The sequence below is a fragment of the Streptomyces sp. NPDC043896 genome, from assembly GCF_056435605.1.
The window spans coordinates 168,849-226,519 of record NZ_JBWKEE010000003.1 but is presented as its reverse complement, the minus strand read 5'-3'; the positions used below and the strand labels follow the sequence as shown (position 1 = coordinate 226,519).

Below are 57,671 nucleotides of genomic sequence, written 5' to 3'. Positions count from 1 at the left end.
CGCCGTCCGGGTCCTGCTCGTCGCGGAAGAAGTAGACCAGCACCTGTCCGGGGTGCGCCGGATCCGTCCACACGTGGCCCAGCTCGCACGACCACCGCTCCAGCCACCCGGTCTCGCCACGCAGTCCGTCGAGCACCAGCCGGGCGACGGTCTGCGCCGGCCACTCCCAGCCGCCGTCCCGGCGGGCCCGCTCCAGCTCGGCGTCGTACCGGGCGGCGTCGAAGCGGTACTCGGGCAGTCCGGGAACCCCCTCCTCGGCCGGCCGCCAGCTCCACACCACCGTGTCGCCGTCGCGCCGCAGCGTGAGGTACAGCAGATCGTGGCAACCGCACCACTGTTCCGCGAAGGTCACCGAGTGCGGCCTGTGGCCCACCGACAGCGGTCCGCCGGGCAGCAGCCACTCCCTGGGGTGGCCGCACCGGGCGCCGTGCTCCTCGTCCTCGAAGGTCTCTTCGATCACGTCCACCCCGTCGATGAGCGGGCGGATCTCAAGGTCCTCGTGAGGGCCCAGTGAGGGGTCGTTCCTGACATACAGGCGCAGAACATTCAATTCCTCGGTCATCAGGCCAGGCTGACGCCCCGCCGCCCCCGATGCCACCCGGTTTCGCAGGCCCCCGCGTGCCGTATAGTCGACCTCGTACTCGCCGCAGCGAAACACGGTGGACGGGACACGCGTTGGTGGTCCAAGGAAAGACACCCCACTTCCCGTGGGGGAATGCAGGTGCAAGGCCTGCCCAGCGCTCGACCGGAGGCCCCGGTCTCCTCACGGAGACCGGGGCCTTCCGCGTGGGCGGGGGCCGCCGGCCGCTACGGCTCCTGGAGCACGGAGAGGACGTTGCCCGCCGGGTCCGTGAACCAGGCGATCTGCGGGCCGCCCGACTCGCGGACGACGCCCTTGTCGTCGTGGGTGAACGCCGGGTACCGCTCGAAGCCGACGCCCCGGTGCGTCAGTTCCTCGACCGCCGCGTCGATGTCGTCGACCGGGAAGTTCAGCACGGTGAAGCCCGCCGGGGTGTGGTCGGGCTTCGGGTAGACGAGGATCTCCGTGCCGCCCGCGATGTGCAGGGTCAGCATGCCGTTCTGCTCGGTGACCCGCAGGCCGAGGGTCTCGCTGTAGAACTCCCTCGCCCGCTGGAGGTCGTTCACGGCGAATCCGCTGTATGCCTTGGTGTTGGTGAACACGTGCCGTCCTCTCCCGTGCCCCCGGGTCAGGGCGCTACGAGTGTTCCCCAGCACCGTCCCGGACACCGCCGCGAACCGGCCCGGCGGGCCGGAATACCCCCCGATGGGAGCAGGGGCCGGGGTGAAGGAGGGCCTACCCGCGGACGGCCAGGTGCAGCCTGAGCGCGTAGTGCTCCCGGAGCAGGCCGTCCGGGAAGAGGGCGGCGAGGCGGGCGCGCTCGGCGGCGAGGAAGGCCTCCGTGCCCGGCTCGCCCACGAGGAAGAGCGAGTGGGTGGAGAGCTTGCCGAGGTGCGCCTCGACGGAGATCCGGCGCGACCAGCTCAGCCGGCGGGTCGCGAACTCCAGGCCCGGCTGCGAACGGGCCGGCCCGTTGACGTACCAGCCCGGGCCGAAGTGCTTCTCGATGCGCGCCTGCTGGTCGGCGATCCACTCCACCCCGGTGTCCGGGTCGTTGGACCAGACGGCCAGCGCGCCCCCGGGCCGCAGGACGCGCAGGGCCTCGGGACCGGAGCGGGCCGGCTCCGTCCAGTGCCAGGACTGCGCGTAGGTCAGCAGGTCGGTGCTCGCGGTGGCCAGCGGCAGCCGGTCGCCGTCGCCGCGGACCAGCGCGATCCCCGGGTTCCGGCGGCGGAACTCCGCCGCCATGCCCTCCCCGGGTTCCACCGCCACCACCCGCGCCCCGCGGGCGTGCAGCAGGGCGGTGGCGATCCCGGTGCCGGCGCCGACGTCGGCGACGCGGGCGCTGGCCAGCGGGAAGCCCGCCATCTCCTCGACGGCGTCGAAGAGCTCGGCCGGATAGGCGGGGCGGTGGTCGGCGTAGCGGGCCGCCGCCGAATCGAACGAACGGGCACGGGGTCCGGTGGTCATGGCGTCCATATACCGCCCCGCACGGACCGCCGGTCAAGAGGGCGGCCGGGCCGGTGGCCGGTGTGCGGTCAGGGCGGCTCCTGGAGGTACGCGGCGATCCGGGCCAGGTCGTTCGCGATCCCCACCACGTCCTCGGGGTCGGCCGTCGCGGTCATCGCACCCGTGACGCCCGCGTAGAAGGTGTCGAAGCGGCCGCCGCCCTTGTCGAGGTAGCCGGCGATGGTGATGGCGCCCACCGAGAGCCGGTCGTTGAGGAGGTCGCCGCCGACGGCCGCGCCGGTCTTCGCGAACACCTTGCCGCGCGCCGGGCAGTCGCGGCAGTTCTCCGCGAGCAGCCCGTCGACCCCGAGGACGGGCAGCGCCTCCCGGAACCGCCGCGCGTCCGGGGTGCCCTGCCAGTACGCCAGCATCTGCACCAGGGCCTGGGGCGTGACCCGGTCGGCGGGGTTGCCGCCCCGGCCGTCCATCAGCGCGACCTGCTCGCGGTCGACGCCCACCCGGTCCAGGAAGGCGGCCATCACGGGAAAGCCGTCGGCGCACTGGCGGCTGCCGGTGGTGACGGCCAGCAGGCAGACCGCCAGGTTGGCGCCCAGGTTGTGACTGACCTTCAGGATCAGCTTCGCGTACTGCTCGTACGGGGGCGAGGTGTACGCGGCGACGCGCGGCACCCCCGCGTAGTCGCGCGGCAGCCGGGCGGCCGGATTGGGCCCCGTCGCGGGCGCGGTGACCTCCACGCCGGCCCGGCCGAGCGCCTCGATCAGCGCGGTCCGGCCGAAGGAGGCCGGGTCCGTGACCGGGGAGGTGCGCAGCAGGGGCGGGGCGCCGGCGGCGATGGTCCCGGACAGCCGGATGCGGGTGCCGCCCCCGGTCGCGGTCACCGTGATGTCCGTCGGCTCGCCGGCCGCGACGGTCTTCACCGTCGAGGTGACCTCGTACGGCGCCACCTTCGGCCGCCAGTCCAGCCGGGCGTCCGTGCCCGCCCGGTCCCCGGGGGTGGTCAGCAGGTCGATGAGGTTGTCGTTGACGATGAGCGGGGTCGGGACGGGATCGAGCCCGGGGTCGGGGGCGAAGAGCCGGCTGTCGACGATCACGTCGCCCTCGACGCGGGTGATGCCGGCCTCGCGGACCTGCCGGGCGAGCCGGTCGATCCCGGCGAGGGGGTTCTCCGGGGTGAGGGTGGCTCCCGGGAAGTCGTCGGCGTACGTGTGGTCGAGGTCGGTGTAGGCGACCGTCCCGTCGGGCCGGGTCCGTCCGCCCAGGGTGAGGTCGCCCTGGGCGACGAGGTCGAGGTCGCCGGTCAGGGTGGACCCCTCGCGCCGCCCGACCGCGTAGACGGGCGTCACGAAGCGGTGGTCGCGGCCGAGGGTCTGCCAGGCGGCGGAGACGGGGAACAGCTTCGCGGTGGAGCCGGGGATGAAGAACTGGCCGGGGAACAGGGCGTGCAGCACCCGCCCGTTGGCCGGCTCGGTCTGCAGGAGCCCCCACTGGGCGTACCGGTACTCGGGCTCGCGCATGATCTCCGTGATGCGCGGGTCGAGACCGGCTCCGGACGGCGACGGCGTCGGCGTCGGCGTCGGTGAGGGGGCCGCCCGGGCCCCCGTACCGGCGGTGAGCGCCACCAGCAGCAGGGCGGCGCAGCCGGCGGCCGCCCGGCGCCGCAGCCCCGCGGGCAGGATCGGATTTCGCACGGCGCGCTCCGTTCGTCGCGGCTGCCCCCCGCAGGGGCCCCGAGACCTGCCAACAGGTTGCCACGGCCCCCAGCGGCCCGCACGTCACCCGGTTGCGGCAACGGCCCGGCCGGCCCGGCGGTGGCGGCCACCTCGCGGAACGCCCGGGCGGCGCGGGCCGCGGGCGCGTCAGCCGTGCGAGGGGGTGCGCTGGGGCGGGACGGTCTCGGCGGGCGAGAGGGGACCGGGCGGGGTGCCGTCGCCGAAGGGGCGTCCGCCCAGGGCCGCCCGGCCGTGCGGTTCGAGCCAGCCGGAGGCGTCGGGGCCGAGGGGCACGATCCCGGACGGGTTGATGTGGCTGTGGACGACGTAGAAGTGCCGCTTGATGTGGTCGAAGTCGACCGTGTCCCCGAACCCGGGCGTCTGGAACAGGTCCCGGGCGTACGCCCACAGCACCGGCATGTCCGAAAGCCGCTCCCGGTTGCACTTGAAGTGGCCGTGGTAGACGGCGTCGAAGCGGACGAGCGAGGTGAAGAGCCGGATGTCCGCCTCGGTGATGGTGTCGCCGACGAGGTAGCGGGACCGCTCCAGCCGCTCGGAGAGCCGGTCGAGACGGGCGAAGAGGCGCCCGTACGCCTCCTCGTACGCCTCCTGCGACGTGGCGAAGCCGGTGCGGTAGACGCCGTCGTTGACGTCCCGGTAGATCTCTTCGCCGACCGCGTCGATCTCCGGGCGCAGCGCGGCCGGATACAGGTCCGGGGCCCCCTCGCGGTGGTACGCCGTCCACTCCAGCGACATGTCGAGGGTGATCTGCGCGTAGTCGTTGGTGACCACCTCGCCGCTCGGCACGTCCACGATGGCGGGCACGGTGATGCCACGGTCGTAGCCGGGGTCGCGGGCGAGGTACGCCTCCTGGAGCCGCTCTATCCCGAGCACCGGGTCGCGGCCGCCGGGGTCGAGGTCGAAGGTCCAGCTGCGGACGTCGTGCGTCGGTCCGGCCACGGCCATGGGCAGGGCCTTCTCCAGCCCGAGGAGCCGCCGGACGATGATCGCGCGGTGCGCCCAGGGGCAGGCGCGGCTCACCACGAGGCGGTAGCGGCCGGGCTCCACCGGGAAGCCGTCGCGCCCGTCGGCGGTGATCCGGGTGGTGATGTAACGGCTGTCGCGGGAGTACCCCTTGGCGGGGCGTACGTTGCTCATCCCCCGGTCCTACCCGCGAACCGGCCCCGGCGAGCGGCCGCTCCAGCGGTGCTCCGTCAGCCCTCGTCCGGCCCTCGGTGAAACCCGCCGGCGACGCCCGGCCGTCACGCCCGGGCGTCACGCCGGGGCCGCCGGCCGGACCGTCGGTGGTACCACGAGGTTGCTCGTGTCGGCATCCCGGGCGTAGCTGTGGTGAGCCCCGCCCTTGTGGGTGGTGGCGGGTCTGGCTACAGTCCACTGTTACACGTGTAACTCGCTGGGCGCCGCCCGGCGGTGGGCGCGAGCAGCACCGGACCGGAGCCGCGATCCCGTCCGGGCCCCCGCCATCCCCTTCTCCCGCCCCACCCCGTGCGAAAGGGCCGCAATGACGCAATCGCTCCCGGCCGAGGCCGACATGACCTGGCCGCCCCCTCCCTACCGGGCCCCCGTGCCTCCCGTGGTCGCCGAGAACGGCGAACGCCGCTTCGACGGGGTCACGTACGCCACCCGGCCCGGCTACCGGCCCCGGCTGCTGGACGTCCGCGTGCCCGCCGCGGCGGGCCCCCTCCCGGCCGTGGTCTGGATCCACGGCGGCGGCTGGCTGGAGGGCGACCGGCGCTACCCGCCGCCGACGGTCCCCGCCGAACTGCTGCACGGCACGGTCCTGGCGGCCGGACTGGCCCTGGTCTGCGTCGACTACCGGCACAGCCTCGAAGCCCCGTTCCCGGCGCAGCTGCACGACGTCAAGGCCGCCATCCGCTACGTCCGCGAGTTCGCCGGGGACTTCGGCATCGACCCCGGACGGATCGCCGTCTGGGGCGAGTCCGCGGGCGGCCACCTCGCCGCCCTCGCCGGTCTGACCGGCCCGCACACCCCCGGCGCCGACGCCCTCGAAGGCACCGAGGGCGTCGGACGCGGCGACACCTCCGTACGGGCCGTCGTCGACTGGTACGGCGTGTCCGACCTGGTCTCCCTGCGCGAGCACCCCATGCCGCCGATGCCGCCGGGCGTGGAGATCCCCGACCCCTACGAGGCGCTGCTGGGCGGCACCGAGGAGGAGCGCCCGGCGCTGGCCCGGGCGGCGAGCCCCGTGACGTACGCGGTCGGCGCCCCGGCTCCGCCGCCGTTCCTGCTGATCCACGGCACGGCCGACGGCCTCGTCCCGTACTCCCAGAGCGAGGCGCTCGACGCGGCGCTGCGCGAGTCCGGCGGCGCATGCCTGCTGGAGCCGGTGGAGGGTGCCGACCACATCTTCCTCGGCGCCCCGGACATCCCGGCGGTCGTGAGCCGGAGCGTGGCCTTCCTCGCCCGCCACCTGGGTGCCTGAGGCACGCCGCCCATGAGCGAGAGACCCGTTCCCGCGCACCGGGACCCCCGTGTACTGCCCCTCGGCCTGCTGCCGGCCGGGGTGGTCGTACCCCTGGCGCTGCCGGCCTGGCTGCTGCTGCGCAGTCCAGACCCTCAAGCGCCTGGTGGACCGGCCGCGCCCCGAGCATCCGCTGGTCCGGGTGGACCACGGCTCGTTCCCGTCCGGGCACGCGGCCGCGGCGGCGGGCCTGGTGGTGCGCGGGGACGCTGTTCACGCTGGCCATGATGTGGAGCCGGACCTGGCTGCACGCGCACCGGCTCAGCGACACCGTCGTGGGCGCGGCCGCCGGGGCGGGGACCGCGCTGCTGGTGTGGCGCGCCTTCATGCCCGTGCTCGCGCGGGAGCGACGCGGCTCCGCGGTGGGCGAGGGGGCGCCGCGGGCCCTGCCGCCCCAGGCCGTCGGCGGCTGACGCGGACGCCGGCCCGGCAGCCGCGCCGCTCCCGGACCGACGCCGGCCCGGGGCGGCGCGGGCCCGGGGCGGTCCGCGCGGCCCGCTACGACGACTGCCGGTGCACCAGCACCGGTTCGATGCCCGGCACCGGGGCCGGCGTACCGCCCGCGACCAGCGCGTGCAGGGCGTCCGCGACGGAGGCGGCGGTGGGCAGTTCGAGGGCGACGCTGGTCAGCGCGGGCCGCTGGAGCGCCGAGAGCACCAGGTCGTCACAGCCGACGACGGCCACCTCCCCGGGTACGGAGATCCCCTCGGCCATCAGCGCGTGCATCAGCAGGGCGGCGTACTCGTCGTTGTAGGCGAAGACCGCGTCCAGCCCGAGCCCCCTCCACCGGCGGGCCAGCGCCGTGGCGGACTCCCGCGTGTAGGCCAGCTCGACGGGGGTGACGGTGACCGGATGCCGGGCGGCGACCTGCTCGGCGCCGGCCAGCCGGGGCCGGGCGAGCGTGTCCAGGCCGCGCTCCCGCGGCATGACCACGCCGATCCTGGTCCGGCCCCGGGCGACGAGGTGCCCGGTGGCGGTGGCGCCGACGGTGGTGTGGTCGAAGGCGATGGTGTGCACCCCGGCCACGGGATGGGAGGCGAAGGCGAGCATCCCGCGCACCCCGGCCCGCCGCAGCACCTCGGCCGCCTGGGGCGTGAGCCGGTCCCCGTCGAGGGACAGCACCGCGGCCGGCCGCAACTCGGCCCAGGCGCGCGCCGCTTCGAGGGGGTCGGTGAACCGGCCGGCGTGCATGACGGCGGTGTAGCCGTGCCGCTCCAGCTCGCTGAGCAGCTCGTCCACCCATTCGCTGACCAGACGGCCCACCGCCGATACGGAGGCGGGCATCAGGACCAGGTTGCTGCGCCCGGCGCGCAGGGAACGGGCGGCGGCGTTCGGTACGTAGCCGAGCTGCGCGGCGGCGGCCAGCACCCGGGCCCGGGTGCCCTCGCCGACCCGGTGGCCCTGGGTGTCGTTGAGCACGAAGGAGACGGTTGCGCGTGAGACCCCGGCCAGACGGGCGACGTCCGCGCTGGTGGCCGACGCGGGGGCCGGCGCCTCTTTGGCCATGACGTGCTTCATCGCTCTCTGTGGCGGGTGCTGCTCCTGCCGGCGAGGTTACACGCGTCAGACCGCGGGCCCCGGCCCGCCCGGGGCGGCGGCGAGCCCGGACCCGGCCCGGCCCGGACCCGGCCCGGGTCCGGGCCGCCCGCGGAAAACCGATTGATCATGGTTTGGGCCCCCGGCTAGCGTGCCCGGCATGACAACGACCTCCCAAGCCGCCGCGCCCGCCGACTGGCGCGAGGCCAACCGCGCCAACTGGGACGAGCGCGTCCCCATCCACGCGGCGGGCTCCTTCTACGACCTCCCCGGATTCATCGCGGGCAAGGATCCGCTGCGGGACTTCGAACTCGCCGAAGTCGGTGACGTCAGCGGCAAGTCCCTGCTCCACCTCCAGTGCCACATCGGGCTGGACACCCTCTCCTGGGCCCGGCGCGGAGCCGCCGTCACCGGCCTCGACTTCTCGGAGCCGGCCGTCGCCACGGCCGGTGAGCTCGCCGCGCAGATCGGCGCCGACGGCGCCCGCTTCGTCGCCGCCGACGTGTACGACGCCGTGGACGCGCTCGGCGGGCAGACCTTCGACATCGTCTACACCGGCTACGGAGCGCTGTGCTGGCTCCCGGACATCGCCCGCTGGGCCCGGACGGCGGCCGCGCTCGTCGCGCCGGGCGGCTTCCTCTACCTGTCGGAGTTCCATCCCTTCGCCGACGTCCTCTCCGAGGACGGCCGCACCGTCGAACACGACTACTTCCACCGCGAGCCGAACGTCTACGACGAACCCGGCACCTACGCCGACCTGAACGCGGCGACGACCGCGAACCGCACCGTCGAATGGCTGCACGGCATCGGCGACGTCGTCAGCGCCGTGACCGCGGCCGGACTGCGGCTGGAGTTCCTGCACGAGCACGACCACGGCCACTTCCGCCTCCCGGCCGGGCTGAACGCCCCGCAGGTCTACTCGCTGCGTGCCGTGAAGGATCCGGGGCACCCCGGGGATGGTCTATAGTTGATCTCGAGCTCGCCGCCGCGAAACACGGTGTACGGGACATGCGTTGGTGGTCCAAGGAAAGACACCCCACTTCCCGTGGGGGAATGCAGGTGCAAGGCCTGCCCAGCGCTCGATCAAGGCCCCGGCCTCCTCAGGGAGACCGGGGCCTTCGTGCGTCCCGGTGCCACGGCGGCCGGGGCCGCCCTCCGGACCGGCGGGCGGCACTGGAAGAATGCGGCGGCATGAACAAGCGCCCGTCCGAAGACCTGACCGCCGCCTTCGCCCGCCTCGGTGGTGAGGACGACAGGCAGGTCTGGAGCGAGCTGTGGGACGACCTGTGCCACCAGGGCTGCGTCGACGAGGACAGCTTCCTCGCGCTGCCGTTCCTGGCGGCGATCGCCGCCGGCCGGGCGCCCGGCGCACCGGGGGAGGCGGCCGGGATGGCCGGCCTCATCGTCTCGGCGGCGGACGACGAACAGCGGGCCCGGTACGGCGAGGAGATCGCCACCCTGCTTTCCGCATCGCGGCGCCTGCTCGACACGGAGACCGGCGATCCGGTGGCCTTCGTGTACCTCCTCCAGTCCGTCCTCGCCTTCGAGGGCGAGCGGGTGTGGAGCGCCGAACGGCTGGAGGGCCTCTTCATCGGCGAGTACGAGTTCGACTGCCCGGCCTGCGGATCCGGGCTCTTCGTCGCCTTCGGCGAGTACGGCACCTTCGCCTCGGCGGGCGACTACGTGACGGCGGCCGGGGCCCGCACCCCGTTGCTGCCCGCCGCCCCGGCCGACCTCGGCCCGCTGCCCGCCCGCCTGCACCGCGCGGCGGCCGCGGCCGGGCACGAGGGGATCGCGTACGGGCTGACGCACCTCTTCGGCCGGGCGGTGTGCCCGGACTGCGAGGCCGGGTTCGAGGTCTCGGAGCAGGTCGCGGAGCAGGACTGACCCGCCCCCGTGCGGGGCCCACGCCGCCGACCGGCCGTCAGGGGGCGCGCCAGACCAGGGTGTACCGCCAGAACAGCCGCCGCCGCAGCCGGGCCCCGGGAAGGACACGGCGTGCCTCCGCGGAGATGCCGGCGAACCCCATCGAGGCCGGCCGGGTCGGGGCGGTCATCGAGAGCGGCCGCGCAGCCCTGCGGCCCCGGTTCCTGATCCAGGCCATCGCGACGTTCGCGGGCACGGCCACGGCCCCCAGGAGGTGGTCGCCGGGCGACTCCGCACGGGCCACGCCCACGACCACCAGGGTCCCGCCCGGGGCGAGACGTTCGCGGAGGAGGACGAGGGCCTCGGTGAGGGGCAGATGGTGCAGAACGGCGACACACGTGATGACGTCGTAGGAGGCCGGCGGGACGTCCGTCAGGGCGTCTCCGGTGACGAACTCCACGGCGGCGGCAGCGGGGGTGAGTTCCCGCGCGCACCCGATGACGGCGGCGTCCGCGTCGATCCCGAGCACCGAGGTGGCGCGCGCGGCCAGCAGGCGGGCCAGCTCACCGCTGCCGCAGCCGACGTCCAGCGCGCGGCCGAAACGCCGGGGGAGCTGCCGCATGATCCAGCGGTGGTAGTGGGCGTTGTGGTCCCACGGGCGGGCCGCGTGGAACCGGTCGAGCGCCTGGAGGACGCGGTGCGCCGGTGTCGTCATGTGCCCAGTCCATCACCCTCCCTGGCGGTCCTGATCGGCGCGGAGCCGCCGGCCGTCCTGCCGCAGGGCTCCGCGCCCGTGCGGGACCCGGACCGTACGGCCGGCCGGCGATGCTCCGGGGCCCGGCCGCCCCGCGCGCCGACCGTGCATCCCGGTCACCGGTCACCGGTCACCGTGCCGGCGGACGCTCCGTCACCACCAGGCCGCCGGCCGGGGTGCGGTAGGCGCGGGCCCCGGTGCGGAGGTGGCCGTCGGGGGTGAAGGAGCGGGCGTCGGCCTCCGGCGCCCGGTAGTAGCCCCGAGGGGTGTACGGGCCGCGCACGAGGAGTTCGCCGGGCTCCCCGTCGGGCACGTCCCGGCCGTCGGCGTCCACGACGCGGATCTCGTCTCCGGGCGAGAGGGGCCGGCCCCGCGTGGCGGACGGGCTCCCGTCCGCGAAGGAGGGGTCGGGCAGGACGAGCACCCCTTCGGCCATGGCGAAGACCGGCTGCGGGCGCGCCCCCAGCTCGGAGCCGATCCGCTCGGCGGTCGGCCGGGACGGGGCCGCGCCGCCGACCTGGACCAGCCGCAGGCTCCCGGCACCGGCACCGGCACCGGCCGACGCGAGCGCGTCGAGCCAGCCCTCGACGGCCTCCGGCGTCAGCGAGGTGACCGTGACCCGCTCCCGCTCCACGGCCGGCAGGCACTCCTCCGGAGCGGGGCCGTCCGCCAGGACGACGGTTCCGCCGACGGACAGCGTGCCGAAGACGCCGGGCCCGCCGAGGGCGAGGGCGGACCCGGCGGGCAGCGCCGCGAGGTACACGTCGTCCTCGGTGAGCGAGACCAGCTCGGCGGCGGCCCGCACCTGGCAGGCGTAGTCGTTGTGGGTGCGCGGCACGAGCAGCGGCTCCCCGGCGGGCCCGTCGGCCGGCATCAGGAACGCCACCTGGTCCGGGGCCGGCGGGAGCGCCGGCTCGGGCGCCGCGTCGATGGAACCCAGCGGCGCGTACTGGCAGTTCGACGGGTCCGTGGTCATGCCGCCGAACGGGGACTCGGTGCCCGGCGCCTCGTACGTGAACACCCGCCGCAGGAACGGCCAGCGGGCGGCGATGCCGGCCGCCGCCGCCGTGTGGTCGACACCCCGGTACACGCCCGGGGCGACGTACCCCACGGCCTGCGTCAGCCGGACGAGTTCGGGCACCTCCGACACGGGGTGGGAGACCGGGCAGAGCACCGGTACCACCCCGGCCCGCATCAGCGCGAAGACGGTGACGACGAACTCCGGCACGTTCGGCAGCTGGACGACGACCCGCATCCCCGGCCGCAGCCCGCGCAGCCGGAACCCGGCGGCCATCCGGTCCACGCGCCGGTTCAGGTGCGCGTACGAGACGCGGGTCCCGCCGTGCACCAGCGCGGTCCGCGGCCCGTACTGGAGGGCCCAGCCGCGCAGCAGGTTGTCCAGCGTGGTGCCGCTCCAGTACCCGGCCGCCCAGTACCGGTCGACGAACTCCTCGGGCCAGGGGGTGCAGCCGTCGTACAGGGAGGCCATCCGCTTCCTTCCGTGCCAGCTCCTGGACCGGAAGCCGTGCGGGTCGTTTGTCGCCTTGACGTGCTCTGACCTTGGCATTCCAGTCCGTCAACGGCCCGGCGCGCAAGGAGCGTTCCCGACCATGGACGCCGGACCCCGTCAGCGGAAGATCCAAAGGCGGCCCGGCCCGGCGGAACGCCTGACCGGGCCGCCGGGCGCCTGACCGGCGCCACCTCGACGACAGGCCCTAGGAGCGCGCGACCGCCTCAAGCGGGCCGAGCGCCGCCGCGCGGCGGGCGGGGAGGGCGGCCGCCGCGACGCCCACGGCCAGGGACAGGACGACGACCAGGGCGAGGGTGCCCCAGGGGAGGGAGAAGGAGTACTGCGGGATGGCCCCGTTGGCCAGCCCGCTGACCTTCCAGGCCCCGAACAGCCCGCCCGCCAGCCCCAGCAGGGTGCCGTACGCGGCGACCGTGAGGGATTCGAGGCGGATCATGCGGCGGACACCGGAGCGGTCCAGGCCGATGGCGCGCAGGACACCGATCTCGCGGGTGCGTTCGGCGACCGACATGGCCAGCGTGTTGACCATGCCGAGCGCGGAGACGACGACGCCGATGGCGAGCAGCCCGAACACCATGGTGATCAGGTCGCCGGCGACGCCCGCCTGCTCCCGCACCAGCTGCGCCCGGCTCTGCACCGTCAGCAGCGGGCTGTCGTCGACGGCCGCCCGCAGCCGTCCTGCGACGTCTCCGGAGGCGGTCACGAGGATCCGCTGGACGGAGTCGCGCAGGTAGCCGTGCCGCTGGACGTCGCCCCGGTCGGCGAGCACGTCCTGGGCGGTGGGGTTGTCCTGGTAGATCCCCACCACCGTGTAGGTGCGCTCGCGGTCGCCCTGGCCGGGGCCGATGGCGGCCCGGACCCGGTCGCCGGTGCCGATCCGGCTCTCCCGGGCGAAGCCGGCGGAGACCGCGATCCGGTCCGGTCCGAGGTCCTGGGCCGAGCCGCTGGTGAAGCGGAGCTTCATGACGGCCCCGACGGTCTTGGGGTCGACGCCCGAGACCTGCCCGGCCTTCCCGCCCACCGAGATGACGGAGTCCGCGACGGCGGAGGCGGTGCGTACGCCGGGGACGGCGGCGACGCGCCGGACGGCGGCCGCGTCGACGGCGCTGGTGGTGTCGCGGGTGCCGATGACGTAGTCGGCGCTCAGGCCGGCGGCGGCCTGGGAGTCCAGGGCCCGGCTGGAGGAGTGCTCGATGACGGCCAGCCCGGTCACCAGCGCCGTACTGATCATCAGGGCGACGGCGGTGGCCGCCGTACGGCGCGGGTCGCGCAGGGCGTTGTCCCTCGCGAGGCCGCCCACCACCCCGAGCCGGCCGGTGAGGCGGCCGAGGAGCCGGACCACCGGTCCCGCCGCCAGCGGCGCCAGCAGGATCAGCCCGGTGACCAGGATGCCCGCGCCGGACATCGCGGTCCGCAGGTTCTCGTCTGAGGCGTCCTCCGCCCCGCCCAGGGACACCAGCAGACCGGCGCCCAGCAGGACCACGGCCGCGCCGATCGCACCCCGGATCCGGGACGGCGTCGCGGCAGGTGCCTGCCCGGCGCCGCGCATGGCCTCGACGGGCGCGATCCGGGCCGCCCGGCGGGACGGCAGCCACGCGGCGAGGACCGTGACGCCGACGCCCACGGCGAGCGAGGCGAGGACCGGCGCGGGCCCGATCACCAGCGGGCCGCCGGGCAGCGGGTCTTCCCCGGTGCCGAGCAGGCCGGGCAGCGCGGCGGCCACCGCGAGACCCAGACCGAAGCCGGTCACGGAGGCGACCAGGCCCACCGCCGCGGCCTCGGCGAGCACGGAGCGGACCACCTGGCGGCGGGTGGCGCCGACCGCCCGGAGCAGCGCGATCTCCCGGGTCCGCCGGGTGATGAGCATGGTGAAGGTGTTGACGATGAGGAACGAGCCGATGAAGAGCGACACCCCGGCGAAGACCAGCGGCAGCCGGGAGTGGCTGCGCGTCTTGGTGTCGATGAAGACGGACTGCTGCGCGGCCCTCGCCGCCGCCGTGGTGGCCTCCGCCCGGTCCGCCGGCAGCAGCGCGCCCACCCGCCGGGCCAGGTCGGCCTGCCCGGTACCGGGCGTGGCGGCCAGGTCGATCCCGGTGTAGCTGCCCGGGGCGGCGAACAGCCGCTGCGCGGTGGCCTTGTCGAACACCGCGAGGGTGCCGCCGGAGATGACGCGGGTGTCTTCGGCCGCCACGGTGCCGACCAGCCGGAGCTTCAGCACCGGTCCGTCGACGGCCAGGCTGACGGTGTCGCCCAGGGAGTACCCGCCGGCCTCGGCGGTCCCCCGGTCCAGGGCCACCTCGCCGCCGTCGCGCGGGGCGCGGCCGGCCGTCAGCGGGTGGCGGTCGTCCTTTCCGCCGGGCCCGGGGACGTAGCCGGCGGCCAGCCTGCCCATCGGGTTGCCGGCGCGCATCGGCGAGCCGTCCTTCGCGGCCACGGTCACCGACCCGTCCACCGTCGGACGGGCCGAGGCGACCCCGGGCACGGCGGCCAGCCGGGCCACGAGCGCGTCGTCGAGGACGCTCTCACGTTCCGCGGCGGGGACGCCGAGGGGGTACTTGGGGTCCACCGTGACCGCGATGCCGGCGTAGTTCCGCGCCATGGAGGCACGGTAGGCGGCGGTGGTGGAGTCGGCGAAGACGAGCGACCCGGAGATGAACGCGACCCCGAGACAGACCGCGAGGACGGTCATCATCAGGCGCGTCTTGTGGGCGAGGACGTTGCGCAGGGCTGTTCGCAGCATGGCGGGCTTTCGGAAGGCTCGGGCGGAGCGATGGCGGTGGCGGGAGCAGTGGCGGGAGCGGGAGGGGAAGGGGGAGGGGCGGAATGCGGGAAGGGGTGGAGCGGGAGCCGCTCAGCTGGTGCGGTCCCGCGCCTCGAAGGCGAGCATCCGGTCCAGCACGGCTCCGGCGGTCGGTTCGCGCAGCTCGTCCACGAGGCGCCCGTCGGCGAGGAACACCACGCGGTCGGCGTGCGCGGCGGCGGCCGGGTCGTGGGTGACCATCACCACCGTCTGGCCCAGCTCGCGCACCGAGTCGCGCAGGAAGCCGAGGACCTCCGCCCCGGAGCGGGAGTCGAGGTTGCCGGTCGGCTCGTCGGCGAACACGATCTCCGGCCGCGAGACGAGCGCCCGGGCCACGGCCACGCGCTGCTGCTGCCCGCCGGAGAGCTCGGCCGGACGGTGCGCGAGCCGGCCGGCGAGCCCGACGGTGGAGACGACGGTGTCCAGCCACGCGCTGTCGGGCTTCCGCCCCGCGAGCCGCAGGGGCAGGGTGATGTTCTCCAGCGCGGTCAGGGCCGGCAGCAGGTTGAAGCCCTGGAAGACGAAGCCGACCTTCTCCCGCCGCAGCCGGGTGAGCTGACGGTCGTTCAGTCCGGAGAGTTCCACCCCGCCGATCCGCGCCGATCCGGAGGTCACGGGGTCCAGGCCGGCCATGCAGTGCATCAGCGTGGACTTGCCCGAACCCGACGGGCCCATGACCGCCGTGAACCGGCCCCGGGCGAAGTCCACCGACACCGCGTCCAGCGCCGTGACCCGGGTCCCGCCCCGCCCGTACGTCTTGGTCAGGCCCGTCGCGCGCGCGGCCGGTTCGGGGCCGGGCGACGCGGAGGGGGCCGAAGTGCGCGAGGAGGGCGCGGGGGAGGAGGGAAACGCGTGCGACATGGAGGCTCCGCCTGAAGTGCGAGGGCCCGCGCAACCTGCCGCGAGCCGGGGGGACACATCCATCCTCACGGCCCTGACCTGCGCGGACATCGGCCTCAAGGCGTGAGTCGGGCTCTGCCGAAAGGGCCGCCCGGCCCGGCCCGCCTCTGCCGGAGGGCAGAGGCCGCGGCCCCCGCCCCTGCCCTGCGGCAGACCCTCAGGAGGCCAGCCCGGTCCGGTGCGCCAGCAGAGCCGCCTGGACCCGGCTCGTGGAACCGGTCTTGTCCAGGATCGCCCCCACGTGCGTCTTCACCGTGCCGGTCCCGATGCCGAGCCGAGACGCGATCTCCTGGTTCGACAGCCCCTCGCCGAGCGCCGCGAGGACGTCCCGCTCGCGGCCCGTGAGCCGGGCGATCCGCTCGTCCGCCGGTGCCCCGCCCCCGCCGGCCGGCCCGGGCGCGCCCAGCATCCGGGAGATCACCGCCCCGGTCACGCCCGGGGAGAGCACGGCGTCCCCGGCGGCGGCTGCCCGTACCGCGCTGATCAGCTCCTGCGGGCCCTCGTCCTTCAGCAGGAACCCGGCGGCGCCCTCCCGCAGGGCCCGCACGACGTTGTCGTCGTCGCCGAAGGTCGTCAGCATCACCACGCGCGGCGCCGGATCGAGGGCGAGCAGCGGCGCGATCGCCGCCAGCCCGTCGCACACCGGCATGCGGATGTCGACGAGGGCCACGTCGGGGCGGTGGACGGCGGCCAGTTCGACGGCCTGCCGCCCGTCCGCCGCCTCCGCGACGACCTCGATGCCTTCGGCGTGCCTCAGGATCAGGCGTACGCCGTGCCGGATCATCGTCTCGTCGTCGGCGAGCAGGACACGGATCGGCGGGTGCGGCTCGGTCACGGGCTCTCCCAGGGTGCGGCGTCCCGGACCGACGGGACGGTGAAGCGGTCGATGGCGATCAGACGCTGCCGGGCGTCGAAGCAGTAGCGGGCGACGGTCAGGCCGCCCGGCCGGGCCTCGGTCGCGCCGTTGAACGGGTAGGTGCAGCCCGCCGTGCCGGCGGGGCGCGGCGGCTCGTGCCCCGTGGCGGCGGCGCGGACCGCCGCGTTGTCCACGACGCCGAGGCCCGCCACGTCGGCGTGGGTCATGCCGACCCGGGGGAGCGGGCGCGGCCCGGCGTCCGGCCGGGGCGCGCTGTTGGACACGAAGGCGGTCCCCAGGGCCATCAGCACGCACAGCGCCCCCAGGCCGAGGGCCAGGGTCAGCGCGTTCGCGGTCCCGCCCTCGGAGCCGGTGACCCGCGCACCGGGGGCGGCGCCGTGCTCCCGCGCCCCGGCCGGGTACGGGACGACGGCGTCGCCGGGCTCGGCCGGCAGGACCGCCTCCACCAGGAAGCCGCCCGACGGCAGCGGCGCGGCGCCGAAGGCACCGCCGAGGAGTTCCACGCGCTCCCGGAGTCCCGTCAGCCCGCGCCCGGTGCCCACGCCCTCGGCGGCGGGGGCCGGGGCGGGCGGCGCTCCGTTGCGGACGGTGATCCGTACCGTCGAGGCGTCGTGGGCGACGGCCACGTCGACGTGCGCCGAGGGGGCGTACCGGTGGACGTTGGTCAGGGCCTCGCGCACCACCCGGTGCGCCGCCCGGCGGACCGCCGCCGGGCGGGAGCCGAGGTCCGGGCCCGTCCAGTCCAGCTCCACGGCGATCCCGCCGTCACGGGACTCCGCCACCAGTGCCTCGATGTCGGTGCGGGTGCCCGTCGCGTCGGTGAGCACGTCGGGCCCGGCGTCCCGGCCCAGCGGCCCGAGTACGCCGAGGACCTGCCGCAGCTCGCGCATCGCGTCGCGGGTGGTCCGCCGGACCAGGACCGCCTCCTCGCGCAGCTCCGGCGCGGCGCGGCCGAGGGCCAGCTCCAGGCCGCCCGCGTGCAGGGAGATCAGGCTGAGCCGGTGTCCGAGCAGATCGTGCATCTCGGCGGCGATCCGCGAGCGCTCGTGGGTGCGGGCCTCGCTGTCCGCGGCCCGGCGCGCCCGCTCGGCCGCGTCCCCGCGCTCGCGCAGGGCCCGTACCAGCCGCCGCTGCTGCCCCTGCGCCGTCCCGACCAGGCCGGGCACGATCACGGCCGTCGGGGCGAGGACGAGCCCGAGCGCCAGCCCGTACGGGACGCGCCCCGGGCCGGTCACGGGCGCGGCAGCCGTCGCGGCCGCCACCAGGAGGAGCGCCGCGGCGGCCAGCAGCCGGGCCCGCTGCCGCGCGCTGACCGTCCGTCGCGCCAGCGCGTACGCCGCCACCGCGGCGAGGGGCCCGACACCGCTCGCGAGCCCGGTGAGCGCGGCCAGGGCGAGCAGCACCGACCCCGGGAACCGGCCTCGCAACGGGAAGAGCACGGCCCCGGCGGCGATCAGCAGCAGCTGCAGGGACGGGTGGCGCAGGAGCCCGAGACCCGCCACGGCCGCGAACACGCCGACCCCCAGCAGCGCCACGCCGGCGGTGGCGGCCGCCGTACGCGCCCACCCGGGCGGGACGGCCCCGTGCGGGAGACCGGGGCCGGGACGACGGATCAGGGAAGTGCGCACCACGCTGACCAGTATTGATGCCGCAGGCGGCAGCGGCATGAGCCTCGCGGTGGATCCGCCCTCTGCCGAAAGGCAGAGACCGGACGACCGGACCGCGAGGGGGCGCGGTCAGCGCCGCCGGGTCAGCGAGGCGACCACGACCGACACGGCGCCCGTCGCGAGCAGGCTCCCGGCCACCACCATGCCCACGCCGATCACGAACAGCCCGCTCCCGTCGTCCGACCAGTCGGCGAAGGAGGCGACGCCCAGCCCGGCCGTGGTGCCCAGCACCGCGCCCGCCACGTACCGCCGGGAGGCCGCCCAGCACACCGCCGCCAGCAGCGTCAGACCGAGCCCGATCACCTGCCACGCCTCGTACGGCCCCGTCGTCGAACCGTCCGGAAGCACGTCACGCCGCTGGTCCCAGCCCAGCCAGGCGGCCCAGGCGGCCATCGCCACCCCGGCCAGCACCAGGGTCGCCAGGAGTTCGTGCTTCGGTCCGCGCATCGCTCTGCTCATGCACCCAGTGTTCTGCCCGCCCGGCCGCTCCGGCAGGGTACGGGTACTCAGGCGCACCCGAGTAGGAACACCGCCCTCCGCTCCGCCTCCGTCAGGCGACCCGGCGGGCACCGGCCGAGGGGACGGCGTCCAGCACCGCCGGAGCCGCGAACCCGGACGCCGCGAAAGCCGCCGTCACGGCCCCGGCCACCGCAGCGGCCCGCCCGGCCGGGACCAGGGCGATCACCGACCCGCCGAAGCCGCCGCCGGTCATCCGGGCGCCCAGCGCACCCGCGGCGACCGCCGCCTCCACCGCCAGGTCGGTCTCCGGGCAGGACACCCCGTAGTCGTCCCGGAGGGAGGTGTGCCCGGCGGTCAGCAGCGGGCCCAGGGCCTCCGGCTCGCCAGCCGACAGGAGCCCGACGGCCCGGCCGACCCGGGCGTTCTCGGTGACCACGTGCCGTACCAGCGGCACCAGCGCCGCGGGGAGCTCCGCCAGCGCCCCGGGCAGCCCCTCCTCGGCGAGGTCCCGCAGCGCCGGCAGGCCCAGCAGCCCGGCGGCCCGCTCGCACCCCGCCCGCAGGGCGGCGTACGCCCCGTCGGCGAGTTCGTGCCTGACCCCGGTGTCCAGCACCAGCAGCGACAGCCCGTGCCCGGTGAGGTCGAAGGGGACCTGCCGGACGAGCGGCCCCCGCACGTCGAGGTGCAGGGCGCTGCCCTCGGCGCAGCACAGGGAGGCCAGCTGGTCCATGACCCCGCACGGCACCCCGGCGAAGGCGTTCTCCGCGTACTGCGCGACCAGCGCCAGTTCCGTCCGCGCCAGCCCCAGCCCGTACAGCTCGTCGTACGCGACGGCCACCGCGCATTCCAGGGCGGCGGACGAGGACAGCCCGGCACCCGTCGGCACGGTGCTGTCCACGTACAGGTCGGCGCCGCCCACGGGCAGGCCCCGCTCGCGCAGCGCCCAGACCACCCCGGCGGGATAGCGGGCCCAGCCGCCGTCCCCGCCGGGGGCGAGGTCCGCCACCGCGAACCCGGCGGTCCGGCCGTCGCCCTGGGCGCTGTGCACCCGCAGCAGGCCGTCGGAGCGGCGGCGGGCGGCGACCAGGGTGGTCCGCGGCAGCGCCATGGGAAGGGCGAAGCCGTCGTTGTAGTCGGTGTGCTCGCCGATCAGGTTGACCCGGCCCGGCGCGGCCCAGACCCCCTCGGGGGGCCCGCCGTGGATCCGCCCGAAGTCCCGCGCGGCCCGCACCCCGTCCGGTACGCCCGCCCGCGCGCCCGCCCCCGCGCTCACCGGGCCTCCCGCAGCCGCCGCGCGGCCGTCTCGGGAGCCACGTCGTTCATGAAGGCCTCCATGCCGGATTCGGTCCCGGCCAGGTACTTCAGCTTGTCGGCGGCCCGCCGGACCGTGAACAGCTCCAGGTGGAGTGCGAGTTCCTCACCGCCGGCCGTCGGGGCCTGGTGCCAGGCCGAGACGTACGGGGTGGGCTCCGCCAGGCCGAACAGCCCGTCGAAGCGCCGCAGCAGGTCCAGGTACAGCCCGGGGAACTCGGCCCGTTCCGCCTCGGTGAGCCCCCTCAGGTCGGCCACCCGGCGGTGCGGGTGGAGGTGCACCTCGTACGGCCAGCGGGCGGCGTACGGGACGAAGGCCGTCCAGTGCTCCCCGGCGAGGACCACGCGCTCGGTGGCCGCGCGGGCGTCGGCGAGCAGGTCCTCGAAGAGGTTGCGGCCGGTCGCGGCCCGGTGGGCGGCCGCCGCCGCCAGGTGTTTGGCGGTGCGCGGGGTCGGCGTGGGGAAGGCGTAGATCTGGCCGTGCGGGTGGGGGAGGGTGACGCCGATCTCGGCGCCCCGATTCTCGAAGCAGTAGACCTGGCGCACGCCCGGCCGGGCCGACAGCTCGGCGGTGCGGTCGGTCCAGACGTCCAGCACCAGCCGGGCCCGCTCGGGCGTGAGGCCGGCGAAACCGGTGTCGTGCTCCGGGGTGAAGCAGACCACCTCGCAGCGCCCGGCGTCGCCGGACAGGGAGGGGAAACGGTTCTCGAAGACGGCCACCTCGTAGTCGGCGGCCGGGATCTCGGTAGGCCGGCCGTCCCGGGAGGGGCACAGCGGGCAGGCGTCGGCGGGCGGGCGGTGGGTGCGGGCCTGCCGGTGGGCGGCGATGGTGACCCAGTCGCCGGTGGCCGGGTCCCGGCGCAGCTCTGGCGTGCTCTCGACGGGGTCGAGCGGCCGCAGGTCCGGGGCCCCGCGGTCCCGGCCGGGGGCGCTGTCGTAGTAGAAGAGCTCGCGGCCGTCCGCGAGCTCGGTGGCGGTCCTGTGCACGTGCGGGTCCTCGCCTCGGGGGTCGTGGAGCTCGCGGAAGGCGGTCCGGGGGCGGCGCGGACTCGATCATACGGCCGTCCGGGGCACGGATCACGGGCACACGGCACCGGCCCGCGGGGCCGCCCCGCGGGCGACGCCGGGAGTCCGACGACGGCCCGGCTAGCACTAGTCGCCGTCCGAGGAGAAGTGCTGGTAGTCCGGGCGGGACCACCAGTCGCCCCCCCAGTGCCAGCCGACGCGGCGGAACGCCCTCACCAGGACGCCGTCCTCCGTGATCATCCCCGGCCGGGCCGGGTCCCGCCGCAGGTACGGTCGGCCCGCCGGCGGGTGGACCACCCCGCGCCGGTCCACGTACGGGTTCTCGACCGGGTTGACGTCCACGGCGAGGCCCCAGGAGTGCCGTGACGTCCTCCCGGCGTCCCCCGTCACCGGCCGGCAGTTGAACGCCGAGGTGTTGTCGTCGGCCATCGCCGCGAGGTCGTCCCCGCCGTACTCGGCCGCCACGCGCATCCGCCGGATCGGGAAGCGGGCCTTGAACGCCTCGCCGAAGACGTACAGCAGCGGCTCGACCGCGTCCCGGTGGACGACCAGCTCGCCCCGGTGGACCTTGCCGTCGAAGCCCCAGTGGTTCATCCGGACCAGCCGCAGCCGGTCCGCCGGCACCGGGCACCCGGCCCGCCAGCTCGCCCCCAGCTTCCCCGGAGGCACCTGTGTCACCTCGGCCGCCATCACCGGCGCGGCGGCCCGTACCGGCACGTCCGGCCGGTCCCGCCCCGAGGGCGTACACGCGGACGCCGCGCTCGCGCACAGGACGGCGACCGCGGTCAGGGAGGCGGAAACGGGGCGCGCGGGACGCGTGGGGCGCACACCGCCACGCTACGGTCAGAGGTCCCCGAAGACCTCCAGGGGGACGCCGTCCGGGGAACCCTGCAGCGCCTGCTCCGACCAGATGACCTTGCCCTCGGGGGTGTACCGGGTGCCCCAGTGCTCGCTGAGCTGCGCCACCAGGAACAGCCCGCGCCCGCCCTCGTCCGTGGTGGCGGCGTACCGCAGGTGCGGGGCGGTACTGCTGCCGTCCCACACCTCGCAGGTCAGGGCGTGGTCGTGGAGCAGCCGGACCCGCACCGGCGGGCTGCCGTGCCGCAGGGCGTTGGTGATCAGCTCGCTGAGGATCAGTTCCGTGGTGAAGGCGAGCTCCTCCATCCCCCACTCCCCGAGCTTCTGCACGGCCAGGTTCCGCACGACGCCGACCCCGCTCGCCCGCGGCGGCACGTCCCACTGCGCGACCCGGTCGGGCCCGAGGGTCCGGGTCCTGGCGATGAGCAGCGCCACGTCGTCGGTGGGCCGGGAGGGGAGCATCGCGTCGAGGACGGCGAGGCAGCTCTCCTGCGGGTCCCGGTGCGGGTGGCTCAGCGCCTCGCGCAGCAGCTCCAGCCCCTCCTCGATGTCCCGGGTGCGCTGCTCCACCAGCCCGTCCGTGTACAGGACGAGCTGGCTGCCCTCGGCGAGGAGCAGCTCGCTGGTCTCGAAGGGCATGCCGCCCAGCCCGAGCGGCGGCCCGGCCGGCAGGTCCACGATCTCGGTGGTGCCGTCCGGGGCGACCACCAGCGGGGGCAGGTGCCCGGCCCGGGACAGGGTGCAGGCGCGCGAGACGGGGTCGTAGACGGCGTACAGGCAGGTCGCGCCGAGGACCCCGCCGGTCCCGCCGGTGTCGTCCTCGTCTATGCGCTGGACGAGGTCGTCGAGGCGGGCGAGGAGCTCGTCGGGCGGCAGGTCGAGGGAGGTGAAGTTGTGCACCGCCGTGCGCAGCCGCCCCATCGTGGCCGCGGCGTGCAGGCCGTGTCCGACCACGTCCCCGACGACCAGGGCGACCCGGCCGCCGGGCAGCGGGATGACGTCGAACCAGTCGCCGCCGACCCCGGACTGCGCGGGCAGGTAGCAGTGCGCGGCGTCCACGGCGCTCTGCTCCGGGAGGCCGCGGGGCAGCAGGCTGCGCTGGAGGGTGACGGCGAGGTTGTGTTCGCGGGTGTAGCGGCGGGCGTTGTCCATGGCGACGGCGGCCCGGGCGACCAGCTCCTCGGCCAGCGACACGTCGTCCTCGTCGAAGGGCTCCGGCTTCCCGGCCCGCCAGAAGTTGACCACGCCGAGGACCACGCCCCGGGCCTTGAGGGGCGCCGCGATCAGCGAGTGGATCCCGTACTCGATGATGGCCGTGGCCCGCCGGGGGTCCTGGACGCGCCAGCCCGGGGCGTCGGCCAGGTCCGTCACCAGTTCCGTCCTGCCGGTGTCGTAGCCGCGCGCCTGCGGGGTGGTCGGCTTGAACTCGATCAGCCGGCCGAGCGGGTACAGGGGGTGGTCGGCGCGGATCCCGCTGACCGCGGTGCGCCGCATGTCGGAGTCGGGGCCGGGTTCCTCGCCGTCGAGGACCGGGTTGGCCAGGTCGACGGTGACGAAGTCGGCGAAGCGGGGCACGGCGACGTCGGCGAGCTCCTGGGCGGTCCGCTCCACGTCGAGGGTGGTGCCGATGTCGCCGGTGGCGTCGTAGAGCAGCCGGAGGCGTTTGCGGGCCGCCTCGGCGCGACCGGTGAGCACCTGCATGTCGGTGGAGTCGCGGATGGTGACGGCGGCTCCCTCGGGGCGGCCGCGCGGGTGGGTGGGCCGCTGGTTGACGACGAGCAGCCGGTCGCCGGTCTCCAGCACCTCGTCGGTGGCCACCCGGCCGGAGAGGAGCAGGTCCGCCATGCGGCTGTCCAGGCCCGGTACGTCGCCGATGCGCAGGCCCTCGGCGCCTTCCGGCAGCCCGAGGAGCCGCTTGGCCTCGTCGTTGGCGAGGACCAGCCGCCCGTCGCCGTCCGTGATCAGCACGCCCTCGCGGACGGAGTGGAGCACCGCGTCGTGGTGCTCGTACATCCGGGTCATCTCCTGGGGGCCGAGCCCGCGGGTCTGGCGGCGCAGCCGGCGGCTGGTCAGGGCGGTGCCGGCGGTGGCCAGGACCAGGCCGGTGGCCATGGCCAGGAGGATGACGGGGAGCTGGCGGTCGAAGGCGCCGCTGACGTTCTCCACGGTCAGTCCGGCGGAGACCAGTGCCACGACCCGGCCGTCCGGGGCGGTGACCGGGACCACCGCCTGGATCTCCTTGCCCAGCGGCCCCTGCACGCTCTCGGTGTGGACCCGGCCCGCGAGCGAGGGCTCGATGGTGCCCACGAAGCGCTTGCCGATGCGGTCGGGCTGGGGATGGCTGTAGCGGATCCCCTGGGTGTCCATGACGACGATGAAGTCGACCCCGGCGGCCTTGCGGGTGGTCTCCGCGAGGGGCTGGAGGACGGCGGACGGATCCGGTGTCCGCAGCGCTTCCTGAAGGTCGGGGGAGTGAGCGAAGGTTTCCGCGACGGCGATCGACCGGTTGCGCGCTTCCCGGTCGACGTCGTGGCGGGACTGCAGGAGCAGGGCCAGGAGGGCACCGGCGGCGAGCAACACCACGATCGCCACCTGGAGGACGAACACCTGTCCGGCGACGCTCTTGAATCCCTTGCTCAGGGGTGACCGCACCGAATGGCCCGGTACGGCTGGCGAGGAAGGGTCACGTCCCCAGTTGTAGCACTCCGCCCCCCTCCGGCGCCCGACGGGCGCACCGTGCGCGCCGTCGGTCACCTCGGGTGAGGGAACTTTCCCCCTACCGGCCCTGTGCGGGGGCCGCGGCGGCGGCCACCGTCGTGGCGCCGGGCGTCGGCGCTCCGGGCGTCGGCGCGCCGGCCGTGGGGGCGCCGCTCGGCGCAGTGCCGGGGGCGGCCGGGGGCTCGCAGGTGACCTCGTCGCGCGGGGTGTAGTGCGTGGTGTGCTCCTCGCGCTTGACCTCCTTGCCGTCCTTGACGAACACCCGGCCGACGGTGACGTCGAAGCCCTCCAGGGGCGTCTGGACCTCGCAGGCGGGGCCGGTGCCGGTGCGCTTGGCGGGCGGCTTGACGTTGGTGCGGGGGCCCTGGGTCGCGCGTATCTCGTCGTACTTCTTGGTGCCCAGCAGGGTGATCGTCAGCGAGGTGTCGGTCGAGGAGGCCTTGACGTAGACCGGGTGACCGGAGTCGTTCAGCCAGCGCAGGTCCAGGGTGCCCCAGGCGACGGTGGCCTCGCGGCCCTCGGGGTAGCGCTCGATGTAGAAGGAGTGGGCCCCGTACTCGACCGGCTTGAGGCCGGCGAAGAACATGGCGTTGTACATCGTGGTGGCGACGGCCGAGACGCCGCCGCCGGGCGACTTCACGTACCGGCCGTCGTTGATCATGATGCCGTCGACGAAGCCGTTCTCCTTGGTGCGCTCGCCGACCGTCCGGTTGAAGCTCCACTCCTCGCCGGGCATCACCACGGAGCCGTTGATCAGCTCCACGGCCCGGCCGACGTTGGTGGTCCGGTACGGGGCGGCCGGGAACTCCACGGTGAAGGAGGAGACCTTCTCCTTGATCCCGAGGCGCCGCACCCCGGCGTCCGTCAGCTCCGGCTCGACGGCGGTGGTGGCCACTTCGGCGGTCCGGCCGGCGCCCGAGCGCGTGAGGGCGGGCAGCACGGCCCGGCCGAGGGCCTCCTCGGTGACCTGCTGCCCGGCGCGGCTGCTCTGCGTGACGACCACCCGGCCGGCGGCGTCCACGTCGAGGGCGGCGTCGCGAGGCGCCCCGGCCGCCTCCTCCAGGGGTCCGGCCACGGCGGGGTCGGCCAGCAGGCTGCCGGAGTCCAGGGCCGGCACCAGGCGGCCGGCGGCGTCGGCGTTCATCTTCAGGTGCTCGCCCAGGACGGCGGGGCTGACGGGGATGCGGGCACCGGCCACCGCGAGGGTGACGGGCCCGGACACCGCCGGCCGGGCGAACTCGCGCAGGGCCCGTCCGGTCTCGTCCGCGCCCACGCGCGGCTCGGTGCGGTGGACCGGCAGGGCGACGGGGGCGGCGGCCGGGCGGGGCCGCAGGTAGGCGTCCCGGAGCGTCTCCAGGGCCTGGTCCTCCACGAGGGTGACGCCCGGCCGCGCGGTGACGACCTCGGGCTCGCCCGCGTCGAAGGAGATGGACCCGTCGCGGACCGGCTGGGCGGTGCTCGCGGCGAGCCGGGCGACCCCGGCGCGCGCGGCCTGCTCGTCCGTACGGACCACGGGCTCGACGTCCGGGTCTCCGGAGGCGAAGAGCCTGCCGATGACGGCGGCCGGCCCGTAGCCCGTGCGGGAGGCGCGGTCGGCGGTCGCGGCGGCGTCCAGGGACAGCCCGACCGAGGCGGGGGAGACCTGTTCGACGCGGTCGCCGACGCCCGCCGGCATGGGGGCGCCGGCGCGCGGCCCGAGCTCCCGCACGAGGGTCTGCTCCGCCGCCGCACGGCTCATGCCGCCGATGTCGACGCCCCGGACCCGCGTCCCGGCGGCGACGTCGTCGCCGACGGCGAGCCCGGCGGCGTAGAGGCCGCCGAACCCGAGCACGACGGCGCCTCCCGCCACCGGCAACGCGATCCGCCAGTTCTTGCCCGTCCAGCTGCCCGCAGGTCGCACGGCTCTCCCTTGTGGCGCCGGCCCGTCGCCGGGCGGCTCGCGGGCCGTGGCAGGGGGGCGCGTAGATGACAGTTCCGGTCACCCATGATGAACCCGGAAACCTGCCATACGGGCGAGAAGGTAAGGCTTCTCACAAATCGGGCAAAGGGCGCGCGGTGGTGCGGGAGGAGCGCGCCCCCAGGGCGGCCGGAACGCACCAGCCCGCCGCCGCGCCCACCGCGTACCCGAGCAGATCGGGCGCGTTGAAGGTGGAACCGAGGACCAGGCGGGCGACGGCACTGCGCCGTGACAGCTCCGCCGGCACCCCGCTGAGCTGGAGGAACTCGACGCCCCAGCTGACGGCCAGCGCGGTCCCGGCGGCCCGCAGCGGCGTCGTCCGGGGCGCGGCCAGGACGACCAGGGCCATCAGCAGGACGGTGTACAGCGCGTCCCCGCCGTACTTCGCCACGTCCCCGCCCGCCACGGCCCGCAGCCCCAGGCCCGCCCCGACCGTCACCAGCGCGGCACCGGCCGCCGCGAGGCGGACCCGGATCAGCCGCCCTCCCCGGCCGCGTCCGTGAAGAGGTCCTCGGGGGTGCCGTCCAGGACGAACCCGTTGTCGAAGCGGACACGGACCGTCACGCGCTGCCGCCGGTCCGCGAACGCCGCCCACTCCGGCTCCAGCTCGGTGATCTCCTCCTCCAGCCGCAGCCTGCTCTCCGGGGGCATCGCGTGCCCGAAGTCATCGCGCAGCGACTTCAGGCGCAGGTACTCGCGGACCCCGTGGCCCGGCTCCGGCTCCTCGCCGTCCACCCGCTCGACCGTCCCCTCCGTGCCCGCAGCCAGGGCGAGGAACCCCGCCACGGGCCCCGCCGGCCCGGCGGAGCCGTCCGCCGCCGCGAGCCCGCCGGCCAGCCGGACGTCCGCCGCCAGCCTCACCCGCCGGCCTTCCTTCAGCGTCATGGATTCCTTCGTTCCTCGGATCGGTGCAGGGCCGTGCCATTATCCGCGGCGCCCCGGCCCGCCCCCGCCGCCGGCCTGGGTACGGCACACCCAGGAAGCGGCCGCCCACGCGGCATAACCTGACGCGGTGACCGGCAACCCCCTCGGAGACTTCCTGCGCGCACGCCGCGCGACCCTGCGGCCCGCCGACGTCGGGCTCGCCTCCCACGGCGCCCGACGGGTGACCGGACTGCGCCGGGAGGAGGTCGCCGTCCTCGCCGGCATGAACTCGGACTACTACGCCCGCCTCGAACAGGGCCGCGAACGCAACCCCTCCCCGCAGGTCCTGGCCGCCATCGGCGGCGCCCTGCGGATGGACGGCGAACTCCGCGACCACCTCCACCGGCTGGCCGGGACCCTCCCGGGCGGTGGCCGCCCCGCGCCGAGCGAAACCGTCGACCCGGCACTGCGCTCGCTCCTGGACGGATACGCGCACACCCCGGCCTTCGTCCTCAACCCCGCCACCGACCTCCTCGCCGCCAACGCCCTCGCCGAAGCGCTGTTCTCCCCCTTCGCAACGCCGGACAACCTGGCCCGCATGACCTTCCTCGACCCCGCCGCACGGAGCTTCTTCGTCCCCTGGGAGCGGGCGGCCGGGGCCGTCGTGGCCGAGCTGCGCCACGCATCCGGCCTCGACCCGCGCTACCCGCGCCTGACCGGCCTGGTCCGCGCGCTGTCCCGGGAGAGCGAGGAGTTCGCCGCACTGTGGTCCTCCCACGCCGTGCGCCCCAAGACCCGGGCGGCCAAGGAGATCCACCACCCCGGTGCCGGCCCCCTCTCGCTGACCTTCCACACCTTCGACGTGCGCGGAGCCCCGGGCCAGCAGCTGGTCGTCTACCAGGCGGAACCGGGGAGCCCCAGCGCCGAGCGGCTCACCCGGCTCGCCTAGGTGGCGGCCCGCCCCAGGGGGAGCAGGTACTGGAGCGGGCGGTCCAGGTCGTCCAGGCCGAACAGCTCGTGCGCCAGGTCGTCCTGGAAGCCGCCCAGCGGCATCGCCGACAGCCCCAGCGCCGACGCCGTCAGCAGCAGGGACTGGGCCAGGTGGCCGGCCTCCAGCAGGCCCAGCCGCAGCGCCCGCAGGCCGTAGCGGCGCCGCATCCGGCCCAGGTCCACGTACAGGCCGAGCACCACCGGAGCCTCGTCCACGACCAGCGCCATCGGGTCCTCCGGGGGCGCCGTCATGTACGCGGACACCGCCTTGAGCTCGTCCAGCGCGGGCACGGCGCCGACCCGCAGCAGCGCGCGCCGGCCGGGCAGGCACTCGTACGTACCCGGCGCCAGCCCCGCCACCCCGAACGCGAGCAGCCTGATCCCCGCCGCGTAGAGGCCGCCCGGACTCGGGTACGGGCGGTGCGCGAAGGGCGTGCCGCCGGCGCCGGTGGTGTGGCTGGCGGCGTGGGCGCCCCACAGCAGCGTGCCCAGCGTCCCGGCGTCCAGCGGGCCGGCGAGCCCCTTGCGGACGCTGGTCCGGCCCGTGACGGCGGCCCACAGCGAGACCTCCGGCACCGGCCCGCCCGGCAGCGCCACCTCCTCGCCGTCGGGCACCGCCGCTCCCGGCGCCGGGCGCAGTCCGCCCTCGGGATCCCAGCCGGCCCGGACCTTGCTCCGCTCCAGGTAGCGCCAGTCCGGCGCCAGGTGCCCCTCCGGGAAGTACGCGGCCGGCTCACCCGTGTCGAGCAGGGCGTGCGCGGCCAGCCGGTACACCGCCCGCTCCTCGTCCGGGGCCACCCCGAGCCGGTTGAACAGCAGCCGCAGCTCGGCGCCCCACGCGCCGGCACCCCCGGCCCGAGGGGCCTCCCGCGCGACCGCCTCCCGCACGCCCGCCGCCCAGGCCGCCACCGGCCCCGTCGCCGAGCCCTCCGCCAGTGCTCCGCGCAGCGCCTCCGCCCGGCCCGCGAGGCCCGGGCGCTGCGCCGCGTACACGGCGTTCACCCGCTCGTGCAGCATCCGCGCGGGCAGCCGGCCCGCCTCCCCGGAACCGGGTCCCGCGGTCACCGCCAGCCCGCGCAGCCAGCGCGCCGCCGCGAGGTGGTCCAGCCCGAGGGCCCAGGCCGTGGCGTGCGCCAGGTCCCCGGCGACGGCCAGCCGCGGGCTCCCCTGCGCGGTCCCGGCGACACAGGCCACCGCGACCCGGGTCGACAGAGCCGCCGGCCCCTCGTCGGCGGACCCGGCGCCCGCCTCCTCGCGGACCTCCGCCGCCCCGGCCAGCCCCCGTACCGCCGAGGCCGGTCCGGCGGCACCGTCCGGCCGGGCGCCGCGCACCCGTACGCTCAGGTGCGGCCCGCCCTCCCCGGGACGCACGAAGTCCCAGCCCGCCGCCCGGCCCCCGGCGACGAGCCCGTCCAGCAGCGGCGCGAGGGCCTCCACGAGGAAGACGTCGGCCGCCTCCGGCCCCGCCCGCAGGACGCAGTGCAGCACGTGCCCGGAAGCGTCGGGGGCGGTGGCGGGGGTCACGTACGGCTCCTCACGGGAAGGGGTGCGGATGCAGGGGCAGCGCGTCGTGGCGCAGCGGCCCGGCGGCGCGGCCCAGCCGGTGCGGGACCTCCAGCAGCCGGGGCAGCCCCCGGGTACGCCGGTTGACGTGCCCGAAGGTCATCGGCAGGGCGCCCGGGACCACCGCCTTGGCCGTGTGCAGGCCGAGGCGCCCGCGCACGCCCGCCTCGTCCTGGCCGACGACGATCACCTCCAGCCCGGCGCCCGCCAGCCGCCGCACCGTCGAGTCCAGGAGCCCCGCCAGGTCCGCGACCGGCCCGGGCGCACCCGGCCAGGCCTCCCGCCACGGCGTCGGCCGGTCGTCGCCCTCGCACAGGAAGTCCAGCCGCGGCCGGGCCTCGGGCAGCCCGTACAGCGCGGTGTGGTCGGCGAGGGTGACCACCAGCTCGGGCCGCTCCAGCATCGGCCGCAGCCGGCCCGGATCGCAGGTCCCGGGCTCCGCCCGCAGCCGCGCCGGGGCGTTGAAGACGTTCACCACCACCTCCACCACGGCCGAGCGGATCGCGACGCGCGGATCGTGGTGCGCCCCGGCCGCCACGAACACCTGCGGCGCGGCCGAACGGGGATCGGTGTGCCGGGCGACCGCGACGACCGCCGGGACGCCGAAGTCGTTCGTGGCGTCCAGCAGCGCCAGTCCGTAGCCCGCGAGCTCCGCCCGGTCGGCGAGGTGCAGCACCTCCGGGTCCTCGTCCGGCAGCGCGATCCGGCGCAGCGGGGTCCTCGCGTACCAGGCCATCAGGAACGCGTCCCGCTCGGCGACCTCGAACAGCCCGTACAGGGCGGCCTCCTCCGGACTGTTGCCGAGACCGCAGCCGCTGGAGCACTCGTAGACCACGCGCGGCCGGCCCGGGCTCGGGTCCCAGTACGCGACGTGCTCGGGCACGGCGACCGGGCGCGCCCGGGTGAGCGACCAGCCGTGCACCCAGTCCAGCTCCAGGTCCGGGGCGTACGGGACCGTCGGCGACGCGGGATGGCCGTGGTGGGCCGGGTCGGGCAGCCCCAGCCGCTCCGGGTCCACGGCCCGCTCCGGCCCCAACTCGGCGTAGGGCGCCCGCAGTACGGTCCGCTTCCCGTGCGGGCTCATCCCGGTGAGCCGCTCGACGCCCTCGAAGAGCGCCACCCGCTCGCTGCTGTCGTAGTCCCCGGACCGGCCGTGGCCGCTGTCGGGGAGCTCCCGTCCGAGGGTGACGTAGGCGCTGGTCAGGCTGTGCACCGAGTCCTCGGTGCGCACCACCCGGTGGACCGGCCCGAACCGCTCGTCGTACAGCTCCGCCCGCAGACCGGCCCGGTCCGTACGGTCGTTGGCGCCGCGCAGCACCCCCGGATCCGGCAGCGGCCGCCCGGCCGGGCGGAGCCGGGCCGACGCGGCGTCGTCGTCGGGCAGCGGCAGGCACACCTCGCAGCCCCCGACCGGCCGGAACACGTGGCCGCTCCAGCCGGCCCGGCCGCCGTGCACGACCCGCACCGCCGCCCCGGCATCCGGCTCCGGAGCGGGCTCCGCCAGCAGCTCGGCGGCCAGCGCCGCGACGGCGTCCGCGAGGGCCGGGGAGGGGCGGCCGCCCAGCCGCAGCCCGGGACTGTGCCAGGGGACGCGGCCGCCGATCGTGGCGAGCCGGCGGTACTCCGTACAGGAGAGGCAGCCCACCGCACCGGGCCGCAGCACCGGGCCGATCACCGTGAGCGCGCCGTCGCCGCGCACCGGGACCAGGGTCACCGGGTGGCGCAGCGCGTGCCGGGACAGGGCGGCGGCGGTCTCCAGGGACCAGTCGTCCAGGACGACCACGGCCCGGCCCGCCGTGGTGGCGAGCGCGCCCGGCGCGTCGAGGACGGTCAGCCCGAGCGCGGCCAGGGCCGCCCCGAGCGGGGTGCCGGTGACGGCCGGCGGGGACGGGTTCACAGGGATCCTCCCAGGACGGCGAACCCGCATCCGCGCAGCGCGGCGACGACGGTGCGCGCCCCGGGTCCGGTGGGTTCCCACGGGTGGGCGCTCAGCCCGGTCAGCTCCCGCAGGACGGTGTGCAGGCCGGCCTCGCGCCCGGCGACGGCCGCCCACCAGCCGGCGGCCCAGCGCTCGTCCTCCCAGGGCGCCAGGACCGCTCCGGCGGTGGCCAGCGGGCACGACTCCCCGCCCGGTGACGTGAGGTGACGGACCGCCGGATCATGCCGGGTGGCCTGTACGCGGACCACCGCGGCCAGCACCGCGAACGCGGCCGCGTCCCCGGCGGTGGCCTCCACCGCCTGCCCGAGCAGCCGCCCCGGCGCACCGCCCCCGCGTACGGCTGCCCGGTGGGCGGTGCCCTCCGCGTCCAGCGGGGTCACGCTCAGCTCCGCCCGGATCCCCAGCCGGCGCGTCAGCACGCCCCACCAGTGGCGGGCCTGCGGATGCCCCTGCCCGTACGGGTCCCAGGGCGCGGCCCCCGCGTCCGGCAGCCGCAGCGCGGCACGCCGCAGCGCCCGCCCCAGCGCGTGCCCGGGCCCAGCCCCGACCACCACGTCCCGGCCGCCGCACCGCAGTTCGGCGGCCCGGCACACGGCGTCGAGGCGGGCGAGGTCGGCCCGGGCGGCACCGGCCGTCAGGAGCCCGCCGTCCGGCGCGGTGCAGCCCGCCAGCGCCACCGGAAGCTGCGGCAGCGCCCCGGTCAGCGGTGCCTCGACGACCCCGAGCCGCTCGTCGCCCAGCGCGGCCGCACCGGCCAGCGCCTCGGCGAGCGTGCCGGGCGGCAGGGCGGCCGGCTCCGGGCCGCCCCGCGGCCAGGGGTGGTAGGCCGACCGCAGCGGGTGCTCCCCGGCGACCAGCACCGAGGGGAACCTCGGCGGCCGGGGCCGCGGGCCGTCGGTGTCCTCGGAGGCCGGGTCGGGCAGTCCCGCCACCGCGCACAGCAGCCGCTGCGCGGCCGCACCCGCCACCAGGGCGGTCAGCGCCGGGCGGGGGACGGCCGGGGAGCCGGGCCCCGTGCCGGGCCCTGTGCCGAGCCCGAGCCGTTCGGCCAGCGCGGCCGTGTCCGCCTCCGCGCCGGCGGGATCGCCGACCGGGGTGACGAACGCCCCGCCGGGGCCGGCCAGCGCGCCCACCGCCCACCGCGTGCCGTCGGCGGCGGCCGCGCCGAGCAGCACCCGGCCCGGGGCCAGGGCCGCGGGCGCGGCCGGGGCCGCCGTGATCCCGGCGCGCGCCAGGGCCCGTACGGCGGCCCGGGCCAGGGGCCCGCCGGGATCGGCGGCCCGTACGTCGACCCGGGCGCCGGCCAGGGCGGCGCCCGCCTCGGCGGGGTGGTCGGCGACGGCGAGCAGCCAGTCGGCCGCCGGGCTTCCCGCGGGCGGTGCCAGGTCCTCGACCAGCATCCCGTGCGCGTGGAGCTGCCCGATCAGGGTGCACAGCGCGGCACGCAGCGGCGTACCGGCCCCGGCGCGGGCGGCGAGTTCCGCCGCGCCGCCCGTCCGCAGGGCCTCCTCCAGCATCCGCCACAGCGCCGGCAGCGCGGGGCTGCCCTCCAGGGTGACGCTGCTGCTCCAGCCCCGCAGGTGGAGACCCCCGTCGAGGGGGCTCGCGGTGACCCCGGGCCGCAGCCGCCAGTGCCGCAGGGCCTCAAGGCCGTCGGGCTCCGGGGCCGCGCCGGCGGTGGCGGGCGCGGCGGCCGCGCGGGGCGGCGCGGCGGTCACGACACGCCCCCGGCGCGCCCGGCGGCACCGGAGTCCGCCGCGTTCCCGGCGTTCCCCGCGTTCTCGGCGTTCTCCGCGTTCTCCGCGGTTCCCGCACGGTAGGTCTCCACGACGACCTCGACGGCGCGGGCGGCAACCTCCCGCCCGCCGGGCGCGGGCAGGGCCTCCTCCAGGACCAGCCCGTCGGGATGGCGGGCGAGCCACCGGTCGAGGCAGCGCAGGTGCAGGGCGTTGCCGAGGTCGACGAACTGCGGCTTGGGCAGCGCCTGCCGGTAGGAGGACTCCGCCGCCGCGGCCTCCGCGGCCGTCACCAGCGGCGGGTGCAGGAACAGCTGGTCGGGCACGCCCAGCAGGGCCCGCCAGCGGGCGGCCGCGGCGAACGGGACCTCGCCGTCGGCCCCGTCGGCGGCCAGCGCGGCCCGCAGGGCTTCGACGGTGCCGGCCGCGAGCTTCCAGCGGCGCCGCCGCAGCACGATGTGCCGGTGGCGCAGCCGGGGCGTGCGCACCAGGGGCCCGCCGGGGACCTCGGTGACGGTCCGGGGCACCAGCGAGGCGAAGGAGACGACCCCCTCGGGGTGATCGTGGACCAGCGGGGCGTTGCGGGTGGGGAGCAGACCGCTCACCAGGAGTCCGGGGTAGAAGACGTCCAGCAGCTCGCCGGTGTCCCGCAGGCGCAGGCGCACCTGGTCGGTGTCCTCGTCGTGGACCAGTTCCACGTCGGAGTCGCGCAGCGGCGGCCGGCCGTCGGCACCGTCCGCACCCCGCGGGCCGTACTCCTCGGAGACGATCTCCTCCGGCATGAACCGGGGCTGGAGGTTGGCGTTGAAGCCCTGGACGGGCCGGAACTGCACCGTCCGCGCGCCGGGTCCGGCCCCGAGCGCGACCTCCCGGGTGACCGCCGCGACCGCCTCCGGGCCGAGCAGGCCGAAGAAGCGGCTGCCGGTCCGGCCCCAGCCGCCGTAGAGGTGGTTCAGGGCGAGCAGCCCGCGCCGGGCGTCCCGCTGGAGGAAGTGCGCGTACGACAGCGGCCGCGCCGCCGCCCAGCAGGGCAGCCGGGCCGCGTAGGCCCCGACCAGCTCGGCGGGCAGCACCACGTCCGCGTCCGGATCCTCCCGCAGCGCGGCCCGCTCGCGCAGTTCCGCCTCGAACGAGGCCCGCAGGCCCACGAGTTCGGCCGCCCGGGTCGGCAGGGAGCCGAGCCCTTCCGCCGGGGTGAGGAGCGCGTCCCGTACGGTGTCCTCCCAGGCCGCGACCGTCGAGGGCCCGAAGTCCCAGACGGGGTGGCAGACACCGCCCGGGCCGTGGCGCGCGACGAAGCGGTCGCGCAGGGCCCGGCGCACCAGGTGCCCGAGGTCGTACAGCTCGGCCAGGGCGGCGACCTCGCGCAGCGCCTCGTGGTCCTCGGCGGTGAACAGCCCGCCGGTGTCCACCGGATGCCGGGCCGTCACGTCCTCCGTCAGCACGGGCGGCATCGGGTCCTCCGGCGGCAGCGCCCGTCCCGCCGAGGCCAGCAGGGCCGTCCACCGCTCGCGCAGCAGCGCGAGCAGCACGGTGCGCTCGCGGGGGCCGGCGGCTGCGAACTTCCCCGTCGCATCGGCGATCTCGTCGATCCGCGCCGCCAGGCCGCCGTCACCGGACCCGCCGCCGTCGCGCAGCCAGGCGGCCAGCCGCCCCAGCGGATCGGCCTCCTGGGGTCCGACGGGCGGTACGGGGACCAGCAGTCCGGCGTCCACCAGCTGCTCCACGTACGCCTCGGCCGCCGGGCGGTCCTGCGGAGCGGCCAGCTCCGCCGCCAGCCGCGCCGGCGTCAGCGGAGTGCGGCACAGCCCGGCCACCCGCTCCAGGGGCGCGGTCGCCGCGACCTCGACCTCGTCCTGGCCGGGGACGACGAAGCGGCCGACGGTGGAGAGGCCGCGGTTCCGGGCGAAGGTGGCGCGCCCCGCGGCCGTGCGGGCCGCACTCGCCATCCGGTGCGGGAGGCGGGCCCGCCGGACGGGGTCGCGGAGCAGCGCCTCGCACAGGGCGGCCACCAGGCTCCGGCTGGTACGCACCGGGTTGCCGAGCGGGCCCGTAAGGTCGCCCGCCCCCCAGTCGGAGCCCGCCGCCTCCCGCGCGCCGGGCCCCGCCGGAAGCGGTCCCCAGCCGACAGCGGTGTACCAGGACACGGGACTGCTGCGGGTGGCGGCGCGCACGGCGTGCCGCAGTACCCCGGGCTCCTCCTTGCGGGCGCGCTGACCGGCCGCCCCCGCGCCGGCCCGCTCGACGGCGGCCAGCAGTTCGGCGCTGGTCGCCGAGGCGGCGAGGGCGAGGGCCGGTTCGCGGCACTGGGCGGCCAGGGCCCGGCGCTCCGCCGCCAGCGCGGCCGCGGCCGAGCCGCGCAGCCGCTCCCGCAGGGCGGCGGCCCGGCCGCGCAGCTCCAGCCACTCCCGCAGCGGAGGAACCCGCCCGGGCAGATCACCGAGCGCGTCGAGGAGCGCGGGCCGGGGTTCCCGCCCGTTGTGCAGGGCGCGGCGCAGCGGCAGCACCACGTCCCGGTGGAAGGTGTCGGGATGGCCGCCCCGGCTCGCGTACAGGGCGTCGGTCAGAGCGGGAACGAGCCGGCCCAGCGCGCCCTCCAGCAGCGTCAGTTCCCCGAGCGCGTCGCGGAAGGCCGCCGCCTGCGGCGACTGCGCGGGGTGGGTGAGCGTCGTCGCGCGCACCAGGGCGTACGAGGAGGTGCGCACGGCGGGGGAGGGGCGATTCATGGCGTCCCGGGTCCTTCCGGCTCGGCCTGGTCGGGGGTGGGAAGCCGACGGCCCGTCCCGGGCCCGGACCCGGGCACCGGAACGGGCGTCGGCGGGGTCGCTCAGATGACGCCGGGAACCGTCTGCGGTTGCTGGGTCACGCACTGGCAGGCGGTGGCGGTGGGAATGCCGCAGGTGGAGGTGGACGAGCCGGCCGCGAAGGCCGAAACGCCCGCGGTGTCGCGCATAGCCGTGACGGTGATGCCGCCGAGGTCCAGGTCGTGGGCCTCGAAGGACGTCGCCGCGTCGAAATCTGCCATGAGAACTCCCCAGGGTGTGGGACGACATGTGGTGGCTGGATCGTGGTACGGACGAACGTTCGCAACGGTAGCTCCCAGGGCGATCCGGGCGCAGCGGACGCTTTTCGACATTCCGGCGTAACTCCATGTGAAATCAAGGACGTTGACTGAAACCCGGTGCAACGCGTCCGGCTCCGGGCCCCGTCGGGGCGGGCTCCGCCGGAGCTCCGTCGCATCGGGGCCACGACGGCCTGAAACCGCCTCCCGGGAGCGAGTGATCCGCCCCCGGGCAAGGGGTGGCCGGCGGCGGGGTGATGGCGGGATTCCGAGGGCTGCGCACCCTGTCGTGGAGCGGGTTCGTCCACGTGGGACGGCGGAAGCGGCGCTCCGGGTCGCGGCGACGACACGCGACGGGCTGCGGAAACGACGAAGGCAAGGAGGGACACCCACTCCTTGCCACTCTCAACTTATAGCGCACCCGGGGGCTTGTGGCAAGGCCCCGGTCGTGCAGCAGAATCACCGGCCTGAGCCAAGGACATGAAGGTCAGGGGAGTCGGAACGTGCGTGTGGTGTTCTCTGTGTACGGGTCGCGCGGCAGTGTCGAGCCGGTCGCGGCGCTGGCCGTGCGGTTGCGGGAGCTGGGAGCCGAGGTGAGCGTGTGCGCGCCGCCGGACGAGGAGTTTCAGGAGCGGGTGGCCGGCGCCGGGGTGGAGACCGTGCCTGCCGGGCGCCCGGTGCGGCCGCTGGTGACCACGGTGACGCCGGGGTCGGCGGCGGGACTGGCGGAACGCGCCTCCGAGCTGATGGCCGTTCAGTTCGGCACGGTCGCCGCGGCGGCCCGCGGATGCGACGCGCTGGTGGTGACCGGTCCGCTGCCGGTGGCGTCCGCCGCGCGGTCCGTCGCCGACCTGCTCGGCATCCGCTACGTCCACGCGAGCCACCAGCCGGTCAGCCTTCCCTCGCCGCACCGCAGGCCGCCCGTACGGCGGGGGCAGCCGGTCCCGCCGGAGACGGTCGCCAGCCGGACCCTGTGGGACGAGGACGCCCGTATCGCGCACACGATGTTCGGCGGGATGCTCAACTCCCACCGGGCGTCCGCCGGCCTGCCGCCCGTGGACTCCGTACGCGACTACGCCTTCACCGACCGCCCGTGGCTGGCCACGGACCCGGTCCTCTCCCCGTGGGAGCCGGGGGGCCCGGACGTCGTGCGGACCGGGGCGTGGATCCTGCCGGACGAGCGCCCGCTCCCCGCCGCCCTGCTGGAGTTCCTCGACGCCGGTGAGCCGCCGGTGTACGTGGGATTCGGCAGCACGCCGCTGCCCGATCCGGCGGAGGCCGCCCGGGTGGCCGTCGGAGCCGTCCGTGCCCTGGGCCGGCGGGCGGTCGTCTCGCGCGGCTGGGCCGGGCTGGCGTTGCCGGCCGATGCCGGGAACGACTGCTTCCTCGTCGGCGAGGTCAACCAGCAGGCGCTGTTCCGCAGGGTGGCCGCGGTCGTCCACCACGGCAGTGCGGGCACCACCACGACCGCCGCCCTGGCCGGGGCGCCCCAGGTGGTCGTGGCCGGGGGAGGCGACCAGCCGTACTGGGCCGGCCGGGTCCGCGCCCTGGGCATCGGCGTGGAGCACGACGGCCCGTTCGCGGACCCCGGCTCCCTGTCGGCCGCGCTCGGCGCGGCGTTGGCCGCCGGGGTCCGCGAACGGGCCGCCGAGGTGGCCGCCACCGTCCGCACCGACGGCACGACGGTGGCGGCCCGGCTGCTGATCGACGGGCCCGGCGGCGGGCGGCCGCCGGTCACCGCGTCCGCTTCCCGCCCCGTGTGAACCGAGCGGGCCCGCCCGCCGGCCCGCCGCCCGCGGGCACGGCGGCGCCCGCAAGACCGCAGGACCCACCGGATCCGCACGACGGCAAGACGGCACGACCGCAAGACGGAGAGACCCGCACGACGGCAAGACCGCAAGGCCCATGGGATCCGCGATACCGCGGGATCCCCGAGGCCCCACGGATCCGCGAGCCCGCGAGATCCGCAAGACCCGTAGGACACCGCACCACACAGGTCGCCCGCGACCTCAGATCGGAGCCGCATTCGTGCACCCGCTGACCACCAGCGTTTTCGACCTCCCCGACCGCCTCTCCGCCAAGGCCGACCCCCTGCTCGTCGCCGGCGACGAGGCGTACTTCGCGGCGCTCGCGCGGAGCCTGGAGCAGACGATCGCCGAGGTCACCGAACGGCTCGACGCCGCGCGCAGGGCCCCCGGCGGCATCGGACGCGGTGCCATGGACCGGGACGCGGAGGTCCACCGGCTGACCGCGCGGCTGCGGCAGCTGCGCCGCTTCGGCCTGGACCTGTGCCTCGGCCGGATCGTCGCCGCCGACGACCCCGAACCCCTGTACATCGGCCGGTTCGGCCTCACCGACAGCTCGGGCCGGCGGCTGCTGGTCGACTGGCGCTCCCCGGCCGCCGAGCCGTTCTTCGCCGCCACGCACGCCGACCCCATGGGCCTGGCGAGCCGCCGCCGTTACCGCTGGAACGGCGGGCGGATCGGGGACTACTGGGACGAGGTGTTCACCGCCGACGGGCTCGAAGGGCACGCCGCGCTCGACGACCAGTCGGCCTTCATCGCCGGCCTCGGCGCCACCCGCTCCGCCCGCATGCGGGACGTCCTCGGAACCATCCAGGCCGACCAGGACGCCATCATCCGGGCGGGCGCACGGGGCGCCCTCGTCGTCGACGGCGGACCGGGCACGGGCAAGACCGTGGTCGCCCTGCACCGCACCGCCCACCTGCTCTACTCCGACCCCCGCCTCGGCCACCGGCGCGGCGGAGTCCTGTTCGTCGGCCCGCACCGCCCCTACCTCTCCTACGTCTCGGACGTCCTCCCCAGCCTCGGCGAGGACGGCGTGCAGACCTGCCTCGTCCAGGACCTCGTCGAGGAGGGAGCCGGGGCGGTCCCCGAGACCGACCCGGAGGTGGCCCGTCTGAAGTCGTCCGCCGAGCTGGTGAAGGCGATCGAGGCGGCCGTCCGCCTCTATGAGGAGCCGCCCGCCCGGGGGATGACGGTCACCACCCACTGGTCCGACGTCCGGCTGACCGCCGACGACTGGGCCGCCGCGTTCGACGCGGTCGAACCGGGTACGCCGCACAACGAGGCGCGCGAGCAGATCTGGGAGGAGCTGGTCGCGATCCTGCGGGACAAGCACGACGCGGAGGGCGGCGGCGAGGACGACGAGGACGGCGTGCCGTCCGAGCTGTTCCGCAGGTCGCTGCGGCAGAACCGGGAACTGGTCACGGCCCTCGACCGCGCCTGGCCGATGCTGGAGCCGGCCGAGATCGTCGGCGACCTGTGGTCGGTACCGGCCTACCTGCGCGCCTGTGCCCCCTGGCTCGACCGTGACGAAGTGCGGACGCTCCAGCGCGCCGACGCCCAGCGCTGGACCTTGTCCGACCTGCCCTTCCTGGACGCGGCCCGGCAGCGGCTCGGCGACTCGCAGGCGTCCGTGCGCAAGCGCCGGCAGGAGGCCTCCCTCGCCGCCGAACGGGAGCGCATGGCCGGCGTCATCGACAGCGTCCTCGCGGCCGACGCCGACGGCGAGGGCGCGGTGACGATGCTGGCCGGCCGGGACCTCCGGGACAGCCTGGTCGACGAGACCGTGCTGCCCGCCGTCGACCGGGACCTGCTCGCCGGGCCGTTCGCGCACATCGTCGTGGACGAGGCCCAGGAACTGACCGACGCCGAATGGCAGATGCTGCTCCGGCGCTGCCCGTCCCGCAGCTTCACCATCGTCGGGGACCGGGCCCAGGCGGCGCACGGGTTCACGGAGAGCTGGCAGGAGCGGCTGGAGCGGATCGGGCTCGACCGGATCACCATGGCCTCTCTCAGCGTGAACTACCGGACCCCGCAGGAGGTCATGGAGGAGGCCGAGCCGGTCATCCGGGCCGCCCTGCCGGACGCCAACGTGCCGGTCTCCATCCGCCGCAGCGGCATCCCCGTCGTCCACGGGTCCGCCGCGGAACGGGACGCGGTCCTCGACGCCTGGCTCGCGGCGCACCCGGAGGGGGTCGCCTGTGTCATCGGCGATCCCGCGTTCCGCGCGACGTCCCGCGTCCGGTCGCTGACCCCGGGGCTGGCGAAGGGGCTGGAGTTCGACCTGGTCGTTCTCGTCGACCCGCAGGAGTTCGGCACCGGGGTCGCGGGCGCGGTCGCCCGCTACGTGGCGATGACCCGGGCGACCCGGCAGCTCGTCGTCCTCACGGGAGCCTCCGAGGGGTAGGAACGGCCCGGGCTCCGGGCTCCGGGCGCCCCGGCCGAAGGGCGGCCGGCGCCCCGGCGATCGGCGGGGCGCCGGGGCAGGCCCGGGGGAGCGGCGGGGTCCGGCCCCGGTCAGGCCGGGCCGGTCAACGCCTCCGCCAGCCGGGCCACTCGGGCCCGGGACGAGGCCTCCGAACCGGGCGGGCCGGTCATCAGCAGGTGGTGGAGCGTCCCCACCAGCGCCAGCGCGGCCGACTCCACGTCCACGGAGGCCGCCACCCGCCCGAGGGCCTGCTCCGCCCGGAGGTAGCCGCCGACCGACCGCTCGAGGGCGTCGAACCCCGGAGCGCCCGCCGCCCACGCCTCCCGGACCCGCCGCGCGGCCTCCGGCCGGGTCACGGCCAGGCCCACGAGCCCGGGGTCCAGGGACAGCACGGCCGAGGCCACGTCCGCGAGCCGGTCCGCGACCTCGCCCGAACCCGCCCTGGACGGGAGGTCTTCCGACAGGGCCGCGGCGGCCGCGAAGCGGAAGAGGACGAGCTCGGCGACGAACGCGTCCAGACCGGCGAAGTGGGTGTGCAGCACTCCCTTGGCGCAGCCGGCCTCCTCGGTGACGGCCCTGCTGGTCAGGGCGGCGGCCCCGTCCCGGGCCAGGACGCGGTCCGCGGCCTCGAAGAGCCTCTCCCGCAGGCCTTCGATGGCCACTCCTCGCGGTGACATCAACATCCTCCCGGTGTAAGGGGATTGCCAGTATGGGCACTTGCCCATACTGTTTGGGCATGCGCCCATTCTAAGGGTGTCCCGCTCTCCGGAGGTCATCGCGCATGCACTCGTCCCACACCGCCCACACCGCCCCCATCGCCGACACCGCCAACACCGCCCAGGCACAGGCGTGGAACGGCTACGAGGGCGCCCACTGGGCCGCCCACCACGACCGCTGGAACGCCGTCAACGCGGGATTCGACGAGCCCCTGCTCGCCGCCGCGGCGATCCGGCCCGACGACCGGGTCCTGGACATCGGCTGCGGGGCCGGCGCCACCACCCGGCTCGCGGCCCGGGCGGCCCACCGCGGTCACGCCCTCGGCCTCGACCTCTCGGGCCCCATGCTGGAACAGGCCCGTACGGCCGCCGCGCGGGAGGGACTCGCCAACGTCGCCTTCACCCACGGGGACGCCCAGGTCCACCCCCTGCCCGCAGCGGCCCGCGACGTCGCGATCAGCCGGTTCGGCGTCATGTTCTTCTCCGACCCCGCCGCCGCGTTCGCCAACATCGCCTCCGCCCTGCGGCCCGGCGGCCGCGTGGCCTTCCTCTGCGCGGCCGAGCCCGAGGGCAACGACTGGCTGACGGCGCTCACCGCCCTCGACGACGTCCTGCCGTCCGGCGGCTTCGGAGTCCCCGGCGGGCCGGGCATGTTCTCGCTCTCCGACCCCGCCACCGCGACCGGCTTCCTGCGTGAGGCGGGGCTGCGCGACGTCCGCGCCGCACACGTCCGGGCACACGGGACCTGGGGCCGCACCGCCGCGGAGGCCGCCGGCTTCCTCCTCGACTCCGGGCCCGGCCGCCACCTGCTCGGCGCGGTCGGCCCCGCCCGGCAGGCCCTCGCCCGGGAGCGCCTCACATCGGCCTTCCGCGCGTACGAGGAGGACGGCGCGGTCCGGCTGGGCAGCACGGGCTGGCTCCTCACCGCGACCCGCGCGGCCTGACCCGTACGGCCGGGTCCGTACGGGCTTGGTGCGTACGGCAGGGTCCGCGCGGCCCGGCCCCGGCCCCCGGCCGCCCGGTGCGGGCGGCCGGCCTCAGTGGCCCCAGGCGCCGAGCTCGACGACGGCCGCGAACAGGTGCTCCCAGACGTCCCCGGCGGGTGCCGACCCGTCCAGCACGAGGGGATCCAGGGCGGCCACTTCGCGCACGAAGTCCCGCTTGCCGTTCTCGCCCGGGTACGGGCTCCAGCACGCGCCCATGAAGCGGTACACGGCCTCCAGCAGCCGGACGAAGGTCTCCACGTCCCGGGCGAACGGGAACGGCTCCCCGCCGTTGCGGGACATCGACACCGCGCCCGTCTCCGGGTGGACGAACACCACGCCCTCGTCCTTGTAGCGCAGGTCGAAGGCGCCGAGCCGCAGCAGGCCGTTCTCCTCGGGCCGCACCTCGTGCGCCCCCTCCGCGGTCCACGCCAGGGAGAAGGAGGCCACTCCCGCCGCCCACCAGCGCGGCAGTCCGGCGGCGGCGATCACCTCCCGGGTGGGGGAGTGGAGCAGCGCCGCGGGCTGCCGCTCCCGGGGCAGGACCACGACCCCGTCCGCCCCGAAGGCCTCCGCCAGCCGGGCGGTGCCGAGCGGCGTCCCGCCGGAGGCCGGCCCGGCGAACCAGGGCCCGCCCGTCCCCCGGGACACGGCGTCCGGCCCGCCGGCCTCCCCGGCCGCCCCGCCCGGGTTCCGTTCGAGCACGACGATCCCGCGCTCCTCGGCGAACGCGAACCGGCCCCCGCCGAGCGGCACGGGCTCCTCCCAGGTCTCGGGCCGGTACCGCTGCGGCGGTCCGCCCCCGTCCTCCTCCGTGCCGAAGAGCGGGTGCCCCTCCTCGACGGCGGCCGCGTACGGCCGCTCGGCGAACTCCCCGTCCCCGGGCGCCGGGACCCGCTCCCCGGTGGCCGGATCCAGCCACCGCTCACCCGCCCACAACGCCTCCAGCTTCAACAGCACCCGTCCGTCAGGACCTTCGTGGACCTCGACGTGCGCGCCCCCGCTCAGGTTGGGCTGGGCCCGGTAGTCCCCGACGGGCCGCCACCACGCCCACAGGGTCCGCCACGGCATGTCCGGCACGGCCCCGGCGACCAGCCGGGCGTACGCCTCGTGGCCGAGCACCTTCGCGCCGAAGTGCAGCCACGACGCGAACTCCGCGCGCGTCACCGCGGCCCCGTCGAGCACCGCGACGGCCTGCCCGAAGGCCTCCCGTCCCACACCGCCGCCCGTGGCGGGCAGTTCCCGGAGGGCGGCGGGATCGGCCGCCAGCAGCGCGGCGGGGGAGGAGAACAGCGCGTCAAGATCGTCAAGGTCCATGCGGTCATGCTCGCACCCGCCGCCGACAGCCCGCGGCGCGTACGGACGACCTCCTGACGGACGTCCGTGCGAACGTCTCGCCGCCCCGCGGCCGTTCCGAGGAGCCCGTCCGCCCGGGATCGCCGCCAGTGGGGTCAACGGCCGGACACACCTCCTCCCACCCCTGCATCATGTGGCGCACATCGGGCCGTGAGCCGTCGTGGAGTGGGGGAAGGAACGCGCATGAGGACCGTCCGTGGGGAGCAGGCCGGCGACGTGATGGTGTGGGTCCGGCGGGGCGGGTTCCCCGGGGAGCCCCGGGAGGGCGACGTGGACACCGCCCGGAGACTGCTCGCCGCCGCGCCCGACGGGGTGCGGGCCGTGGTCGTCGCCCTCGGGGCGGAGGCGTTCCGGTGGGTGGACGCCCACGGGGACGAAGACGTACTCCTGGAGGACGGATCCGGGGACGGATCCGGGGACGGATCCGGGGACGGATCCGGCGACGGCACCGGGCACCGCACGGGGGGCGACGCGGCGGGCGGGTTCGCGCTCGGCACCGGTGACGGGGCGAGCCTCCCCGGCCTGCCCGTGTCCTGGTCGCTCCTGGAGTTCCGCTGCCCGCACGGCGACGCGACCGTGCTCGTCGCGCGCCACCCGGGCGTCCCGCCGTCCTGCCCGGCGCACCGGGTGCCGCTGGGACTGCACGAGGCCGCCGGGCGGTGAGCGCCCCGGCCCCGCTCGCCACGGGCGTGACCCAGCTGGCGGCCTCACGGTTCACGCTGGTCGGCTACCTGCCCACGTACGCCGCCGTGCTCTGGCTCGCGGCCCTCTGCGCCGCCCGCGCTCCCGGCGGCGCGATCGAGGCCTCCCGGGCCCTGGCCCGCGTGCAGGGGCTCTCCGGCGTCGTACTGGCCGGGCTCGCGCTGGGCGCGCTGCTCCTCGCCGTCCTCCTGCACCCGCTCCAGACCCCGCTCGTCCAGCTGCTGGAGGGGTACTGGCCGCGCCCGGCCCGCGCCGCCGCCCGGTGCGGGGTCCGGCTCCAGGAACGGGCGCGGGACCGCCTGTCCCGGGCCGCGGAGGTCGCCACCGCCCGGCCGGGCGGGGCCGAGCGGCAGCGGGCGCTGGCCGCCGCCTGGCAGCTGGCGCGGTGCTTCCCGCCCGCACCGGTGCCCCTGCTGCCGACGGCGCTCGGCAACACGCTGCGCGCCGGAGAGGCGACGGCCGGCGCCGCCTACGGCGCCGACGCGGTGGTGTGGTGGCCCCGGCTCTACCCGCTCCTCGGCGAACAGGTCCGGGCCGTCGTCGACGACCGGCGCGACCAGCTCGACCTGGCGTGCCGCCTGAGCGTCACGGCGGCGGCCACCGGGCTGCTGAGCGTCCCCCTCGTCCTCGGCGGCGGTGGCTGGTGGCCGCTGCTCCCGGCGGCCTTCCTCCTGCCCGCCCGGATCGCCTACCGCGGAGCCGTGGTGGCGGCGCGCGGCTACGCGGAGGCCCTGTCGGCGGCCTTCGACCTGCACCGCTTCGACCTCCTGACCGCCCTGCACCTGCCGCTGCCCGACGACGCCGACGCCGAACGGGCGCTGGGGCGGCGGCTGTCGCGGTTCTGGGCGCAGGGCGTGCCGCTCACCGCCCTCCCCTACGACCACGAACGACGCGAGCACGAGCCCGCCCCGCCGGCCCCCGGGACGGCGGGCGCCGCGCCGCCCGCGGCGCCCGGCGAGGACCGCTCACCCTGAAAGGCCCGCCATGCCGGACCCGCACCCGTCAGACCCGCACTCCGCCGCACGCACCCTCACCTTCAGCCGTGACTGGGCGGGCCTCTGCCGCAGCGGCCGCATCCTCGTCAGCATCGACCGGATCATCGAGGGCGACCCGCTCTCCGAGATCCTCGCGCACGAGACCGCGCACGACGTCCTGCTCAAGACCAGCCAACTGGGCCGGCTCCAGCTCGCCCTGAGCCCCTCCGCCATGGACCCGTGGCCGCCCGGGCCCGTCCGCGACAGGTGCGCCCGGCTGCTCGCGACCACGGTCCAGGCCTCCCGCTTCACCCACGAGGCGGTCGCCACCTTCCTGCCGGGCCTCCACGTCGAGCCCGCCGCCATGGAGGCCTACCGGGCCCGGCACCCGCAGGACTACCTCGACGCCGCCGGGGTCCTGGACTGGCTGCGCACCCGCGACCTGCCCGTGCGGACGCGGGAGCGGGTCGCCCTCGCCCTCGGCGGGCTCGCGCTCTCCGTCCCCGTCCTGGACGAGTGGCGGCCGCAGCGGCTCCACCGGCCGCAGCGGGCCGAACGCTGGTTCCGCACCCCGCGCAACCGGCCGGACCGCCGCTTCCCCGTGCTGTGCCGGGCCCTGGAGGCGCAGCCCGACGAGGTCCTGCACCGCCTGGCGCAGGCCGGCCCCGACGAGGCCGCCCGCCTGTGCGCGGACGTACTCCTCGACGGGGAGCCGCTCCCGTACGGCGGGCCGCCTCCCGGCATCCCGGACCGGGAATGGCTCGACGGGCTGGTGGACAACGTGATCGGCCCGCTCAGGGAGGACACCTCGCTGCCGGAGGAGGGCCGGGACCTGCTCTCCGGGATCTGGGCGCATCCGGCGTCCGTCATGCCTGGCCTCCAGCCCGCCCTGATGTCGGTCGTCCTCACGCAGACCACCTGCACGCACGGCCGGATCGACCGCGACCCCCCGACCGACGAACTGCACGGCTACCCCCTGGTCGAGGTGCTGCACAACGGCCTTCCCCAGCCGGTGCCGGGCGTGGAGCCCGTCGGCGGCGAACCGATGTGGCTGGAACAGGGCGGGACCGCCCTGTGGTTCATCTCGCCCTGGCGGGAACAGCGTGCCTGTCACCTGTCGCCGATGTGGCTGCACGAATGGCTGGAGGAGCTCGACGACGACACGACGCTGTGCATGCGCGACGGCGGCGACCTCGGCCGGATCGTGCTCGGCGACCGGCGGCTCGCCGGGCGCCGGCGCGTGGTCCTCCTCCAGCACCGGACCCCGCACCAGGCCCTGTTCGTCGAACTGCCGCTCCTGGGCCTCGACGAGGAACGCGGTCCGGTCACCATGACCGTCGCGCACTCCGAGTACGAGGACGTGGCCTACCTCATGCTCCGGCCGGAGAGCTCCTCTCCGGTGCTGATCGTCCCGACCGCCCGCGGCACCGCCGAACACGCGGCGCGGGCGCTGGCGGAGACCCGGGAGGGGGTCCGCTTCCGACGGGTGACCGGCCTGGAGGAGTTCGTCACCTCCACCGGGATGCTCCGGGACGTGCTGCGGGTGCTGCACAACTTCGAAGCCAGGCCGTGGCCGGACTTCCTGAAGCCCGCCGGGCACGCGGCCCCGCCCGAGCCCGCCCGCCGCCGCGCCGAAGCCGGCCTGGACCCGGTCGTGACGCGCGCGGACGCGGCGCAGGAGGCGTTCGAGAAGGGCCCGACGCCGGAGCGGTTCGCCGCGCTGGCCGCGGCCGTCGAGGAGCTGCTCGCCTCCCCGCTGCTCCCGGCCATCTCGCTGGGGTGGCGGATCCGGCTCCGCCAGGACGCGGCCACGGCGCTCTACGGCGGCTACACGCAGCTGCACGACGTCGGCATCCTGCGACGGGTGGTCGAGATCCAGCGGGAGCTCGTCTCGCTGCTGCCCGAGGACGCGGCCGAGCGGCCCCGGCAGCTGCGGACGCTGGCCGTCCTCACCCTGCACCTGCGCCACAGGACCGGCCAGGCCTCGCCCGGGGAGAGGCTGCTGGAGCTCGTGCTGACCGCGGAGGCAGCCGGGGCGCGGCGGCGGGACCGCCCCGGCGCCCAGGGCGCTCCGCGTCCGCGGTGATCCGGCCCGGGGCGGCCCCGTCCCACCGGCACGAACGCGCCGCGCGGGCCGGAAACGGACCGGTCCCGGGCGCCGGGGCGGGGCGGCGCGCCCGGCCGGTACGTCGGGTGCGCGCCAAACGGGCGGCCCGCACCCCGCCGAATATGACGCGCGACGTTTCCCGGCGGACACGGCACGTATGCTGCCCGTATACGGTGAGTGATCTTCCTTCACGGGTTCCCCGCAGCACCTCCCCGGGACGAACACTTCCGGCCGATCGCCGTCGGGCGCTTGCCGACGGGGCAGACGCCGTACGGACGTTCTGCCTAGCCTCCCGGGCCATGAGATCACCTCTGACGGGCCGCCTGGGCCTCGCCGCCGTCCTCGCCTTCGTCCTCGCCGTGTTCGGCCTCGCCCCGGCCGCGAGCGCCGACCCCGCGCCGGCCGCGCTGACGTTCAGCACCAGCAGTGCCACGACCACCCCCGGCGGCTCGGTGCAGCTGTCGATGACGCTCACCAACAACAAGAGCTACGACGTCTGGTTCGTCTACCAGACGATCGACCCCACCTGGCTGACCACCCAGCGTCCCGACCTGAAGTACAGCTTCACCGGCTGCTCCCTGGCCACCGCCTCCGGCAGCACCCCCTGTGCCGGCACCGGTCCCGCCAACCTCGGCGGCAACTACGGCGCCACCATCCCGCCCGGCCAGAGCCGCACCGTCACGCTGACCCTCCAGGTCGCCGCCGACTCCGGCTGCAACGGCAACATCGGCTTCTACAGCTACTACTACGCCGAGTTCAGCGACAGCAGCAACTCCACCGGCGGCCCGGTCTACACGCCCGAGACCCGCGTCCTCTGCGCCTGACACACGGCCGTCCGGCCACCGCCGCCGGGGTGAGTGGCCGAAAATGAACAGTGGCCGGGTTTCCGGTGGTCTCGACCGCCGGAGCCCGGCTCGCGGGCCCCTCGGGTCCGCCACGGCGCACCCCGCGGGGCCCGGACCAGCGCGCGACCCTCAGCGCGCCTCCGGGCTCCCGTGTGCGGGGCGCGGCCGGCCGGCCCGGGCCGCCGGACGGCCTCCGGCGTGCGCCCCCTTGTGCGCCTGCGGTTTTTCGCCGGTTTTTGCGACACCATCACAAACGCTACACAGAGACATCACCATGTGACGCGACGGATGCGTCGACGACTGGCTTCTGAGGGGGCGCCGGCGTCGCGCAAGGGGGTGCGTCCGCTCTGTGCGAGCCGTGCTCACCCCTGCCTGGGAGGGGACTTCACCGCATGAAGCGGAACATACGCACGGCCGTGCTCACGGTGGGCGCGCTCATCGCCGCACTCGGCCTGCCCGCGGGGGCGGCACACGCCGACACCCCCGCACAGCGCACCGACTTACGGGTGCTCGTCGTGAGCGACGGCGGGCCGACCACCGCCGCGATCGCGGCCGAACTGGAGTCGGCGGGCACTCCGTACACACAGGTCGACCTCACCCGGGCAGGCCGGCCCACCATCGACGCGGCCTTCCTCGCCGACACCGTCGACGGCCGGCCCCGCGCCAAGTACCAGGCGGTCGTCCTGCCCAACGACAACCCCTTTCCGGCCGGATCGGCCGAGATGACGGCCCTGGCCGCGTACGAGCGGACGTACGGCATCCCGCAGGTCGACGCCTACACGTACTCCCGGCCCCAGGTCGGCCTCCAGTACTTCGCGTCCGGCGGCTACGCCGGCAGCCTCGACGGCGTCCGGGCCGGAGTCACCGCCGCCGGTCTCGGCGGCCCGTTCGCCTACCTCGACGGCGCCGTGCCCTTCGAGGACAACTCGCCCTCCGTCGGCGAGAGCTACGCCTACCTCGCCCAGCCCGCGCCCGGCGCCGACTTCACCACCTACGTCGACGCGCCGATCCCCGGCACCGCCAGGCGCGGCTCGCTCGTCGGCGAGTACCGGCACGACGGCCGCCGCGAACTCGTCGTCACCTTCGTCTACAACCAGTACCAGCAGCAGTTCCGCCTGCTGGCGCGCGGCATCGTCGAATGGATGACCGGCGGGGTCCACCTGGGCGCCTCCCGCAACTACTTCTCCGTCCACGTCGACGACGTGTTCGCCGCCGACGACCGCTGGGACAGCGTGCTCAACTGCACCCCCGGTGACGTGGACTGCGCCAACGGCGCCGGCACCCCGAACCCGATCCGGATGACGGGCGCGGACGCCACGTACGCCGCCGACTGGCAGACGAACCGGAACTTCACCCTCGACATGGTCTACAACGGGGCCGGCAGCCTCGACCAGCGCGAGGACAACAACGGCGCCGACGAACTCGCCGACGTCCTCCTCGCCCAGCGCGACCGCTTCCGCTGGGTCAACCACACCTACACGCACGCCTACCTCGGCTGCGAACAGGACGTCAGCACCGTGCCCTGGAAGTGCGCCACCCTGCCGGACGGCTCCGTCAAGTGGGTCGGCCGCAACGCCATCAGCGACGAGATCGCCCTCAACCGCGTCTGGGGCCGGACCGCCGGACTGCCCCTGCACGACGACGAGCTCGTCACCGGCGAGCACTCGGGGACCAAGCTCCTGCCGCAGCAGCCGCAGGACAACCCCAACCTGGGCCCCGCCCTCGCCGACAACGGCGTCAAGTGGCTCGCCTCGGACAACTCCCGCGACCCCGAGCAGCGGCTCGTCGGCCCGGCCTCCACCGTCGCCCGCTACCCGATCAACGTGTACTACAACGCCGGCCGGGCCGCCGAGCAGACCGACGAGTACAACTGGATCTACACCCGCCGCTCGCAGGGCGGCAGCGGCATCTGCGAGGACCACGCCGACACCACCACCTGCCTGCCCGCCCCGCTGGACACGGCCACCGGGTACGCCGCGCACATCGTGCCGCAGGAAGTCCGCACCACCCTCGGCCACGTCCTGTCCAACGACCCGAAGCCGCACTTCATCCACCAGTCCAACCTCGCCGAGGAACGCATCGCCTACCCCGTCCTGAACGGGGTCCTCGACGGGTACGCGGCCCTCTTCGCGGACGACACCCCCGTGGAGAACCTGCGGATGAAGGACACCGGAGCCGAACTCCAGCGCCGCGCCGCCTGGAAGGACGCCGTCCGGGCCGGCCGGGTCACCGCGTACCGCATCGGCGACACCGTCACGGTCGAAGCCCCGAACGGCCTCGCGCTGCCCGCCACCCTGCCCGCCGGCACCCGGCAGGGCACCGCCGCCTTCGGCAGCCCGTACGCGGGCCGGGTCTCCGGCTGGACCGCCTCCGCCGGGACGCCGCTCGCGCTCACCCTGCCGGCGGCCACCGCCACGGCCGGCACCGGTGAGCGGACCGGCCCGGCCACCGCCCCGCGGCCCGGCCCGCAGTCCCTCCCCGCCCCGCGCACGTACGTCCCCGACGCCGTGCGCGAGGGCAGCTCCACCGCCCCCCGGGGCTGACCGGCGCACAGCGAGTCCCGGCCGCCACCGCGCGGCCGGGACGGCCAGGCCGCCCGCCCCTGCCACCCCACACTCCGGCCGTGGAGCCCACCCATGCACGTTCACCACGGCGCGCGGCGTTCCGCCGCGCCACGTGTCACCCTGCTCACCGAAGGCACCTACCCGCACAGTCACGGCGGCGTCAGCGTGTGGTGCGACCAGCTCGTCCAGGGCATGCCCGACATCGACTTCGACGTCATCGCGGTCACCGGCACCGGCCGCGAATCCCTCGCCTGGGAACTGCCCGGCCACGTGCGGGACGTCCGCTCGGTCCCGATGTGGGGAGACCCGCCCGAAGGCCGGCGGCCCCGCGGCCGCGCCGAACGCCGGCTGTCCGCCGCCTACGAGCGGTTCCTCACCGCGCTCCTCGACCCGCTCGCCGAGGCCGACTTCGCACCCGCCCTCTACACGATGGCCCGCGCCGCTGCGGACGGGCAGCTCAGTCCCTTCCTGCGCGGCAACCGGGCGGTCACCATCCTCGCCGCCGTGTGGAACCGCCCCGGCCTCGCCGTCCGCGCGTCCCGGCCCACCCTGCGCGACGCGCTCACCGCCACCACCCTCCTGGAGCACGCCCTGCGCCCGCTCGCCGCACCGCCCCCCGAACACGGCGTCGCACACGCCGTCAGCGGCGGCGTCGCCGTCCTGCCGGGACTCGCCGCGCTCGAACGGCACGACGTCCCGCTCCTGCTCACCGAACACGGCGTCTACCTGCGCGAGCGCTACCTCGGCTACCGCACCGCGCCCTACCGCTGGCCCGTCAAGGCCGTCGTGCTGGGCTTCTTCCGGCTGCTGGCCGAGGAGAGCTACCGCAGGGCCGCCCTCATCACCCCCGGCAACCGCTACAACCGCCTCTGGGAAGAAGAGGGCGGCGCCCACCCGGAGGCCATCCGCACCGTCTACAACGGAGTCGACCCCGCCGCGTTCCCGGCGGCCGGACCCGAACCGGACGTCCCCACCCTCAGCTGGGCCGGCCGGGTCGACCCGATCAAGGACCTGGAGACCCTGATCCGCGCCTTCGACCTGGTCCGGCGCGAGGTCCCCGAAGCCCGGCTGCGCCTGTTCGGCGGCACCCCGCGCGGCGGGGAGGCGTACCGCGAGCGGTGCGAGGCCCTGGCCGCCGAGCTCGGACACGCCGGAGCCGTCGTCTTCGAGGGCCGGGTCGACGACATCAAGGACGCCTACGCGGCGGGCAACGTCGTGATGCTCTCCAGCATCAGCGAAGGCTTCCCCTTCACCCTCATCGAAGCCATGTCCTGCGGCCGCGCGACCGTCTCCACCGACGTGGGAGGCGTCCGCGAAGCCGTCGGCGACACCGGGCTCGTGGTGCCGCCGCGCGACCCGGAGGCCATGGCCGCCGCCGCCCTGGAACTGCTCGCCGACACCCCGCGCCGCGCCGAGATGGGCAAAGCCGCCCGCCTGCGGGTCATCGAGCAGTTCACACTGCGCCAGACCATCGACACCTTCCGGTCCATCTACCTGGAACTGCCCACCCTCGCCCGCCCCACCACGATCCCGTCCCGCCTCGTCACGGCGGCGCCCGCCCCGCGCACCGCCACGGCCGCACCGGCGGCCGCCCGCCCGCACTGCCCCGCACCCGCGTGGGCCGGCCAGGCAGGCGCCCCCGCACCCGACGAGACCGCCGCCCCGGCCGTCTCCGGCACGGAGAGCCTCGCCGGATGAGCGGGCCCCTCGACCTCGAACCCCGGGGCGGACAGGACGACACCCTGACGCTGCGCCTCGCCGTACCCAAGCGCCGGGCCGCCGCACAGGGCGACGCCGACCCCGTCACCCTCGGCCTGCGGCTGCCCGACCCGGTGACCCTCGGCCTGCGCCTGCCCCGGCCCCCGGCCCACGAGGAGGCCGTGAACCGGCTGGCCGCCGAACTCGCCGACCGGGTAGGCCCCGCCGTCCACCCCTACGAGGTCGCCGCCCTGCTGGAGGCCGACGGCCTGTCCGCCGACACCATCCGCACGCGCTACGGCCACCCCGACATCTTCTCCCTCGCCGCCGCCCTGTACGCGCGGGTCCCCAGGGTCTTCCCCGACCCGCCCCCGGCGCCCGACCCCTGGCGCCCCGACCACCTGCGCTGCCTGCTGCGCGGGGTGCTCTTCGCCCTGCCCGCCCTCGCCTACCTGCTCACCGCACCCCTGTGGCAGCCGGGCCGCCACGCCGGCGCGCTGATCGCCGCGGGCATCGTGTCCTGGGCGTGGGGCCAGGCCCTCGGCCACCGCGCCTACCTGTGGATGGTGGCCGGGCGCCGCGAGTCCGCCCGCGCCCTGCTGCGCGGAGCACCGCTCGGCGCCGCGCTCGCCACGGCCGCCGCGGCCGTCACCGCCCACGGCTCCCCGGTCCTGTGGGCGGCGGCCGCGCAGTCCCTCTACCTCGCCGCCGCCGGCGTACTCCTCGTCCTGGGACGGGAACTCCTGCTGCTGGCCGCCCTCTCCCCGCTCCTCGCCGGCGCCGCCGCCCTGCCCTGGTGGGAACCCGGCCCGCCGCTGCGGGCCGGGGCGGTCCTCCTCGCCCTCGCCGCCACCGTCGCCGCCGCCGGCCTGACCCTGCGCAGCGAGTACGCGGCGCCGCCCGCGGCCGGCGGGGGCTCCGGGCCCGCGCTGCTCCGCTCCCTGCCCTACGGCCTGTTCGGACTGGCCGCCGCCCTGCTGGTGCTGATGGCCGGCCGCCGCGAACCGTACGCGGTGATCGTCCTCACCCTCAGCATGGGCCCGGCCGAATGGCTCCTCTACCGCTACCGGGGCCTGTCCGCCGCCGCCCTCGGAGCGTCCGCCACCCCCGGCGGGTTCCGGCTGCGTTCCGCCGGGGTGCTCGCCCTGTGCCTGCTCGGCTACGCCCTGCCGCTGCTGCCCGCCGCACTGCTCACCGGAGCCGGCCCCGCCACCCTGCCCCTGCTCGCCGCCACCCTCTGGACCGCCCTGCTGCTCCAGGCCTTCGGGGAGGCCTGGACACCCGCCCTGATCTGCCTCGCGGCCGCGGCCACCGCCGGCGCGGTCACCCTGCTCCGGCTGCCCCCGGGGCCGTCCGTCCTGCCGCTCTGCTGCGCCGCCGCGGCGCTGTGCCTGACCGGGTGCACGCTGCGGCTCCTCGGCCGGCCCGCCGCCCATGCCTGACGGCCCGGCCCCGCCGCCGCACCCGTACCCACCGCACCCGCACTCGCACCCGCACCACCCACCGAAAGGAGAGGTCGGTTGACCTCCGCACCGCTCGCAGCCGTCACCGGCGCCGAAGGCTTCATCGGCTCCCACCTCACCGAGACCCTGGTCGCACGGGGATACCGCGTCAGGGCCATGGCCCAGTACAACTCCTTCTCCTCGTACGGCTGGCTGGAGACCCTGGCCCCCGACGTCCTCGACCAGGTGGAGATCGTCCTCGGCGACGTCCGGGACCCCGGCTCGGTCCGCGGACTCCTCGAAGGCGCCGAATGCGCCTACCACCTCGCCGCGCTCATCGCGATCCCGTACTCCTACCGGGCCCCGCACAGCTACGTCGACACCAACGTCACCGGCACCCTCAACGTGCTGGAAGCGGTCCGCGCCCTCGGCACCCCCCGGCTCGTGCACACCTCCACCAGCGAGACGTACGGCACCGCGCAGACCGTCCCCATCACCGAGGACCACCCGATCAACACCCAGTCCCCGTACGCCGCTTCGAAGGCCGGAGGCGACCGGCTCGCCGACGGCTACCACGCCAGCTTCGGCACCCCCGTGGTCACCCTGCGGCCCTTCAACACCTTCGGACCCCGCCAGTCGATGCGCGCGGTGATCCCCACCGTCATCGGCCAGGTCGCCGCCGGCGAGCGCGTCATCACCCTCGGAGACCTGCGCCCCACCCGGGACTTCAGCTACGTCAAGGACACCGCCGCCGCCTTCCTCGCCGTCGGCACCGCACCCGCCGGGCAGGTCGTCGGCCGCACCTTCAACTCCGGCACCGGCACCGAGATCTCCGTCGGCGACCTCGTCGCCCTGACCGGCAAGGTCATGGACGTCCCGATCGAGGTCCGCGAGGACACCGAGCGGCTGCGTCCGGCCGCCTCCGAGGTGATGCGGCTCGTCGCGGACGCGAGCAGGCTCACCGCCGCCACCGGCTGGGCCCCGCGCCACACCCTGGAACAGGGCCTGGCGCACACCGTCGAGTTCTTCCGCGACCCCGCCAACCTCGCCCGCTACAAGACCGGCATCTACAACGTCTGACCACCGCGGCCCCATCCCCCCACGTCCCCCCACCACGGCTCATCACACACGACAGATGGAGGAACCCGTGTACGCAGTGATCCTGGCGGGCGGCAAGGGCGTACGGTTGCGCCCTTACACGACTGCCCTGCCCAAGCCCCTCGTCCCCATCGGCGACCAGCACGCCATCCTCGAAATCGTGCTGCGCCAGCTGTCGACCGCCGGATTCACCCGCTGCACCATAGCCATCGGCCACCTCGGCGAGATCATCCGCGCCTACGTGGGCGACGGCTCCCAGTGGGGGATGAGCGTCGACTACGCCACCGAGGAGAGCCCCCTGGGCACCATGGGCCCGCTGCTCAACCTGAAGGACCGGCTCCCGGAAAGATTCCTCGTGATGAACGGCGACGTCCTCACCGACCTCGACTACGCCGACGTCCTCCACCGCCACGAGGCCTCCCGCGCCCCGCTCACCATCGCCACCTACGCGCGCAAGGTCCACATCGACTTCGGCGTGCTGACCACCGACGCCAGCCGCGTCGTCGGGTTCACCGAGAAGCCCAGCATGGACTACCGCGTGTCCATGGGCGTGTACGGTCTGAGCCGCGACACCCTCGACGGCTACACCCCCGGCCTGCCGCTCGGCTTCGACGAGCTCGTCCTCGACCTCCTCAAGGCACAGAACCCGCCCCACGCCTACGAGTTCGACGGCTACTGGCTCGACATCGGACGCCCCGACGACTACGACCGGGCCAACGCCGAGTTCACCAGCCGCAAGTCCCTGCTGCTCAAGGGAGCCTGAGCACCTCATGCGCATCCTCGTCCTGGGCCCCACCGGATACCTCGGGGCCCACGTCGCCGACCGGCTCCGCGCCCTGCCGGACGTCCAGGTCCTCCACGCCGGGCGCTCACCCGCCGCCGGCCTCTCCATCGACCTCGCCGCCGACCGCACCGGGCGGCTGGCCGAGACACTGGCGGCGGCCGCCCCCCACGCCGTCGTGAACTGCGCGGGCGCGACCGGCGGCGACCCGGTCACGCTCGCCGAGGTCAACGCCCGGGGCCCCGCCGTGCTGTGCGCGGCCATGCGGGAGGCCACCCCGGCCGCCCGCCTGGTCCACCTCGGCTCGGCGGCCGAGTACGGCCCGGGCGCCTTCGGCGTCCGGGTGGCGGAATCCGCGCCCACCCGCCCCGTCACCCCGTACGGGGCCACCAAACTGGCGGGCACGGTCGCGGTGACCGCCTCCGGCCTGGACGCGGTGGTACTGCGCGTGGGCAACCCGGTCGGTTCCGGGGCCCCGGCCACCGGCCTGCCCGGCCGGCTCGCCGCCCTGCTGGGCACGGCCGGCCGGGACCCGGAGGCGGTGCTGCGGCTCGGCGACCTGTCCGCCCACCGGGACTTCGTCGACGTACGGGACCTGGCCCGCGCGGTGGAACTCGCCGTCACCACCCCCGGCCCGCTGCCGCCCGTGCTCAACATCGGCTCCGGCGAGGCCGTGCCCGTCCGCGAGCTGGTGCACGCACTGGCCCGCCTCGCGGGGTTCCGGGGACGGGTCGAGGAGGACGCCGGCGGCACGGCCGGCTCCACCCGCTCCGCCGAGGTCTCGTGGCAGTGCTCCGACATCACCGCCGCGGACCGGGCACTGGGCTGGCGCCCGGACCGGAAGCTCGACGACATGCTCGCCTCGCTGTGGGGCGCGGATGCCAGCACGGGGGCCCGCGACGGCAGCCGCGTGCCATGAGCCTGCTGGTCCCCCTGTACGTCCACCCGGCGGAGGACCCGGGGGCCTGGGCCGCGCTGATCGGGGCGGCGTCCCGGACCCACGCGGTGGTTCTCAACCCCGCGAGCGGCCCGGGCCCGCGCCCCGATCCCGCGTTCACGGCGGCGGCCGCGGCCCTGCGCGCGGCCGGCGCCCGGCTCCTCGGCTACGTCGACACCGCGTACGGGGACCGGGAAGGCGCAGAGCTCCACTACGAGATCCTCCGCTACCAGGAGTGGTACGGCGTCGACGGCTGCTTCCTCGACCGGGTGACGGCGGAGCGGGACGGGCTGCGCGCCTGCCGCCGCCTGGTCCGCTCACTGCGCCGGCTCGGCGCGACGACCGTCGTGCTCAACCCGGGGGTCCACCCCGCGCCCGGCTACCTGCGCCTCGCCGACCTCGTCGTCACCTTCGAGGGCGACTGGTCCACGTACGTCGCGGACTTCAGCCGCCCCGGCTGGACCGCCCGCCACCCGCCCGACCTCTTCTGCCACCTGGTCTACGGGGTCCCCGAACCCCTCGTCCCGCTCGCCGTGCGCACCGCCCGCGACCGCGGCGCGGCC

Annotated in this window: 46 protein-coding genes (2 of these 46 cut by a window edge); 19 read left to right on the top strand and 27 right to left on the bottom strand. The window is 76.0% G+C overall.

The window, feature by feature from the left end; translation table 11 throughout:
• From AC069X_RS05750 to AC069X_RS05730, 5 genes are all read right to left on the bottom strand, one after another.
• Positions 1-562 carry the 5' portion of a hypothetical protein gene (locus AC069X_RS05750; protein WP_478725474.1) on the bottom strand. The gene continues 200 nt to the left of window position 1, outside the view, so only the first 562 of its 762 coding nucleotides appear in the window; the start codon lies at positions 560-562; the stop codon falls past the left edge of the window.
• Positions 563-807: 245 nt separating this feature from the next.
• Positions 808-1,182: a VOC family protein gene (locus AC069X_RS05745; RefSeq protein WP_478725472.1), complete on the bottom strand. Its 375-nt coding sequence runs from the start codon at positions 1,180-1,182 to the stop codon at positions 808-810.
• 133 nt (positions 1,183-1,315) lie between these two features.
• Positions 1,316-2,050 carry a class I SAM-dependent methyltransferase gene (locus AC069X_RS05740; protein ID WP_478725470.1) on the bottom strand — a complete coding sequence of 245 codons (735 nt, stop codon included), beginning with the start codon at positions 2,048-2,050 and terminating at the stop codon, positions 1,316-1,318.
• A gap of 68 nt (positions 2,051-2,118) precedes the next feature.
• On the bottom strand, positions 2,119-3,738 hold the full coding sequence (gene dacB / locus AC069X_RS05735; RefSeq protein ID WP_478725468.1) for a D-alanyl-D-alanine carboxypeptidase/D-alanyl-D-alanine endopeptidase: 1,620 nt from the start codon (positions 3,736-3,738) through the stop codon (positions 2,119-2,121).
• 168 nt (positions 3,739-3,906) lie between these two features.
• Complete coding sequence (locus AC069X_RS05730; protein ID WP_478725466.1) at positions 3,907-4,917, bottom strand: glutathione S-transferase family protein; 1,011 nt, start codon at positions 4,915-4,917, stop codon at positions 3,907-3,909.
• A 364-nt stretch (positions 4,918-5,281) separates the two neighbouring features.
• On the opposite strand from AC069X_RS05730, the gene AC069X_RS05725 reads away from it, so the two are divergent.
• Both AC069X_RS05725 and AC069X_RS05720 read left to right on the top strand, forming a co-directional pair.
• Positions 5,282-6,223, top strand: coding sequence for an alpha/beta hydrolase fold domain-containing protein (locus AC069X_RS05725; RefSeq protein WP_478725464.1), 942 nt, complete (start codon positions 5,282-5,284; stop codon positions 6,221-6,223).
• Complete coding sequence (locus tag AC069X_RS05720; protein ID WP_478725462.1) at positions 6,112-6,675, top strand: phosphatase PAP2 family protein; 564 nt, start codon at positions 6,112-6,114, stop codon at positions 6,673-6,675. The genes AC069X_RS05725 and AC069X_RS05720 overlap by 112 nt, the downstream gene beginning before the upstream one ends.
• Positions 6,676-6,760: 85 nt before the next feature.
• On the opposite strand, the gene AC069X_RS05715 is transcribed toward AC069X_RS05720, so the two are convergent.
• Complete coding sequence (locus AC069X_RS05715) at positions 6,761-7,768, bottom strand: LacI family DNA-binding transcriptional regulator (RefSeq protein ID WP_478725460.1); 1,008 nt, start codon at positions 7,766-7,768, stop codon at positions 6,761-6,763.
• A 190-nt stretch (positions 7,769-7,958) separates the two neighbouring features.
• Here AC069X_RS05715 and AC069X_RS05710 point away from each other — a divergent pair, with 190 nt between their 5' ends.
• Positions 7,959-8,765, top strand: coding sequence for a class I SAM-dependent methyltransferase (locus AC069X_RS05710; protein WP_478725458.1), 807 nt, complete (start codon positions 7,959-7,961; stop codon positions 8,763-8,765).
• Between the two features lie 224 nt (positions 8,766-8,989).
• Positions 8,990-9,685: a hypothetical protein gene (locus AC069X_RS05705; protein WP_478725456.1), complete on the top strand. Its 696-nt coding sequence runs from the start codon at positions 8,990-8,992 to the stop codon at positions 9,683-9,685.
• Positions 9,686-9,722: 37 nt separating this feature from the next.
• On the opposite strand, the gene AC069X_RS05700 is transcribed toward AC069X_RS05705, so the two are convergent.
• From AC069X_RS05700 to AC069X_RS05635, 14 genes are all read right to left on the bottom strand, one after another.
• A complete protein-coding gene (locus tag AC069X_RS05700) occupies positions 9,723-10,379 on the bottom strand; it encodes a class I SAM-dependent methyltransferase (protein ID WP_478725454.1) in 657 nt (218 codons plus the stop codon).
• A 169-nt stretch (positions 10,380-10,548) separates the two neighbouring features.
• Entirely contained in the window at positions 10,549-11,907 is a 1,359-nt protein-coding gene (locus AC069X_RS05695; protein WP_478725452.1) for an AMP-binding protein, read from the bottom strand.
• A gap of 226 nt (positions 11,908-12,133) precedes the next feature.
• Positions 12,134-14,686: an ABC transporter permease gene (locus tag AC069X_RS05690; RefSeq protein WP_478725450.1), complete on the bottom strand. Its 2,553-nt coding sequence runs from the start codon at positions 14,684-14,686 to the stop codon at positions 12,134-12,136.
• Between the two features lie 111 nt (positions 14,687-14,797).
• Positions 14,798-15,607: an ABC transporter ATP-binding protein gene (locus AC069X_RS05685; RefSeq protein WP_478725448.1), complete on the bottom strand. Its 810-nt coding sequence runs from the start codon at positions 15,605-15,607 to the stop codon at positions 14,798-14,800.
• A gap of 196 nt (positions 15,608-15,803) precedes the next feature.
• The gene (locus AC069X_RS05680) at positions 15,804-16,481 is read right to left on the bottom strand and encodes a response regulator (RefSeq protein ID WP_478725446.1); all 678 of its coding nucleotides are present in this window, start codon (positions 16,479-16,481) and stop codon (positions 15,804-15,806) included.
• A complete protein-coding gene (locus AC069X_RS05675) occupies positions 16,478-18,154 on the bottom strand; it encodes a sensor histidine kinase (protein WP_478725444.1) in 1,677 nt (558 codons plus the stop codon). Before AC069X_RS05675 ends, AC069X_RS05680 begins: the two co-directional genes overlap by 4 nt.
• A 105-nt stretch (positions 18,155-18,259) precedes the next feature.
• On the bottom strand, positions 18,260-18,649 hold the full coding sequence (locus tag AC069X_RS05670; protein ID WP_478725442.1) for a hypothetical protein: 390 nt from the start codon (positions 18,647-18,649) through the stop codon (positions 18,260-18,262).
• Between the two features lie 91 nt (positions 18,650-18,740).
• Positions 18,741-19,922 carry a galactokinase gene (galK, locus tag AC069X_RS05665; protein ID WP_478725440.1) on the bottom strand — a complete coding sequence of 394 codons (1,182 nt, stop codon included), beginning with the start codon at positions 19,920-19,922 and terminating at the stop codon, positions 18,741-18,743.
• Positions 19,919-20,947, bottom strand: a complete 1,029-nt coding sequence (gene galT, locus AC069X_RS05660; RefSeq protein WP_478725438.1) for a galactose-1-phosphate uridylyltransferase — start codon at positions 20,945-20,947, stop codon at positions 19,919-19,921. The genes galK and galT overlap by 4 nt, the downstream gene beginning before the upstream one ends.
• Positions 20,948-21,112: 165 nt before the next feature.
• Entirely contained in the window at positions 21,113-21,814 is a 702-nt protein-coding gene (locus AC069X_RS05655) for a M15 family metallopeptidase (RefSeq protein ID WP_478725436.1), read from the bottom strand.
• A gap of 15 nt (positions 21,815-21,829) precedes the next feature.
• Positions 21,830-24,496 carry a SpoIIE family protein phosphatase gene (locus tag AC069X_RS05650; protein ID WP_478725434.1) on the bottom strand — a complete coding sequence of 889 codons (2,667 nt, stop codon included), beginning with the start codon at positions 24,494-24,496 and terminating at the stop codon, positions 21,830-21,832.
• Positions 24,497-24,620: 124 nt separating this feature from the next.
• Positions 24,621-26,462, bottom strand: coding sequence for a VanW family protein (locus tag AC069X_RS05645; RefSeq protein ID WP_478725432.1), 1,842 nt, complete (start codon positions 26,460-26,462; stop codon positions 24,621-24,623).
• A 130-nt stretch (positions 26,463-26,592) separates the two neighbouring features.
• Complete coding sequence (locus tag AC069X_RS05640) at positions 26,593-26,961, bottom strand: ribosomal maturation YjgA family protein (RefSeq protein ID WP_478725770.1); 369 nt, start codon at positions 26,959-26,961, stop codon at positions 26,593-26,595.
• A 32-nt stretch (positions 26,962-26,993) separates the two neighbouring features.
• Complete coding sequence (locus AC069X_RS05635; RefSeq protein WP_478725431.1) at positions 26,994-27,404, bottom strand: hypothetical protein; 411 nt, start codon at positions 27,402-27,404, stop codon at positions 26,994-26,996.
• Between the two features lie 127 nt (positions 27,405-27,531).
• Between AC069X_RS05635 and AC069X_RS05630 the strand changes: the two genes are divergently transcribed.
• Positions 27,532-28,332 (top strand): helix-turn-helix transcriptional regulator, encoded by an 801-nt coding sequence (locus tag AC069X_RS05630; protein WP_478725429.1) that lies wholly within the window; start codon positions 27,532-27,534, stop codon positions 28,330-28,332.
• Here AC069X_RS05630 and AC069X_RS05625 read toward each other — a convergent pair.
• The 5 genes from AC069X_RS05625 to AC069X_RS05605 all read right to left on the bottom strand — a co-directional run bounded on the left by AC069X_RS05625 (position 28,329) and on the right by AC069X_RS05605 (position 36,636).
• Positions 28,329-29,897 carry a nitroreductase family protein gene (locus AC069X_RS05625; protein WP_478725427.1) on the bottom strand — a complete coding sequence of 523 codons (1,569 nt, stop codon included), beginning with the start codon at positions 29,895-29,897 and terminating at the stop codon, positions 28,329-28,331. The two genes, AC069X_RS05630 and AC069X_RS05625, sit on opposite strands and share 4 nt — an antisense overlap.
• Positions 29,898-29,907: 10 nt before the next feature.
• Complete coding sequence (locus tag AC069X_RS05620) at positions 29,908-31,833, bottom strand: TOMM precursor leader peptide-binding protein (protein WP_478725426.1); 1,926 nt, start codon at positions 31,831-31,833, stop codon at positions 29,908-29,910.
• Positions 31,830-33,593 carry a hypothetical protein gene (locus AC069X_RS05615; protein WP_478725424.1) on the bottom strand — a complete coding sequence of 588 codons (1,764 nt, stop codon included), beginning with the start codon at positions 33,591-33,593 and terminating at the stop codon, positions 31,830-31,832. Before AC069X_RS05615 ends, AC069X_RS05620 begins: the two co-directional genes overlap by 4 nt.
• On the bottom strand, positions 33,590-36,337 hold the full coding sequence (locus AC069X_RS05610; RefSeq protein WP_478725422.1) for a lantibiotic dehydratase: 2,748 nt from the start codon (positions 36,335-36,337) through the stop codon (positions 33,590-33,592). The genes AC069X_RS05615 and AC069X_RS05610 overlap by 4 nt, the downstream gene beginning before the upstream one ends.
• A gap of 101 nt (positions 36,338-36,438) precedes the next feature.
• Positions 36,439-36,636, bottom strand: a complete 198-nt coding sequence (locus tag AC069X_RS05605; RefSeq protein WP_007268133.1) for a thiopeptide-type bacteriocin — start codon at positions 36,634-36,636, stop codon at positions 36,439-36,441.
• A gap of 545 nt (positions 36,637-37,181) precedes the next feature.
• On the opposite strand from AC069X_RS05605, the gene AC069X_RS05600 reads away from it, so the two are divergent.
• Entirely contained in the window at positions 37,182-38,435 is a 1,254-nt protein-coding gene (locus AC069X_RS05600; protein WP_478725768.1) for a glycosyltransferase, read from the top strand.
• A gap of 265 nt (positions 38,436-38,700) precedes the next feature.
• Positions 38,701-40,884, top strand: a complete 2,184-nt coding sequence (gene helR / locus AC069X_RS05595) for an RNA polymerase recycling motor ATPase HelR (RefSeq protein WP_478725419.1) — start codon at positions 38,701-38,703, stop codon at positions 40,882-40,884.
• A 110-nt stretch (positions 40,885-40,994) separates the two neighbouring features.
• Here the strand turns inward: helR and AC069X_RS05590 are convergent, their stop codons facing one another.
• Positions 40,995-41,582: a TetR family transcriptional regulator gene (locus tag AC069X_RS05590; protein ID WP_478725417.1), complete on the bottom strand. Its 588-nt coding sequence runs from the start codon at positions 41,580-41,582 to the stop codon at positions 40,995-40,997.
• 137 nt (positions 41,583-41,719) lie between these two features.
• On the opposite strand from AC069X_RS05590, the gene AC069X_RS05585 reads away from it, so the two are divergent.
• The gene (locus tag AC069X_RS05585; RefSeq protein WP_478725766.1) at positions 41,720-42,565 is read left to right on the top strand and encodes a class I SAM-dependent methyltransferase; all 846 of its coding nucleotides are present in this window, start codon (positions 41,720-41,722) and stop codon (positions 42,563-42,565) included.
• Positions 42,566-42,658: 93 nt separating this feature from the next.
• On the opposite strand, the gene AC069X_RS05580 is transcribed toward AC069X_RS05585, so the two are convergent.
• Positions 42,659-43,921 carry an SUKH-4 family immunity protein gene (locus tag AC069X_RS05580; protein ID WP_478725415.1) on the bottom strand — a complete coding sequence of 421 codons (1,263 nt, stop codon included), beginning with the start codon at positions 43,919-43,921 and terminating at the stop codon, positions 42,659-42,661.
• 222 nt (positions 43,922-44,143) lie between these two features.
• Between AC069X_RS05580 and AC069X_RS05575 the strand changes: the two genes are divergently transcribed.
• The 11 genes from AC069X_RS05575 to AC069X_RS05525 form a co-directional block, all read left to right on the top strand.
• Positions 44,144-44,623, top strand: coding sequence for a hypothetical protein (locus AC069X_RS05575; RefSeq protein ID WP_478725413.1), 480 nt, complete (start codon positions 44,144-44,146; stop codon positions 44,621-44,623).
• Positions 44,620-45,636: a hypothetical protein gene (locus AC069X_RS05570; protein ID WP_478725411.1), complete on the top strand. Its 1,017-nt coding sequence runs from the start codon at positions 44,620-44,622 to the stop codon at positions 45,634-45,636. The genes AC069X_RS05575 and AC069X_RS05570 overlap by 4 nt, the downstream gene beginning before the upstream one ends.
• A 10-nt stretch (positions 45,637-45,646) precedes the next feature.
• Positions 45,647-47,722, top strand: a complete 2,076-nt coding sequence (locus tag AC069X_RS05565) for a hypothetical protein (RefSeq protein ID WP_478725409.1) — start codon at positions 45,647-45,649, stop codon at positions 47,720-47,722.
• A 320-nt stretch (positions 47,723-48,042) separates the two neighbouring features.
• A complete protein-coding gene (locus tag AC069X_RS05560) occupies positions 48,043-48,567 on the top strand; it encodes a hypothetical protein (RefSeq protein WP_478725407.1) in 525 nt (174 codons plus the stop codon).
• Between the two features lie 413 nt (positions 48,568-48,980).
• Positions 48,981-51,131 carry a hypothetical protein gene (locus AC069X_RS05555; protein WP_478725405.1) on the top strand — a complete coding sequence of 717 codons (2,151 nt, stop codon included), beginning with the start codon at positions 48,981-48,983 and terminating at the stop codon, positions 51,129-51,131.
• Positions 51,132-51,224: 93 nt separating this feature from the next.
• Positions 51,225-52,850: a GT4 family glycosyltransferase PelF gene (gene pelF / locus AC069X_RS05550; protein ID WP_478725403.1), complete on the top strand. Its 1,626-nt coding sequence runs from the start codon at positions 51,225-51,227 to the stop codon at positions 52,848-52,850.
• Positions 52,847-54,292, top strand: coding sequence for a hypothetical protein (locus AC069X_RS05545; RefSeq protein WP_478725401.1), 1,446 nt, complete (start codon positions 52,847-52,849; stop codon positions 54,290-54,292). The genes pelF and AC069X_RS05545 overlap by 4 nt, the downstream gene beginning before the upstream one ends.
• Before the next feature lie 78 nt (positions 54,293-54,370).
• On the top strand, positions 54,371-55,372 hold the full coding sequence (locus AC069X_RS05540) for a GDP-mannose 4,6-dehydratase (protein ID WP_478725399.1): 1,002 nt from the start codon (positions 54,371-54,373) through the stop codon (positions 55,370-55,372).
• A 67-nt stretch (positions 55,373-55,439) separates the two neighbouring features.
• A complete protein-coding gene (locus tag AC069X_RS05535; RefSeq protein WP_478725397.1) occupies positions 55,440-56,153 on the top strand; it encodes a nucleotidyltransferase family protein in 714 nt (237 codons plus the stop codon).
• Positions 56,154-56,160: 7 nt separating this feature from the next.
• Positions 56,161-57,090: an NAD-dependent epimerase/dehydratase family protein gene (locus AC069X_RS05530; protein WP_478725395.1), complete on the top strand. Its 930-nt coding sequence runs from the start codon at positions 56,161-56,163 to the stop codon at positions 57,088-57,090.
• Positions 57,087-57,671, top strand: partial view of a spherulation-specific family 4 protein gene (locus AC069X_RS05525; protein WP_478725393.1) — the 5' portion only. The gene runs 78 nt beyond the window's last position; 585 of the gene's 663 nt are visible here — the first part of the coding sequence; its start codon is at positions 57,087-57,089; its stop codon lies beyond the right edge, outside the window. Before AC069X_RS05530 ends, AC069X_RS05525 begins: the two co-directional genes overlap by 4 nt.

Coding starts and splice junctions, on each gene's coding strand:
- pelF (WP_478725403.1), top strand. CDS start 51,225: ATGCACGTTCACCACGGCGCGCGGCGTTCCGCCGCGCCACGTGTCACC.
- AC069X_RS05670 (WP_478725442.1), bottom strand. CDS start 18,649: ATGAGCAGAGCGATGCGCGGACCGAAGCACGAACTCCTGGCGACCCTG.
- AC069X_RS05565 (WP_478725409.1), top strand. CDS start 45,647: ATGCCGGACCCGCACCCGTCAGACCCGCACTCCGCCGCACGCACCCTC.
- AC069X_RS05725 (WP_478725464.1), top strand. CDS start 5,282: ATGACGCAATCGCTCCCGGCCGAGGCCGACATGACCTGGCCGCCCCCT.
- AC069X_RS05705 (WP_478725456.1), top strand. CDS start 8,990: ATGAACAAGCGCCCGTCCGAAGACCTGACCGCCGCCTTCGCCCGCCTC.
- AC069X_RS05710 (WP_478725458.1), top strand. CDS start 7,959: ATGACAACGACCTCCCAAGCCGCCGCGCCCGCCGACTGGCGCGAGGCC.
- AC069X_RS05575 (WP_478725413.1), top strand. CDS start 44,144: ATGAGGACCGTCCGTGGGGAGCAGGCCGGCGACGTGATGGTGTGGGTC.
- AC069X_RS05605 (WP_007268133.1), bottom strand. CDS start 36,636: ATGGCAGATTTCGACGCGGCGACGTCCTTCGAGGCCCACGACCTGGAC.
- AC069X_RS05695 (WP_478725452.1), bottom strand. CDS start 11,907: ATGGCCTCCCTGTACGACGGCTGCACCCCCTGGCCCGAGGAGTTCGTC.
- AC069X_RS05555 (WP_478725405.1), top strand. CDS start 48,981: ATGAAGCGGAACATACGCACGGCCGTGCTCACGGTGGGCGCGCTCATC.
- AC069X_RS05700 (WP_478725454.1), bottom strand. CDS start 10,379: ATGACGACACCGGCGCACCGCGTCCTCCAGGCGCTCGACCGGTTCCAC.
- AC069X_RS05685 (WP_478725448.1), bottom strand. CDS start 15,607: ATGTCGCACGCGTTTCCCTCCTCCCCCGCGCCCTCCTCGCGCACTTCG.
- AC069X_RS05635 (WP_478725431.1), bottom strand. CDS start 27,404: ATGACGCTGAAGGAAGGCCGGCGGGTGAGGCTGGCGGCGGACGTCCGG.
- AC069X_RS05610 (WP_478725422.1), bottom strand. CDS start 36,337: ATGAATCGCCCCTCCCCCGCCGTGCGCACCTCCTCGTACGCCCTGGTG.
- AC069X_RS05560 (WP_478725407.1), top strand. CDS start 48,043: ATGAGATCACCTCTGACGGGCCGCCTGGGCCTCGCCGCCGTCCTCGCC.
- AC069X_RS05740 (WP_478725470.1), bottom strand. CDS start 2,050: ATGACCACCGGACCCCGTGCCCGTTCGTTCGATTCGGCGGCGGCCCGC.
- AC069X_RS05580 (WP_478725415.1), bottom strand. CDS start 43,921: ATGGACCTTGACGATCTTGACGCGCTGTTCTCCTCCCCCGCCGCGCTG.
- AC069X_RS05590 (WP_478725417.1), bottom strand. CDS start 41,582: ATGTCACCGCGAGGAGTGGCCATCGAAGGCCTGCGGGAGAGGCTCTTC.
- AC069X_RS05715 (WP_478725460.1), bottom strand. CDS start 7,768: ATGGCCAAAGAGGCGCCGGCCCCCGCGTCGGCCACCAGCGCGGACGTC.
- AC069X_RS05730 (WP_478725466.1), bottom strand. CDS start 4,917: ATGAGCAACGTACGCCCCGCCAAGGGGTACTCCCGCGACAGCCGTTAC.
- AC069X_RS05720 (WP_478725462.1), top strand. CDS start 6,112: ATGCCTGCTGGAGCCGGTGGAGGGTGCCGACCACATCTTCCTCGGCGC.
- AC069X_RS05530 (WP_478725395.1), top strand. CDS start 56,161: ATGCGCATCCTCGTCCTGGGCCCCACCGGATACCTCGGGGCCCACGTC.
- AC069X_RS05545 (WP_478725401.1), top strand. CDS start 52,847: ATGAGCGGGCCCCTCGACCTCGAACCCCGGGGCGGACAGGACGACACC.
- AC069X_RS05690 (WP_478725450.1), bottom strand. CDS start 14,686: ATGCTGCGAACAGCCCTGCGCAACGTCCTCGCCCACAAGACGCGCCTG.